General features: G+C 64.8%; 45 protein-coding genes, 1 tRNA gene and 1 pseudogene. 23 read left to right on the top strand and 24 right to left on the bottom strand.

Going from position 1 to position 43,913, the window contains the following annotated elements; genetic code table 11:
• Positions 1-639 precede the first annotated feature (639 nt).
• A tRNA-Gly gene (locus tag ACYPYD_RS01140) sits at positions 640-713 on the top strand.
• A gap of 520 nt (positions 714-1,233) precedes the next feature.
• Here ACYPYD_RS01140 and ACYPYD_RS01135 read toward each other — a convergent pair.
• The 9 genes and pseudogenes from ACYPYD_RS01135 to ACYPYD_RS01095 form a co-directional block, all read right to left on the bottom strand.
• A pseudogene (locus ACYPYD_RS01135) lies at positions 1,234-2,298 on the bottom strand (recombinase family protein); the annotation flags it as partial.
• 336 nt (positions 2,299-2,634) lie between these two features.
• The gene (locus tag ACYPYD_RS01130; RefSeq protein ID WP_459661779.1) at positions 2,635-2,895 is read right to left on the bottom strand and encodes a hypothetical protein; all 261 of its coding nucleotides are present in this window, start codon (positions 2,893-2,895) and stop codon (positions 2,635-2,637) included.
• Between the two features lies 1 nt (position 2,896).
• Positions 2,897-3,190 carry a hypothetical protein gene (locus tag ACYPYD_RS01125; protein ID WP_459661778.1) on the bottom strand — a complete coding sequence of 98 codons (294 nt, stop codon included), beginning with the start codon at positions 3,188-3,190 and terminating at the stop codon, positions 2,897-2,899.
• 2 nt (positions 3,191-3,192) lie between these two features.
• Positions 3,193-3,462, bottom strand: a complete 270-nt coding sequence (locus ACYPYD_RS01120; RefSeq protein WP_459661777.1) for a hypothetical protein — start codon at positions 3,460-3,462, stop codon at positions 3,193-3,195.
• Positions 3,459-3,983, bottom strand: coding sequence for a hypothetical protein (locus tag ACYPYD_RS01115; protein ID WP_459661776.1), 525 nt, complete (start codon positions 3,981-3,983; stop codon positions 3,459-3,461). Before ACYPYD_RS01115 ends, ACYPYD_RS01120 begins: the two co-directional genes overlap by 4 nt.
• Before the next feature lie 3 nt (positions 3,984-3,986).
• Positions 3,987-4,163: a hypothetical protein gene (locus ACYPYD_RS01110; RefSeq protein WP_459661775.1), complete on the bottom strand. Its 177-nt coding sequence runs from the start codon at positions 4,161-4,163 to the stop codon at positions 3,987-3,989.
• Between the two features lie 3 nt (positions 4,164-4,166).
• Entirely contained in the window at positions 4,167-4,406 is a 240-nt protein-coding gene (locus ACYPYD_RS01105; RefSeq protein ID WP_459661774.1) for a hypothetical protein, read from the bottom strand.
• 1 nt (position 4,407) lies between these two features.
• Complete coding sequence (locus ACYPYD_RS01100; protein WP_459661773.1) at positions 4,408-5,061, bottom strand: hypothetical protein; 654 nt, start codon at positions 5,059-5,061, stop codon at positions 4,408-4,410.
• Positions 5,062-5,255: 194 nt separating this feature from the next.
• Positions 5,256-5,876 carry a helix-turn-helix domain-containing protein gene (locus ACYPYD_RS01095; protein WP_459661772.1) on the bottom strand — a complete coding sequence of 207 codons (621 nt, stop codon included), beginning with the start codon at positions 5,874-5,876 and terminating at the stop codon, positions 5,256-5,258.
• Positions 5,877-5,978: 102 nt separating this feature from the next.
• On the opposite strand from ACYPYD_RS01095, the gene ACYPYD_RS01090 reads away from it, so the two are divergent.
• The 16 genes from ACYPYD_RS01090 (at position 5,979) to ACYPYD_RS01015 (ending at position 18,505) form a co-directional block, all read left to right on the top strand.
• A complete protein-coding gene (locus ACYPYD_RS01090) occupies positions 5,979-6,200 on the top strand; it encodes a hypothetical protein (RefSeq protein ID WP_459661771.1) in 222 nt (73 codons plus the stop codon).
• A 140-nt stretch (positions 6,201-6,340) separates the two neighbouring features.
• Positions 6,341-6,889 (top strand): hypothetical protein, encoded by a 549-nt coding sequence (locus tag ACYPYD_RS01085; protein ID WP_459661770.1) that lies wholly within the window; start codon positions 6,341-6,343, stop codon positions 6,887-6,889.
• Between the two features lie 84 nt (positions 6,890-6,973).
• A complete protein-coding gene (locus ACYPYD_RS01080) occupies positions 6,974-7,177 on the top strand; it encodes a helix-turn-helix domain-containing protein (RefSeq protein ID WP_459661769.1) in 204 nt (67 codons plus the stop codon).
• A gap of 185 nt (positions 7,178-7,362) precedes the next feature.
• Positions 7,363-7,620: a hypothetical protein gene (locus tag ACYPYD_RS01075; RefSeq protein WP_459661768.1), complete on the top strand. Its 258-nt coding sequence runs from the start codon at positions 7,363-7,365 to the stop codon at positions 7,618-7,620.
• The gene (locus ACYPYD_RS01070) at positions 7,613-7,855 is read left to right on the top strand and encodes a hypothetical protein (RefSeq protein WP_459661767.1); all 243 of its coding nucleotides are present in this window, start codon (positions 7,613-7,615) and stop codon (positions 7,853-7,855) included. Before ACYPYD_RS01075 ends, ACYPYD_RS01070 begins: the two co-directional genes overlap by 8 nt.
• Positions 7,852-9,561, top strand: a complete 1,710-nt coding sequence (locus tag ACYPYD_RS01065; RefSeq protein WP_459661766.1) for an AAA family ATPase — start codon at positions 7,852-7,854, stop codon at positions 9,559-9,561. The genes ACYPYD_RS01070 and ACYPYD_RS01065 overlap by 4 nt, the downstream gene beginning before the upstream one ends.
• Complete coding sequence (locus tag ACYPYD_RS01060) at positions 9,545-9,820, top strand: hypothetical protein (RefSeq protein ID WP_459661765.1); 276 nt, start codon at positions 9,545-9,547, stop codon at positions 9,818-9,820. Before ACYPYD_RS01065 ends, ACYPYD_RS01060 begins: the two co-directional genes overlap by 17 nt.
• Entirely contained in the window at positions 9,810-10,106 is a 297-nt protein-coding gene (locus ACYPYD_RS01055) for a hypothetical protein (protein ID WP_459661764.1), read from the top strand. The genes ACYPYD_RS01060 and ACYPYD_RS01055 overlap by 11 nt, the downstream gene beginning before the upstream one ends.
• 2 nt (positions 10,107-10,108) lie before the next feature.
• A complete protein-coding gene (locus ACYPYD_RS01050) occupies positions 10,109-13,954 on the top strand; it encodes a hypothetical protein (protein ID WP_459661763.1) in 3,846 nt (1,281 codons plus the stop codon).
• A gap of 18 nt (positions 13,955-13,972) precedes the next feature.
• The gene (locus ACYPYD_RS01045; RefSeq protein ID WP_459661762.1) at positions 13,973-14,647 is read left to right on the top strand and encodes a hypothetical protein; all 675 of its coding nucleotides are present in this window, start codon (positions 13,973-13,975) and stop codon (positions 14,645-14,647) included.
• Positions 14,644-15,429, top strand: coding sequence for a hypothetical protein (locus ACYPYD_RS01040; RefSeq protein ID WP_459661761.1), 786 nt, complete (start codon positions 14,644-14,646; stop codon positions 15,427-15,429). Before ACYPYD_RS01045 ends, ACYPYD_RS01040 begins: the two co-directional genes overlap by 4 nt.
• A gap of 149 nt (positions 15,430-15,578) precedes the next feature.
• Positions 15,579-15,821: a hypothetical protein gene (locus ACYPYD_RS01035; RefSeq protein ID WP_459661760.1), complete on the top strand. Its 243-nt coding sequence runs from the start codon at positions 15,579-15,581 to the stop codon at positions 15,819-15,821.
• Positions 15,818-16,444 carry an HD domain-containing protein gene (locus ACYPYD_RS01030; RefSeq protein ID WP_459661759.1) on the top strand — a complete coding sequence of 209 codons (627 nt, stop codon included), beginning with the start codon at positions 15,818-15,820 and terminating at the stop codon, positions 16,442-16,444. Before ACYPYD_RS01035 ends, ACYPYD_RS01030 begins: the two co-directional genes overlap by 4 nt.
• Positions 16,441-17,424, top strand: coding sequence for a DNA polymerase beta superfamily protein (locus tag ACYPYD_RS01025; protein ID WP_459661758.1), 984 nt, complete (start codon positions 16,441-16,443; stop codon positions 17,422-17,424). The genes ACYPYD_RS01030 and ACYPYD_RS01025 overlap by 4 nt, the downstream gene beginning before the upstream one ends.
• On the top strand, positions 17,421-17,684 hold the full coding sequence (locus ACYPYD_RS01020; RefSeq protein ID WP_459661757.1) for a hypothetical protein: 264 nt from the start codon (positions 17,421-17,423) through the stop codon (positions 17,682-17,684). The genes ACYPYD_RS01025 and ACYPYD_RS01020 overlap by 4 nt, the downstream gene beginning before the upstream one ends.
• A 512-nt stretch (positions 17,685-18,196) precedes the next feature.
• On the top strand, positions 18,197-18,505 hold the full coding sequence (locus ACYPYD_RS01015; protein WP_459661756.1) for a hypothetical protein: 309 nt from the start codon (positions 18,197-18,199) through the stop codon (positions 18,503-18,505).
• 162 nt (positions 18,506-18,667) lie between these two features.
• On the opposite strand, the gene ACYPYD_RS01010 is transcribed toward ACYPYD_RS01015, so the two are convergent.
• Entirely contained in the window at positions 18,668-18,985 is a 318-nt protein-coding gene (locus tag ACYPYD_RS01010) for a helix-turn-helix domain-containing protein (RefSeq protein ID WP_459661755.1), read from the bottom strand.
• Between the two features lie 626 nt (positions 18,986-19,611).
• Here ACYPYD_RS01010 and ACYPYD_RS01005 point away from each other — a divergent pair.
• Positions 19,612-20,559, top strand: a complete 948-nt coding sequence (locus tag ACYPYD_RS01005; protein WP_459661754.1) for a hypothetical protein — start codon at positions 19,612-19,614, stop codon at positions 20,557-20,559.
• A 186-nt stretch (positions 20,560-20,745) separates the two neighbouring features.
• Here the strand turns inward: ACYPYD_RS01005 and ACYPYD_RS01000 are convergent, their stop codons facing one another.
• Positions 20,746-21,111, bottom strand: coding sequence for a hypothetical protein (locus ACYPYD_RS01000; protein ID WP_459661753.1), 366 nt, complete (start codon positions 21,109-21,111; stop codon positions 20,746-20,748).
• A 55-nt stretch (positions 21,112-21,166) separates the two neighbouring features.
• Positions 21,167-21,448: a hypothetical protein gene (locus ACYPYD_RS00995; RefSeq protein WP_459661752.1), complete on the bottom strand. Its 282-nt coding sequence runs from the start codon at positions 21,446-21,448 to the stop codon at positions 21,167-21,169.
• Between the two features lie 422 nt (positions 21,449-21,870).
• Between ACYPYD_RS00995 and ACYPYD_RS00990 the strand changes: the two genes are divergently transcribed.
• Entirely contained in the window at positions 21,871-22,416 is a 546-nt protein-coding gene (locus ACYPYD_RS00990) for a hypothetical protein (protein ID WP_459661751.1), read from the top strand.
• A gap of 56 nt (positions 22,417-22,472) precedes the next feature.
• Here ACYPYD_RS00990 and ACYPYD_RS00985 read toward each other — a convergent pair whose 3' ends face one another.
• The 5 genes from ACYPYD_RS00985 to ACYPYD_RS00965 form a co-directional block, all read right to left on the bottom strand.
• A complete protein-coding gene (locus ACYPYD_RS00985; protein WP_459661750.1) occupies positions 22,473-23,288 on the bottom strand; it encodes a hypothetical protein in 816 nt (271 codons plus the stop codon).
• Positions 23,289-23,498: 210 nt separating this feature from the next.
• Positions 23,499-23,879 (bottom strand): c-type cytochrome, encoded by a 381-nt coding sequence (locus ACYPYD_RS00980; protein ID WP_459661780.1) that lies wholly within the window; start codon positions 23,877-23,879, stop codon positions 23,499-23,501.
• 2 nt (positions 23,880-23,881) lie between these two features.
• Positions 23,882-24,400: a hypothetical protein gene (locus ACYPYD_RS00975; protein ID WP_459661749.1), complete on the bottom strand. Its 519-nt coding sequence runs from the start codon at positions 24,398-24,400 to the stop codon at positions 23,882-23,884.
• A 106-nt stretch (positions 24,401-24,506) separates the two neighbouring features.
• Positions 24,507-25,916: an amino acid permease gene (locus tag ACYPYD_RS00970; RefSeq protein ID WP_459661748.1), complete on the bottom strand. Its 1,410-nt coding sequence runs from the start codon at positions 25,914-25,916 to the stop codon at positions 24,507-24,509.
• Positions 25,917-25,992: 76 nt separating this feature from the next.
• Entirely contained in the window at positions 25,993-28,023 is a 2,031-nt protein-coding gene (locus ACYPYD_RS00965; RefSeq protein ID WP_459661747.1) for an NAD(P)-binding protein, read from the bottom strand.
• Between the two features lie 643 nt (positions 28,024-28,666).
• Between ACYPYD_RS00965 and ACYPYD_RS00960 the strand changes: the two genes are divergently transcribed.
• Positions 28,667-31,270: a TonB-dependent receptor plug domain-containing protein gene (locus tag ACYPYD_RS00960; RefSeq protein WP_459661746.1), complete on the top strand. Its 2,604-nt coding sequence runs from the start codon at positions 28,667-28,669 to the stop codon at positions 31,268-31,270.
• A 132-nt stretch (positions 31,271-31,402) separates the two neighbouring features.
• Here ACYPYD_RS00960 and ACYPYD_RS00955 read toward each other — a convergent pair whose 3' ends face one another.
• Positions 31,403-31,750, bottom strand: coding sequence for a tRNA-binding protein (locus ACYPYD_RS00955; protein ID WP_459661745.1), 348 nt, complete (start codon positions 31,748-31,750; stop codon positions 31,403-31,405).
• Positions 31,751-31,922: 172 nt separating this feature from the next.
• On the opposite strand from ACYPYD_RS00955, the gene ACYPYD_RS00950 reads away from it, so the two are divergent.
• Positions 31,923-33,407 carry an NAD-dependent succinate-semialdehyde dehydrogenase gene (locus ACYPYD_RS00950; protein WP_459661744.1) on the top strand — a complete coding sequence of 495 codons (1,485 nt, stop codon included), beginning with the start codon at positions 31,923-31,925 and terminating at the stop codon, positions 33,405-33,407.
• Between the two features lie 27 nt (positions 33,408-33,434).
• Positions 33,435-34,508: a tartrate dehydrogenase gene (locus ACYPYD_RS00945; RefSeq protein WP_459661743.1), complete on the top strand. Its 1,074-nt coding sequence runs from the start codon at positions 33,435-33,437 to the stop codon at positions 34,506-34,508.
• A 210-nt stretch (positions 34,509-34,718) separates the two neighbouring features.
• Here ACYPYD_RS00945 and ACYPYD_RS00940 read toward each other — a convergent pair whose 3' ends face one another.
• The 6 genes from ACYPYD_RS00940 to ACYPYD_RS00915 form a co-directional block, all read right to left on the bottom strand.
• Complete coding sequence (locus ACYPYD_RS00940) at positions 34,719-35,210, bottom strand: Lrp/AsnC family transcriptional regulator (RefSeq protein ID WP_459661742.1); 492 nt, start codon at positions 35,208-35,210, stop codon at positions 34,719-34,721.
• Between the two features lie 151 nt (positions 35,211-35,361).
• Positions 35,362-36,087, bottom strand: a complete 726-nt coding sequence (locus ACYPYD_RS00935) for a haloacid dehalogenase type II (RefSeq protein ID WP_459661741.1) — start codon at positions 36,085-36,087, stop codon at positions 35,362-35,364.
• Positions 36,074-37,450: an aminotransferase class III-fold pyridoxal phosphate-dependent enzyme gene (locus ACYPYD_RS00930; protein WP_459661740.1), complete on the bottom strand. Its 1,377-nt coding sequence runs from the start codon at positions 37,448-37,450 to the stop codon at positions 36,074-36,076. The genes ACYPYD_RS00935 and ACYPYD_RS00930 overlap by 14 nt, the downstream gene beginning before the upstream one ends.
• Before the next feature lie 229 nt (positions 37,451-37,679).
• On the bottom strand, positions 37,680-38,534 hold the full coding sequence (locus ACYPYD_RS00925; RefSeq protein ID WP_459661739.1) for a class I SAM-dependent methyltransferase: 855 nt from the start codon (positions 38,532-38,534) through the stop codon (positions 37,680-37,682).
• A gap of 205 nt (positions 38,535-38,739) precedes the next feature.
• A complete protein-coding gene (locus tag ACYPYD_RS00920; protein WP_008829699.1) occupies positions 38,740-39,981 on the bottom strand; it encodes an FAD-dependent monooxygenase in 1,242 nt (413 codons plus the stop codon).
• Positions 39,978-41,648 carry an alkaline phosphatase family protein gene (locus tag ACYPYD_RS00915; RefSeq protein WP_008829700.1) on the bottom strand — a complete coding sequence of 557 codons (1,671 nt, stop codon included), beginning with the start codon at positions 41,646-41,648 and terminating at the stop codon, positions 39,978-39,980. The genes ACYPYD_RS00920 and ACYPYD_RS00915 overlap by 4 nt, the downstream gene beginning before the upstream one ends.
• A 98-nt stretch (positions 41,649-41,746) precedes the next feature.
• Here ACYPYD_RS00915 and ACYPYD_RS00910 point away from each other — a divergent pair, with 98 nt between their 5' ends.
• Positions 41,747-43,879, top strand: coding sequence for a protein-disulfide reductase DsbD family protein (locus tag ACYPYD_RS00910; protein WP_459661738.1), 2,133 nt, complete (start codon positions 41,747-41,749; stop codon positions 43,877-43,879).
• Positions 43,880-43,913: the final 34 nt, after the last annotated feature.

Here is a 43,913-nt window from a genome sequence, read left to right as displayed (position 1 = left end):
CGCCGGAAACCTGAGCTTTTGCAAGCTCAACCGATCCCGAAAATGTAGTGGTAACACCTGCGTCGGCGCGCGCATATCATTGAATAAAAATGCCTTTTCCGAAAGCACTGTTCAAGTTGGGTTAGAGGTAGGGACTAAAGTTCGCCTGCGTTCGCACCGATCCTCAGTCTTGTGGGGTATAAATGGGGGTATATTTCAGGACGATGCCCGATTAATAACGAAAATGGGCTACATATATGCGGTAGTTCGAGTCCCGTAAGCCCACCTTCGTAAAGGCTTCGGCAAGTGGTCGGGCAGGCCATGATGAGAAAGCTCAAGGAGCGATCATTGGCATCGGTAAGGGCGTGAAACTTGATGTTCATGCCCCCTTGGCCCGTCCGATCAGGCGCCCAACTCCCCCTTATAGCCGAAGGCCGCAAGCCGTACGGCGGGCCTTGAGATAGATCGCGTCTATCATAACCGTCTGGCACTCGGCCCTCTGGGTGAAGAGGCGGCCCTTCGACCGGTTCCGGTCAAACGTATTCGGCATCATTATGTTGACCGGACCGAGCGGCTTGTGGCAGGGGCGAAACGGTTGAACGGACTAGTTGTAAAACCGGAACCAGCCGATCAACCGAACTGACGGAATCCCGCCGGTTTGCGGGTGTAGCTCAATGGTAGAGCAGCAGCTTCCCAAGCTGAATACGAGGGTTCGATTCCCTTCACCCGCTCCACCTTCACAGTAAGTTGCGACGTGACCGGGTTTCCGCTCGCAAGCGCGATGATGGCGCTGAGTCTGCCTTCGACCTCGATATCCACGCCACGCCCCACCTTTGCAGGGTTCAGTACCACACGGTCGATGAGCTGGCGCATCGCGGGGATGGCATTGTCGCGCGAGTCGGGGTCGCTGATCGCCGCCGCCAACTCCTCAACCTGTCGGCGATAATCGTCCGCGATCGCCGGGTGCAGCGTGATCACCGGAAGGGCCTCCATCTCCGCGAGCTGCGCGGCTGCGCTGTCCCGATCCGACCTGGCCTTGACCATCGCGTCGCGGATCTCCTGAAACTCCCCAGCACCACCGGCAATGGCCGCCACCAGCCGCTCGACCTTCGCGGTCGCGGTCGCGAGCTTGCGCTCCAGCTGGGCACGCTCCTTCTTCATCTCGGCGGTTCGCCGGGTCCGCTCCTCGTGGAATTCCTTCACCCAGATCGCCACGAGGCGAGGGTCGAGCATATGGCGTTGAAGGCCATCGAGCACGCGCTCTTCATACCGCTTCGACGAAACTGTCCGGCCGTTGGTGCAGTTGCTGCCTTCTCGCCGCGAAGAGCAGCCCCAGTAGACGCCGGTCTTGATCGTCCATGGGCTTCCGCAGACGCCGCACACCCCCAGACCTGAAAGCATATGCTTGGGCCGCTTGGCCGAACGAGGCGACGAACCAGCGCGCCACCTCAAGCCCTCCTGCACCTTCTCCCAAAGCTCATCATCGAGGATTCGCAGATGCGGAACGTCTTCGATGTTCCATTGCTCTGGCGGGTTCGGCTTGATCCGGACCTTTCGGGTCACCGGTTCCAGCACCTTCGACGTCCGGTTGTGGATGATTTTCCCGACGTAAAGCTGGTTCTGAAGCATGCCATTGCCGCGCGTCTTGTCTGGCCGAATCGTCGTAGCGCGCCAACGATCGCCGCGGGGGCCGGGTATGCCCTCGGCGTTGAGGCGCTGGGCGATGCCGATCGGACTGACGCCTGCCGCGTACTCCCGGAAGATCCGGCGCACGATCTCGGCTTGCTCCTCGTCAACCTCTCGCAGGCCGCGTACCGGGCGCCCGTTCGGGTCAATCCGATTGGCGGTGCGGTAACCGTAAGCGATCCCGGCAGGAGAGCGCCCCTGTGCAACGGTGTCCCGCTGTCCGCGCTTGATGTTATGGCGCAGCTCGACGCGCTGCTGCTCATCCATCAGGCCCTTGATCGCGCCCTTGATGCGATCGACTTCCCCGTCGCCGAGCGAGTAGAGGCGGACACCCCAGTAATTGAGACGGTCGCGGATATGATGGCTGTCGCCCTGGTTGCGCGCGATGCGGCTGGTCGTGTCGATCAGGACCTGCTCGATGTCGCCATCTTCTATTCGCGATAGCATCGCGGCCAGCCCAGGTCGCTGCGCCTCGCTGGTGCCGGCGCCGCCGCTGATCGCATAGTCCATGAACACGTCAACGACCGTCCAGCCCTCTTGCTGGGCGCGGCCTCGGCATGCCTCGACCTGCTGGTCGATTGAGCGGCTGTTCTGAAGCTGGCTCGAATATCGCGCGTAGATGAGGGTCCGCATAGGTCAGGGGCAATCGATGAGAGTGGGGACGGCGACGCCAGAGTAGGCTTCCGAATCTCTCCGGCGCAGGCGTCTAATTTCCTTGGACACTGCGGCGCGCGCAAGGGCCTTCACCAGTTCAATCACTGCAGGGTCCAGATCATCGAGGCGGTCCGGCGACGCAAGCGCGGCGCTTGCCCCCACGGTGGACGTCAGGCGGCGAGGTCTTGGTGGTTGGGTTTCAACCGGTCTCATCGGCGTCTCGAGTTTGTCGGCCAGTAGCGGCGGCGCCGTTGCGGAGGGGAGAGAGCCCCGCCGCTGCTGACCTCCCGCCGTGCGGACCCGGCGGGAGTGGGGTCAGGCGTCAGGATCCCCTGCGATCTTGCGGCGCGGCCGATCAGCCAAAGCGGTGAGTTCGGCGAGCAATTCCTGGGCGAGGGAAAGGCCGCGATGCAAGTCGGCGCCAGCGACGCCGCCCGGCGTCTTCGGATCGACGTTCACTCCGCCCGCGGCTTCAAGGTCGCTCCAGAGGTTGCGCAAAAGCATGTCGAGGTAGTCGAGGATCGACGCTTCGCGATCACGAGCTTCGAACTCGGACTGCTGTGGTTTGGTCGCCATGTTAGTGACCTCCCGGATTGAGGGTGACGGGCTGTTCCCAGCTCTCGTGTTCGCCTTCCTCGTCGTCGGAACCGTAGTGCCAGTTACCGCGGAGGTAGACCCGCCCGCAGCCGTCATCGCCCGCCTCGCAGCGGTCAACGTCGGTGTCTTCGGCATCTGCGTCGCCATCGATCGCATCGAGGCTGTCGATCAGGATCTCGATCGCGTTCTCGATCTCAGTGCGGGTGTGGCGGCCGAGAAGCTGGTGGGCGATGCTCGCGTCCGCCTGCTGCGGAAAGAAGTGGATGGTCGCCATGGTCAGCGCCCCTTCCGTTCGCATTCGCTCGCCCAGGCGGCGAGGGAGACAAGGGTACGGACGCCTTCGACGGCACGGCCGATATGCTGTGTGTGGATGGTCAGATCTTCCTGATCGACCTCGGTGAGCACGTTGCCGAGCACGAGCAGAAGCGCGTGGGCCTCTTCGAGGCTGGTCCGGGCGAGGTCTTCGGCCTCACACTGGAATGGGCTGGTGCCGTTGATCTGGTAAGTGCTTAGGCGCTCGAAGTCGGCATGGGAGATGGCATTCATCGCGCGGCCTCCATGATCTTGAGGGATGTGAGGGCGGACAGGGCGAAAAGCATAGGTTCGTCGAGGTGGTCTGCCATGCCGGTGAGCGTATCGAGGTCGCCGTCGGTCAAAGCGTGTTCCAGCGCGACACCATCGACGTCGTCGGGCGGCGCGCTGGCGGCCATGTAAGTTGCGACCCATACCTTCGCCGCGATCGCCTCGGGCGTGGTCGCGACACCGCCGAGGATGATGCGCTCCTGCTCACCGACGATCCAATTGAGGTCGGCCTGCTCGTCCGTCGGGCGCAGCGTGTCATTTTCGGGAAGCGCGTTGAGCGCGCGGTAGGCCCGAGCCCGCCGTTCGAACGCCACGATGATGGCCGCGTCGTTTGCTGGCTCGCGCGACTGGAGCTGCTGGGCGAAGTAGGAGATCAGCTCATCAGCGGTCCGGGAGCCGGGATCGGCGATGAGCGGCGGCGTCGGAACGGAAGCCTGCTGGGCGGCCGGACGCGCCTTCGGGATGGGGAGATAGCATCGGACCATCGCTCAGCCCTCCGTCACGAAGATGATGCGCTTCTCTGGCCACTTGGCGCGCGCCGCTCGCAACGCGAGATGGCGTTCAGCGTGCTGCACCACGCCGACGCTGTAGCCATGACTGCGGCTACCCACCCATGCAGTCCAATAGCGGTAGACGTTGATCACATCGGGTTGACGCATCGCCATGGTTCAGCCCTCCCGTTCGCAGGTAAAGGTGAACGCTTTGCGCGGGTCGCCGTAGGGCAGCTCGGCGCGGCAATCGAACTCGGTCAGGCCGTGGTCGAGCACCGCGACGGTTCCGCGGTAATCGACGACGATCTGATACGTCGGTTCGGCTGGCCCCCATGTTGCGGGGAATGCGGCCTTCACGACGCCTGCACCGAGCAGCGCCAGCGACAGGACCGGCAGGATGAAGAAGGGGTTACGCATGTCAGGCCGCCTCCGCTTCGTCGCGGTTCCGGCGCTGCATCAGCGCTTGGAAGTCAGTGGAGAGCGCATGTAGCCGCGCGTGATCCTCGGCGGTGGCATCGAGCAGTAGATCTTGGATGACGATCTCGAACTTCGCATGGAAGGCGTCGATCGTGGGAGCTGGCGTCGCGAGCATGGTGGCGAACTTCGCCGGCGCCTGTTCGGTGTACACGCCGTCCGGTCCATCGTCGTTCCGGGCGTCGGCCGCGTTGGCAGCGGTGTACTCACCCAGGGCACGGCCCCATGCCATCTCGCGGAGATCGGCGACGGCGCGGCGCAGGGGCGGCGCAGGTTCGTGCGGGGCCTGAAGGATAGGGTAGAGGCCGTTGACGACCGAGCTTGCCAGTGCGAGTTCGCGGCTCGCAAGCGTCAGCAGTGCCAGGGCGGTTGATCCCGCATCGTGGATCATCGCTCCGCCCGGGGTCTTCACTTTCCCGGCCTGCTCGAGGACGGTGCTCTGCACCATACCCCTGACCGTTTCGAGGACCTGGTCGGCCTCGCCGATCCATGCCGTCGCGCATTCACACGCCTCTTGCGGGTCAGTGATCGCGAGCTGAAGACGCAATCCCTCGCCGTCGAGGAGGCGCACCTCTCCGAAGTTGTTCTCGTGCCTCATGAAGGCCTCCTGCATATGGAAGTGCAGGAGGATGCCGGAGGCTGGTCAGATCGAAATCAGACACGGCGCGACATCCGCCCGCATCACCGTCTTCGGCCCGGAGGCGATCAGGTGATGCGCAGATAATAGCCAGATGGCTAAATTTACGTCAAGGCGAAAAAAGGCGATTGGCTAATATCGGTTGCGAGCGGCGGTCAAAGCTTTGACATTTGCCAAACCAAACGCCCGATTACCGTGAATGGCTCTCGGCCAATCGGTACAGGAGCATCGCTCGCCGAGGTCTGAATGGGATCCGCAAATCGCGGCGGCCCATCAAGGTAGCGCTTGAAGTTGGGCAGGCCCTCGCGATCGATGATCGCGTAGATTGCTCGATCAACAAGCTCTGTGTCGCCGCCGTCTACAACCACAAACGTATCCTGACGTTCATCTAGGCTAAGAAGGCTAAAATGAACTTCGACCGCAAATGCACTGCCCGAGTGAATGGGCGTAAGTATGAATGCCTGAGGGCTATCAATCTTGGCTTTCCATTGCGCCATTTCCCCAAGATTAATCACTGGGATGTTCATGTGATTGATGGTCTCAGCCTGACCGCCGGATAGATTTTCCGGCGTCGTGGCGAGCGCTCGAGAAAGGGCGATGAGAATCTCGCCGGACGGCTTCCTCTCGCCTCGTTCGATCTTCGCAACTGTTGTGAAGTGGAGGGGACGTCCAAGGTCGTAGCTAGCTTCTTCGGCCAACTGCGTCTGCGTCCAACCCCGGCTTTGCCGCAGGCTGCGGACGCGGCCCCCGAGATTCTGTTCGGGCGAATCGGACAACTGTGACTCCTACTGAGCAGTGAGAACGGACGTCCGATGGCTAGCACGATTCTGCCTCTTTGACGTTTTGACTTTGATAGCCAATAGGCTAATAAAGTTGTCATGACTTTAACGGACTACCTCACCGAAACGAAAACTTCGCTTTCGGCTTTCGCTCGCTTGATCGGGGCAAAAAATGCCCGCACGGTTCAGCGCTATACGAAACATGGCCGCATCCCCTCTGGCGAGATGATGGCCAAGATTGCTGCCGTGACAGGCGGGAGGGTTCAACCGAACGACTTCTTTGATGTCATCGTGCTGCCGGTCGCTGCCGCCTCGGAGTAACTGCGGTGCCGCCGAGTAATCGTAATCCCGGACACCTCGCCACAGGCGCGGAACCTGCCAGCGATGCACGGGCAGATCGTGATCAAGCACAGCCCCGCGGCACGCATCACCGCCGTCCCGACTGGACCTCAACACGCGAGTTGCGCGAACGCCTGATCGCTGTTGGCGTCGCCGAGACTCAGCTGTCGAACGCCGTCGCCTGGTACTGCCGGTGGCGCGGCCTGATCGCGACCGGCTTCGGCTCAGTCTACAGCGGCAACGAGACCGGGCGCGGTATCGAGCGAGCGCATGTTCCCGACCGGGTGTGGCGCGTCTTCCAAGCCGCTGACAAGCCCGAGCTGGAGTGCTCGATCGGCTGGGACGCCGGGCAGTTCACTTGGGTCCTTGCCCCGGATGACGCGCCCCACCTCCAAGAGACGTGGTCGTCGGTTCACTTCGATCGCGTCTCGGTCGACTCGATCATCTGGGACCTCGAGCGTCAGGCCGACGTCGGCACCGCATACGGCTGGGAAGTCGAAGCCTGGATCCGCGCGGAGTGCCGCACCGAAAACAGCAAAGAGGCGTGGGCCGCGTACCGAAAAACCTTCGGAAAGCGGGCCGGAAAGAAATCCCTGTTCGAGGCTCGGTGGCGCGAGGTGAAACAGCGCGCAGGCCGCGGAAGACTGCGGAAAACGGACCATCCGCCGTAAATCCCCACAATCATTTTCGCGGGGATTTTTTCCCGGTGCATTGTTCACGCCAGTTCACAGTCGAGCACATGGAGCTCAAGCAACATGCAAAGCCCCAACCATAGCGACGCCGGTGCGCGGATCATTTCCGTCGGTATTCGGGAAGCATCGCGGATCACCGGCCTTAGCCGAGGCAGCCTCTACAAATGCGCGCGCAGAGGCGAACTTCCGCTGCGCAGGGTCGGCGCCAAAACACTGGTGCTGGTCGATGACCTTCATCAGCTCATTGCTGGCCAGGACGCCGCCTGAGATGGCCCGGCATGGAAAAGCCCCGGACACCGTTCGTACCGGCGCCGGGGCTCGCACGTCTCTTGCACGTTCTCAACGAGCTGAGGCTACCCTCACCGGCTTCCAGGCGCAAGTTATCGCAGGCCGATACGGTCTCGCCATCGAGACCGCCGCGATGATCGCGCCGCTCGCGCTGGGAGGTCTCCATGGCTGAAAGCTCCAAGCGCTTCATGTCGTTGCCGCTGTCTTTGGTGATGCGCGACTCCGTCGGCTTCACATTCCAAGTCTGGCAACCGCCGATCGATGGGTGGGAGCCGCTCAGCGAACTGCGCCGCGGAGCGTCGGCTGACGAACTGGCGGCGGCCCAGCGGGAATACATCGTCCGCCACGGCGGAACGATGGGGCTGGTGCTCGACCCTCCAGGCTGGAAGCGTCCGAATTTCGGGAGGGCTCGCCGTGGCTGAGGTCGCTCTCCCTGAAATCGCGCGAGACCGTAGCGTCAAAGGCATCATCATTGATCGGCACGAGATCGCGCACGAGCACCTGCTGAGCGTGACGATGTGGCTGGGCAATGGACGACGCCCGAAACGACGCTGGTTCACCAGTCGCGGTGTCGCGATCGCTTATGCGGCGGACCGAGCCGATGATCTCGGCTTGTTGCTGGTCGACCTTACCGAGCGGGTGGACAGCGCCGAGTGAGCAGCGCGATCGCCCATTTCCCCAAAGGTCCGCCCTCGAATGTCGAGGCGGAGGCCGCGTTGATCGGCGCGATGCTGATGGAGAACGGCATCGCCCGAATCGCTGCCGAAATCCTCACGCCTGATGACTTCTATGAACCGACCCATGGGCGGCTGTTCGCGAGGGCAAACGAACTCATCGCACAGGGCCTGAAAGTCACGCCCGTAACGCTGAACCCGCACTTTGCTCATGACGAAGGCCTTATGGCTCTGGGAGGGCAGCGCTACCTAGCGCGCCTGACCGGCGACGGGCAGGGCTTGCTCGCTCCCCGTGACCTCGCTGAACAGATCCGCGAACTCGCGATTCGACGTCGCCGCCTCGCCTGGCTCGAAGCGGAGAAGGCGCGCTGCATCGATTTGGCCGCGCCGATCATTGAGATCTCGCCGCCCTCCGGGTTGGCGGGCGGTGGGCGCGAACTGCCATGTCTCGACTTCACCGCTCTCGCCGAGATTGAGCCGGAGCCCAAGCAATTCATTATTCCGCGCATCGCGCCTGCGGGCGAGGTCACGCTGTTCACCGGCGCTGGTGCCGTCGGTAAATCCCTCATGGCCCAGCAGTTCGCGACAGCACTTGCTGCGGGTCGGCTGGCTCTGGGTCTCGACCTTATCCAAGCCCCGGCAATCTACCTCACATGCGAGGACGATGCGGAACAGCTGCATTGGCGGCAGGCCAAGATATGCAGGTCGCTGGGGGTCTCCATGGCCGATCTCGCCGGACAGTTGCACGTCACCAGCCTTCGCGGTCAGCTCGACAACTCTCTGGCGACGTTCGACGCCAGCGGCGCGATGACGCCCGCGCCGCTATACAGCCGCATCGCCGCCATGATGCGATCGACCCGGGCCCGGCTCGTCTGTCTCGACAACGTCGCCCACCTCTTTCCCGGCAACGAGAACGATAGAGGCCAGGTCACGGCCTTCGTGAACCTCCTCAACCGGCTCGCTGGCGAGACCGGCGCCGCAATCCTTCTGCTGGCCCATCCCAACAAGGCGGGTGACAGTTACAGCGGCAGCACGGCCTGGCTTAACGCGGTGCGATCGCAGGCCACGATGGAGCGACCGCAAGACGCAGAGGACGATCCCGACCTTCGCACCATCACGCTCGGCAAACCGAATTACGTCCAAGCAGGAGAGGCGCTCCGCTTCCGCTGGCGTGAATGGGCTTTCGTCCGCGACGAAGACCTTCCGCGCGACGTCAGCGCAGAACTGAATCTGGTGATTGCCGCCAACGGTGAGAACGCTGCGTTCCTGCGCTGCCTCGACGTCCGGAACGATCAGGAGCGTCCGGTCTCGGAAAGCCAGGCATCACGCACGTACGCGCCGAAGGAGTTCGCTGCGATGCCGGAGGCGAAGGGGTACAAGAAACAGCACCTTGAGGCAGCGATGGAGAGGTTGTTCCGGACTGGCGAAATCGAGGTCGGGGTGGTCTGTCGGACGGGCCGAAAGGACCGGGTCGGCATCCGCCGCAAGTGCGCTGACGGTGCGCTCTCGGGGTGCGCTGACCTCCGCGCTGACCCCGCGCCGACAGGGTGCGCCGACCCCGCGCTGACCCCGCGCCGACGCGCGCCCTCACACACCCCTAGTACTAACGTACTGTACGGGGCGGGCCCTGTGGGGTCCCCGCCCCCCGTACAAGTTGGCGAAGGAGACGACGATGAACCGTCGCGCTAACACGATCACGCCGGTTGGGTCCGTACCGGTAGGTTTCGCCATCGATGCGAACGGTCAACGCTTCGACGCTGTCAGCTCCGAGCCGTATCGCAGACTGGATGGCGAAATGGTGACGCTGACCAACTGGAGCGCCCAATGCGCGACGTGCGGCGAAGAATTCCTGCAGTCGACCGCGCCGAGCCGCTGGCCAGAGCTGCGTCGCTGTAAGGCCCACCGCAAGCCTGGTGTGCGTGTCGGAGGGCACAGCGATGAACGGTGATCGCGTTCTCCTGCTCGAGCTGCGCGAGCGCACCAGCGCCAAGGGCACCCGATACCTCAGCGGCTGGTTGGGCAAGGCGAGCGTCGTCGCCTTCCTCGACCGGGATGCCGAAGAGCCGACTTGGCAGGTGTTCGTCAGCACACCGGCACCGCGCGGCACGGATGGCTCGAACCGCTCGGCCGACCAATCGCCGTTCACGCCCCGTCGCCGGCAACAGCGCGGCGGCTCCCGCCCCATGCAACCCGGCGAACTGGACGACGGGCTCGACGACCTCGGAAGGAATTGAACATGCCTGGTAACACTCCGACCCAACTGCCCGCCTACATTCAGATGCGCTACGAGGAGAACGGCGTCTTCGAGCGCATGGCCGACGACGTCGGCAACGCGGGCGCAGCCATGAGCCGGGCCGTCGGCGGATCGCTGACAACCATACAAACCAATGCGACGAACACCGCTCGCATTACCCGGACCGAACTGAGCAAGGCGTTTCAAGGGGCTGCGCAAGAAGCGGAACAGCAGTTCAATTCAGCATACCAAGAGCTCAACAAGTACATTTCCTCTGCGCTCTCCATGCCTCGCAACGCCAGCGGTTCGCTGGACCTCGGCGTCCCCGAGTTGCACCGCGCCGCCGAAGCTCAGGAAGCGCGGGCAGTCGCGGCGCGTGAGATCGCAAACGCGACCCGTCAGGCGGCCGACGCCGAGAAAGACTATTCCCAGGCCGCCCGGCAGACAGTCGCCGCAGCCGAAGCTGTTGCGATGGAGGAGCACGCCGCCGCTGCTGCCGCCCGAGATCATGCTGCGGCGATGGATCAACTGCAGCGCGAGCTGAACCAGTCAGCCAGCGCGACCCGGCTTGTGACCGGCGCCAACGACAACGGCGTGCGATCGGCTGGCGCGCACCGAGCCGCGATGATGAACCTCGGCGCGCAGATGCAGGACACGGTGATCCAGGCGCAGATGGGCACCTCCGCGCTGACTATCTTCACGCAGCAGGGCAGTCAGGCCGCATACGCGATGGCCGGGCTCGGCGGCAGGATAGGCGCGGTTGCGACCGTCATGTCCGGTCCGCTCGGCGCCGCGTTCTTCGCCACCACGGCACTTGCCGGCCCGCTCATCATGCGGCTGTTCGAAACCGCCGATGCCGCGAAGGCCGCCGAGATCGGCTCCTCCGGCCTCTCCGATGCACAGAGCGTGCTCGGCGGAATGTTCGACCTGACCAGCGGGCGAATCCAGCACCAGAACGAGCTGCTGGTGATGAATGCCCGCCTGACCGCCATGAACCTGCGCGCGGAGGCTTCGGCGCAGCTCGCCAGCGCCGAGAAGGTGCGCGGCTTCGGCAACGGCATGCTCTCCGGCATCGGCTTCGGCGACATGGCCACCAACCTGGCGCTGGGCAACTACGCCGGGAACGGTCTCGCGGCCATGAACGCCGGTCAGGCCGCCGCGCTGCTCGACATGTCGAAGACCGGCAAGATCACACGAGAGGACGCGCTGCGCCGGTCGGAAAAGCTCAACTTCACCGGGCTGGCTGTCACGAAGCAGGAGTTCCAACAGGCGCTGATCGATGAGGTATCGGCCGAGTTCAAGGAGCGCACCGCCAAGCTGATCGACGAAAGCCTCGACAGCGGCACGCTCGCCAAGGACCTGCGCCGCGACAGCAAGCCGAAGAAGGACCACAGCGCGGAGAAGGCGGCGCGCGAGGCCGAGCAACTGCGCAAGGCAGGCGAGGCCGCTGCCGAGACGGTGGCGCGGATCAATGAGCGCTTCGACGAATCGCCCAAGCTGATCGATCAGGCCGCGCAGGCGGCGCGCGCGCTGGACGACATCATCGCGGACATGGACCGCAAGCTCGCGAAGAAGGGGCTGGCGAAGAATCTTGCCGAAGCGTTTCAGCAGGCGCGAAAGGATGCTGTCGAAGCGAAGTCGGTCGTCGAGAGCGCCCTGCTCCGGCCGCTCGAAGACATGCGCAAGGCCAGCGAGCGACGCCTTCAGGTCCAGGGCCTCATCGCCCAAGGCCACGACACCGAAGCCGCCGCGCTGCAGAACGTGTGGTCGATCGAGGACAAGCTGGGCAGCGAGGAACAGCTCCGCGCCAAGGTGCAGGCGCTCATCACCGCAGGCCGGAAAGAGGAGGCCGCAGCTTTCGAACAGCTCCTCGCCAAATACCCGCAGATGAAGCGCGAGGCGGCCGAGCTGGCGGAGCAGGAGGCGCAGCGCACGCGCGAGGCGGAGCGACAGAAGGCACTGTTCGATGCTCAGCTCAACGTGATCCAGACCGCGCGCACCGGCCTCACCGACCTCCTTTCTGGTCGCAAGACGGACCTGTTCGGCGACATCAAGCAGTCGCTCAAGGATCTCCACGGCGCTCGGCTGGCGGATCAGCTCTTCGGCGATGCATTCAAGGAAATCGAAGACCAGCTTCGCCAGCGTACCCCGCTCGGCAAGGCGACCAGCCGCCTAACCGACAGCGTCGATACGGCGGGCGCGAAGCTCGAAGACCTCGCCACAGCTGTTGAAGGCGCGGCGAAGCGCATCGCGGCGGCTGGCAGTGAGACGGGCGACCCGAGCCTGATCGACGGCAACGAGATCGCGGTCACCGGAAAGCGCGGTGGCGAGAAGACCGACGAAAAGCCTGAAGTGACGATCGCGAAGCCGTCCATCGTCGAGATGGCGATGAAGACCGCCGGGGCCATGGTCGAGCCGTTCCAGGCATCGATGAACAAGCTGTTCGGTACCGAGTTCGGGCAGATGCTCGGCGGGACGATCACGGGAGCGATCGGCGGCAGCCTCGCGGGCGGCACGGCTGGCGGCATCCTTGGCGGGCTCAAGGGCGTGGTAGACCAGACCGGTATCTTTGGCGGATCGACGGGCGGGCTCTCCGGCAGGCTCGGGATGGGGTTGGACGGCGCGGCCACCGGCAGCATGGCGGCTGGCATCATGAAGGGCTTGGGCCTCAAGACCAGCTCGACGGGCGCGCAGATCGGCGGCGCCATCGGAGGACTGACCGGCATCCCGGGCGGGGATATCATCGGCTCCATCGCGGGCGGTATCCTTGGCGGCTTGTTCAAGACCAATCGCACCGCAGGCGTCGTGCTGACCGGCAACAACGACGGCGTCGTCGGCGGCAAGGACAAGGGCAACTACGCCACCGCCACCGGCCTCGGCGGCAGCGTGCTCGAAAACCTCAATGGGATCGTGGACAAGCTCGGCGGTGAGATCGGGAACTTCATGGTGACGATCGGCACGCGCGGCGACGAATACCGCGTCAACCCGAACGGCACCTCGCTCAAGCTCAAGAACGGGGCCATCAGCTTCGGCGACGATGCCGAGGCGGCCATTGCCTATGCGGTCAAAAATGCCATCGAAGACGGCGCGCTCAAGGGGATGCGGGCCTCCACCCTCAATATCCTCAAGGCGGGCAAGGATCTCGAAGCGGCACTTACCGATGCGCTCGATTGGGAGAACGTCTTCAAGGAGCTGCGCAAGTACAAGGACCCACTCGGCGCGGCGATGGACGATCTCGACGACGAGTTCGAGCGGTACATCGAAATCGCCAAGACGGCGGGGGCCAGCGCGCAGGAGATGGCGGACCTGCAGGAGCTTTACGGCATCAAGCAGGCCGAGGCGATCGACAGCTTCAAGGACAGCGTGCTCGGCAGCCTGCAGGGGCTCATGGACGACCTGACCACCGGCGACAACGGCTTGTCACTGCGCGACCGGCGAACGGCGGCGCTCAGCACTTACGACAGCCTCGCGGCTCGGGTCAGGGCCGGGGATTCCACGGCTTACGACGATTACACCGATGCGGCCCAGACCCTGCTCGGCATCGAACGCGACCTCTACGGCTCGCAGCAGGAATACTTCGACCGCCTCAACGAGGTGATCGATCTGACGAAAACCCGCATCGATGCCGAGACCAACGTGGTCAGCATCAACGAGAACCGCGACAGCCCGTTCGACAGCACCGGGGCGGTGAAGTCGGCGATCACCAGCCAGACCGATACCCTGGCCAACAAGCTCGATGCCGCCAACCTCAACTTCGGCACGATGATCGGCCTGCTCAACCAGATCGCGTCCGGCAGCAGCGCGTCGAGCACCGCCGCCGCGCGCATCGCCTTCTCCAACAGCTTCTGACCACGAAAGGAACGATCCATGACCACGAGTTCAAGACTAGCGGCTCACCGCGAGAAGAATGGGACCGACCCGCGCACCGGGCTCCCGCTCGCCGCCGGCGCGCCGCGTCGTTTCGACAACTTCCAGGCGCGTCTCAGTGCGCCACTTCCCGGGGCGAGCAGCGCGAAGCCAGAAGCGGCCGGGCATCAGCCGAAGGTGACCACCCCGGCCCGGCCGGCGGCCCGAGCACCCAAAGCACCGGCCATGTCGCAGGCTGAGATGGCGCGGGCGCGGCGCAACGAGCGTTACAATGCCGTGATGGGCTCGATTGCCGCAAGGGGCCGCCAGCTCACCGCGAAGGCGCTGCTTGACGCGAAGGAAAACTACACCACCGCGCAGATTCTGGCGAACCTGCCGAGCATGCCGACCGATGCGGATATCCGCGTTAAGACCAAGCGCGATGCGTCGGATGCGGTCTGGGACCGGGCCCACGCACGAATGGCCGCGCGCAATTCCGCTGCCCCTGCCGCCAATGTCCAGCCCGCGCGCCAGGCTGCCAGTGACGCGGTGTGGGACCGTGCTTACGGACGCGCGGCCACCGAAGCCCCGGCACAGGCGCCGAAGACTGGGCCCGCGGTGGGACGCGCTGCTGCCGACGCGGTGTGGGACCGGGTCAACGCGAAGAGAGAAGCCAGCCGGAGGGCCTACGCATGAGCATCGATACCGCACTTTACGAAGCCAAGCGCCGGATTGCAGCGCTCGACTATGCGCCTGAAAACGAGCAGATCGCGACGACCGATCACCAGCTCGCACAGATCGAGCTGAGTTTGCAGACCGCTCGCGCGCGCCGCGAAGAAATCTTGCGGCTCATTCGTGAGTTGAGGGGGGATACGAATTACGCTGGACGGCCAACCATTGACGTAAACGACGGTATGGCCGTCGCTGACGCTCTGCTTGCTGGCGTCGCCCCCTCCGATGCCGCATCCCGGAAGCATGATCTTAGCGGGCTAGAGCACGAACGGGACGCTCTGTCGGAAGGCATGTCGGAACTCACGCGCCGCCAGACTTCACTGCAGAACGGTCGACAGGATACCCGGCGCAAAGCTGCGCGCCGCACGCTGGACGAACTCAAGCCGCTTTGCGCGGCATATACCGAAAGGGCCCGGGCAGCGGGGGAGGAAATCCTGCGATGCTTTGCCGCCTTGAGCGCCATCGGCCGTGCGACCAACAGCAATGCACCTGGCCTGAGCGTCGTCGGAGAGGCCGCCGCAGCTGTTCGTGGCCCGGGCGGTTTGGTACAGACCGGTAATACGATGGAGGTTCCTGCGGAAATCCTTGAGCTCGTTGAAGCCCTTCGCGAGAAGGGGCCCGCATACATGGGCGGAACGCCGAAGACGGTGCAACTTCACGATCCGCATGCAGTGGCCGGTCTCGTCGCAGCCATGCGGGGTACGCATGAACCGGCAGTGCAGGAGCCTCGCTTCTACAAGCCGTAACGAGATCCGGGCGGGGTAGTCATGTCCCCGCCAGGTCGGGGCCGACGCGTCAGCGCCGTCGGCAAGGGGCAGTCGGAGTCTTCAGGCCGACTGTCCCTTTTTCGTGCCTGACATGTCGGTGCAACAGCGTGGTGCGATCGGCCCGCGCCATGAGCACCGAAGCCAAGCCGCGCGTCCGCCACTACGTCACCCAAGCCCGCCTGCGCGAGTATCTGCAAACAGCCCGCGAATTCGGGATTGAGGTCGGATCGTTCGAGGTGACGCCCGACGGCACAATTCGAGTGACGGCTGTTGCAGCGATGCAGCGCACAGAGCCCGAAAAACCCAGCGCCTATGACATGTGGAAAGCGGGAAAGCTGGCGCGGCAGCAGGCGGCAGCGAGAGCGAAATGAATGCGGCTGTGGGCCGTACGCAGAGCATTTCCACCTATACCGGACGGCTCGACAGAAGCACATCGTTCAGCGACAGTGGCACCATGTCTTCTGCCTATTCCCCGCTGATCTCAAAGGCCCTGGCTTTCGCGACCGATGCCCATGGGAGCATCAATCATGTCCGCAAGTACACCGGCGAGCCGTATATCCATCACCCCATCGAGGTCATGGAGATCGTGCGCACCGTTCCGCACACCGACGAGATGCTTGCCGCTGCGCTACTGCACGACACGATCGAGGACACCCCTGTCACTCGTGAGGACATCGAGCGCGAATTCGGAGAAGAGGTGGCCGTTCTGGTCATGGAACTGACGGACCAATGCCACGAAGGTAATCGAGCGACCCGTAAAGCGGCAGAGGCGGCCCGCCTGGGTACGATTTCGCCCGGGGCACAGACCGTCAAGCTCGCTGATTTCATCAGTAATACCCGGTCCATAGTTGCTGGAGATCCTGGCTTCGCCCGGGTCTATCTGCGCGAGAAGTTGCGCGTCCTTGCTGTTATGAGGGCTGGCGATACCACCCTATATGACCAAGCCATGGCGCTCGTCGAAGACGCCAAGACGACTATCGATTTTCGACCATGAAGCCGGTGACCCAACTCGTGCGGATCGCCCACGGATCGCACCTCTACGGCACATCGACACCGGCATCGGACCGGGACTACAAGGGTGTCCACCTCCCCAGCGGCGAAGCCATCGTGCTCCAGCGTGCCGAAGACGTTCTCGATCGTGGTGTACGGTCCAAGATCGCGGGCACGGACAAGAACGCCGCTGATGCGATCGACGATCAGTCCTACAGCCTTCAGAAGTTCTTCGGGATGCTTGCCAAAGGTGACACCGTGGCGACGGAAATCCTGTTCGCCCCGACGCCCGTCGAGGCTGACCCGCTATGGAGCGACGTGCAAGGCGTCGGTCGCCAGCTTCTGAACCGACAGTGCAAGGGCTTTGTCGGATATTGCGTTCGACAAGCCGCCAAATACGGCATCAAGGGCTCGCGCATGAGCGCGGTCCGCCGGTTGTTGGACTTGTTGGAGGCCGAAACGGCCATTGGTCATGGCGCACTCAAGCTGGCGACCATGACGGAACAGTTGAGGACGTTTGCTGCCGGCGAGGAGCACGCCGAATGGGTAAACGTTCCTAGCCCCAACGGCGAAGAGCTGTGGCACATCGATTGCTGCGATCGGAAAATGCCAGTCACCGCCGCCATAGCAGAGGCGCGCAAGGTCTATGCGAAGGTATGGGAGAACTATGGCGAGCGCGCCCGTGCCGCTATGACCAACGAAGGCATCGACTGGAAAGCGATGAGCCATGCCGTGCGAGTGGCCCGGCAGGCGATCGAGCTTCTCAGGACAGGAAGCATCACATTCCCGAGGCCAGATGCCGATGAGCTATTGGAAATCAAGCGAGGCCTGAAGCCTTATGCAGATGTCAGTGTCATGCTCGAGCGTCTCGTCGCCGAGGTTCAGGAAGCCAGCTGCGCGTCTATTCTGCCCGAGACAACGGACGGGGCGCTGGCGGACTTGATGACGCGTGACCTCTACCTCTCGCAGATAGGTGCTGCATGAAGTCTGTTCTCGAACGCATCGCCCGCGCGCTGTGCAGCCTCGACGGCCTGCCCGAGAACACGCAGTTCGAAGGGCGGCCGATGTGGGAGAGCTTCCTGCCGCAGGCGCGCGCGGCACTTGGAGCGATCCGGACCCCCACCGAGGAAATGGAGCAGGTTGGGATGCAATTGCTGAGCGGAATGCGCGGGCACTTTGTGGACGAGAAGGATGTGCGAGACATTTGGACAGTGATGGTCGAGGCAGAGCTTCGCGTAAACTGACGGAATTGCTCATAATCTCCGGCTAGCAGTTCCGAGGACGAGTAAACCTTCTCCCCGCAACGTCCCGATTACTACCCATATGATTCGCCTAGCGTTGGTCCATGGTGAACCTGTCGGGCGTCAGGGGAGGCGCCTACTAGGTCGATAGCTGAAAGCCACCAGCTGCTGTCGGCGGTCAAGCGGGCGCGACGGTTGGAGGATACCGCCGCGCCCGCCCCGACGGCCACCCTTGAGCGTCGAGCTTTTAATTGCCATGTCGCTTTGATCAGAAGTCGGCTACGGAGCCGCCATCAGGAGTAGGCGTCGTCCGTGTCTTCCCCGGTACCGCGCCCGAAGCGGACGCACCTGGGGTGAAGCAGACCTCAACGGACACCAATTAGATCAGCGACCTGATCTGCAGCTCCATCGCCATAGTGCTTGGTTTCACACCTCCCGCGCGAATGCCCTCATCAACGCTGCAAACTCTTCCCCTCCCGCGCGTTACATCAATGACATAGCGAGAGGAGAGGAAGATGACGTCGACCACCGAACGTGCCCGAATGCACGACGACTTGAAGAACGTCGGCCTTCGCGCCCAGGCCACCGCCGCCGGGCTGGTCCAGCTCTGCAAGGAACTCAATGCTGCTGGCCTACTCGACCAGGCCGCCATCGATCGCGTGAAGCATGCGATAGCCGATGAGATCGCACTGACGGCGCCTCGGCCGATTCCACGCGCCAGTTTCCGCGAGGAGGTTTGCGAGCGGCTGGATGCCCTGTTCGCCGGTGACGAGAAGGTTGGGCCCGCCGAGCGCCTGTCGTTCGCCACCCAGGACGAGCGTTGATATAGCTTTGGCGTATCGTCGGGGACGCGGCCCAGCGCTAGGTTACGCGCAGTTCCGCCAGTCCCGAGCCGATGGCACCAGACGTCAGCCCACCCACTCGAACGGGCGAGGTACAGACGGCGGTGCGCTCGAAGCCAGCTTGCGTGATCCAAGCGAGGGCAGTTACGAAGTAGGCCTTTGCAAAGCGGGCCGCCGGCGTCTCGCTCGAGGTATGATGCGCTGTCGCGTTAGGGTGCCTGGCGATGCACTCTCATCCTGGGTAGCTACGGCAGTGATCGGCGCCTCGGCGTCCGCCCTGCCTTCGTAGCGCTCAACCTCCGCAACCGGGATGCGGATGAGCGTGCCGAGGCGGAAGGCCTTCACCTCTCCTTTGTCGATCAGCTTCCTGACAAGAGCCGTGCTGCATCCCCATCGGTCCGCGAGTTGGGCCACTGACAATGGTGCGGGGGTGTTCAGGTCGAATGGGAGTCGGTTGGTCATGAGGGCTCCACGGTGGCTAGGCGTAGGCGCAGCGTAGCAGGCGTTAGCTGGCTGGAAAGCTGGATCGGAGCTCTACATCTTCGGTCGAGTGCGTTCACGTTGTGGGCACGGCGATGCCCGCCAATGCTGAAGATGGCCTCGGCGGTACGGTCCGGTGTCACACTCCTGTCGCTGTGACATGGTGGGCCGCCGGGCAGGGAAGGGACATGGCTTCGGCCCAGATCGGCGTGACAGGACTAGCGGGACGATGCGGCGCACCATTCGCCCGATTTCAACGGGAATGGCATGCGTTGCCGGAACCGGGCTTCTCAGCGCGTTGGGGTGTTGTGATGCCTCCGTGGCTATCCCGTCCTTACATCGCCTCTGTGCGACCTGCGGCAGCCGAAGGGCGGGGCATGCCAGAGAATGTTTGCGGGTCCTACCTACGCCCCCTCCGCGCCGTAAGCGCTGTGTAACCGCGTTTTTCGGGTCAGGCCTCCATCCGCTAGTTCGTGACAGTTAGAAGTGTCACTCTTGGAAGCGGCGCCGCTACACAGCGCCATGCATCGTGCAATTTCCTAAAACTTGCCCTTGGCCAAAGCTCTGCCATCGAACTATTTGGTGGCGTTTGGCGGGGGAAATTCTACATGAGCAGTGATATGGCGAGGCAAGTCCGCACGACGATCCGATACGACGGCCCTGCGCTCGCAGGTCATGAAATGGACGTTCAGGATTTGGCGCCGGCGCTGCTGGCCCTGGCCGATGTCATCCAGATCGCCAATCGTAAATTCAATGGGAACGAGGCCAGTATCAAGGTGCTGGTCAACGCGGACGTGGAGCAGCGGTGCTTCATGATCGATGTCAGCCTAGTGCAGTCATTTCTCGACCAGGCGAAATCATTTCTCGGCACGGACCATGTCAAAACAGCGTATGACATAGCCCAATGGGTCGGCATTATCAGTGGCGGCACCGTGAGCCTGTTTGGCCTATTGAAGTTTCTTCGCGGCGCTAAAGAGGCCTCGACTCCGCTGTCTATTCAAGCTGACGGCGCGGGCAACGTTGTCGTCACGGGGAATGGCAACACAATCGTCGTGCGCCGTGAGGTATATCAGCTGGCCCAAGACCCCAAGACGGTCGAGAAAGCAAAAGCGGTGATGAAGCCCCTCTCGAAGGAGGGTTATGAGACGTTGGCATTCTTGAATGACGACGTGGAAGTCTTCGAAGTCGATAGCGATGAGGCTCGCGGGATCGAGGGCCTCCCGAGCCAGCCGCTCTCGGCCATTCCCACCGAGAGCTCGTCCACCATACGCGGTGATGTCAGGATCAAATCAGCGCAGTATGAGGGTGGGGCGCAGTGGGGGTTCCTATGGAATGGCCGCGCTATCAGTGCCGAGATGGCGGATGCAGCAGCCGATTGGGTTGCGGAATTTCAGGCGAATAAGGTTGCTGCGCCGCCGAACAGCATCCTTGACGTCTCAATGATTGAGACAGCCCAACTGGATGGCCAAGGCCTCGCTGTGGGCAAGCCCTCCTATCGTGTGACCGAGGTGCATAAAGTGACGCCGCCACCATCGCAGATACCTATGTTCGACTGAGGAGATCGGAAGCCTTTCGGGCTTCGAACGCCGAGGCGGTCCGCCAGAGGCAATCGAGCGCGAGGCGGTTCTGGCGATCAAGGCCGCGACCACCTCAGGCGGGAAGCAGGCAACTGACGCGGTGGTGAACTGCGCGTAGCCGTTTTGCTCTGAACTGGCCGGAACGCAGGGGAGCGGTCGGTGCTTTCAAATCTTGTCGAGAAGGAACTTCAGAAGGACGCCTACGACCAGCAGGAGGATCGCGAAGACGCCGCCGCCAAACCAAGCAGCCCCCTTAACAAAGTCCACCTTCTTCTCGAGGTCGATCACCTTGTCTCGCGTTTTCTCAAACTCCGACTTCAATTCAAGATGGCGCTCCTTGAGGTCGGCCTTAAATTCACCGGCCCGCTCCTTGGCGCTGTTGTCCAGCTTTTCGGCAAATTTCTCAAGCGCGGCTGGGAAGCCGTCGATCTTCCCTGACAAACCATCGATCTTGCTGGAAAGGTTATCCGTCCGCTCAGAGAGACGACCCGTCTGTTCGATAACCCACCGAATGTTGGTCATCTGAAACATCTCAACGGGCTCAGTAGACGGTACCGACTGAGGTTCCTGCGGAGACGCAGAGCTTTTAGACATTTCGCGACCCCTTCCCCCAGTGCGACGTCATCCAAGTCCAGATAGCTGGATCTCCCCGCCCCCAATAGGACGCGACTTCGCTGACTATCGCTGTGCCGCGCTCGCCACCCGTCACACCTATCTCGTCTGCAAGCTGTCGAGCGGCGCCGTCGTAGCTTACGAGATAAGTCGTTTCGCTGACCTTCAAGAACGGCTTTCCGTATCCTTCGACTGCACTCGCAATGGTGCCTGCCGAACCAGAGGGATTGACGATGCTGACGACGAAGATGCTCATATGCCCATACCCATGACGGTTACGTGTGAATTTTCTCTGACCGAAGCAAGAGGAATAATCTCACACCAGCAAATGCGCCGCTACGAAGTTAGTTCAAACTGCGGATCCCGGGTGGGTTGAGCGGTGCGATAAATCATGGCGAATGATCCGCTTTGTCTCCAACTCTCGATCCGCCGGATCTTAGTTCCTGCGCGCCTCAGTCAAACCGAGAAATTCAACGAGCAGCGTCACCCAAAGTAGGGTCGCCCCCACCTTGGGTAAGCGGTCGTCAATTCTGCTTATCCCGCTCCGGTCTCGGCGGCGGCGGTTTCGGGCGTTCGCCGGGATCTTGCCTTTGATTGTTTGCAACATCGCGCTGGCCGCCACTATCCTTCCTGCTCGTCGGCGGCTTGTCCGGCAGAAATCTCCTCGGAGTAGCTGGCATGTCTGGTGAAAGCATCGAATCCCCCCTGCTCAAAGCTTCGGAGCACCAGATAAAGCAAATTCTGGCGCACGCGGAAATGTTCTTAGCCGCCCAGCTTCAAACCGGCCTCGCTGCTGATCAGCGAGCTTTGGTCTTGTCGGGATTTCTCGCGACGGCCGTTGTCGCACTAGTTGGGGCAGCCGGCGCCGTCATGCTGAACGAAGCCCACTTCTTGGGGTACGTGGCGCTGCTCACTGCCGCAGGCCTCGCCGTGTCCCTGTCTCTCGCCATCAAGGCCGCTCGCCCGATCGACTTCTATTTCGCCGGTAACCGTCCGTGTGCGTGGGAGGGAGATTTACGGTCCGGGCTGAGCGAAGTCGAAAGCCTCGCCAGTCAGGCGCTGCATTACGACGAGATGATCATGCAGAATCGCGACGCGCTCGACGACAACTGCAAGATGCTTGATCGCGCCATGACTGCGGCGTTTGTTTCGATCGTTGGAGGGGGCGCCGCCTTCATCGCATACTTCCTCGTCCGCGACCTTGGGCTTCCCCGCTGCGGTTGAGCGCAAGTGAGCACGGAGAAGCTTGTTGGCTCGGCCAACCACCGTTTGCGACGCGGTTAAAGCACCTCAGCATGTGCGACTGTGAGTTCCTTGGCGAGAATCGGTCGGTTCGGGTCGGCCTCGAAATATATGTCTATCGGACGATCCATCGGCAAGTCCCAGTCGGCGTCAAGGAGATCGACATTGGTAGTGAGGTCGGACTGGTCTATGAACACGGTCGCGCCGCTCGGGAGCGCTCGGAGAACACCCCTCGCTTGATACAGCCTAGCTGAATCGCGCGACGGACGATGGATGAACTGCGGAAAGCGAAGCACTGCAGGCTCGAATTTGCGCAGGTCGTCAAGATGCACCGATGGCACACCTCCACCGATGTGACGCGGAGCATCCCGGTTCACGAGCCTTGACAAGCCGTCGAGCACCTCTGGCGTAAATCCGTTGGGTTTAAGTTCCCTCTCGCGCAGGAGCGATTTCACCGCTGGGTTATCGCGATCGATGAAAATGCTTCCTTCGGAGTTGCGAATCTCAATGTGCGTTACGCTCTGATCAATGATGATCTGCGCCGCTTTCTGAGCCGCCGGTGCTTCTGGGGTTGTGAGTTGGGTCACCAAGGCCGCCGTGAGAGCGGTTACCGTTGCGTTCAATGCTCCCTCTACCAGCTTCGGAGCCAAAATCTTCAGCCGCGCCGTGATGCTCCCTGTGCGGATTTCCGCCAGTCGGACTTCCGCTTCTGGACCAAACAGGTCCTCGCTCTTGGCCAACTTCTCGATGTCGAGTAGCAGGCCACCGAATAGGCCAGCATCGATCATATCGTTGGTTTCGAAGTGGATGACGATGTCGTTCGCCTCCACCAGCATCCCACTTGCAACGGCCATCAATACCCCCTGAAATCCCGTTTCCGGTATGAAGCATGGCCGAGCTAGCGGATCAACTCCGCTCGCATCCTTTAAGTTGGTGGATGGGAATCTGCGTAAAAGCGCGGAATTCTCGGGTCAAACCGCCGCTCGAAGCCACATACGTTTCTGGCGCGTTCCCTTCACCCGCTCCAACTTCCCTCTCTGTTCCCGGCCCTTCCCCGGTTTCCATTACCTGAGCGTCGCGAGATAGGCGACCAGCGCCTTGCGCTGTTCCGCACTGGTCATGCCCGGATACGGCATCCGGTTTCCGGGCACGATCTTGCGCGGCGCGGCGATGAAGGCGTCGAGTTGGTCGGGTGTCCAGGTCTTGCCCGACGCGGCAAGCGCCGGCGAGGGATTGGACCCGGCCACGCTGCCCGCCTTGCGCCCGACAACGCCGAACAGCGACGGGCCGAGCTTCTTCACGCCCGGCGCATTCGCATGGCAGGCGGCACAGGCAGCGAAGGCCGCCCGGCCCTTGGCCACCTGCGGCTGGTCGGCCTCGGCCGCGGTAGCGAAGAAACCCGCCGCCAGTGCCGCGAACAGCGAAAATGTGCGCACGCCCGCCACGCTCAATCCACCAGGGTCCAGCGGCGATAGACGATAGTGGTCTTGTCGTAGCTGTAAGTCAGCGTCCGCCCGTCCGCGGATAGTTGATAGGTGGCAAGGATCGTCGGCTTGCCCTGCCGCGAGACGGTCAGCGCCAGACGGCCCTGCGCGTCCGGCTTCCACGAGACGACGTTCCACGGCAGCGAGCCGCCGCTGCTGTGATACTCGATCGCGGGCGTCCCGTCGGTCTGTGCGGCCCAGTGGCCGAACGTGGTCTTGCCGTCGGCCGAGCGGGTGACGAACGAGACTAGCACCTTGCCGTCCTCGGTGAAGGCGAAGCTGCGGTAAGCGGCGGCGGGCTTGGCGCCGGGGTAGGTCGAGGCGGCGAGGTCCGCCTTCCAGTACCCGATCAGCGCGGCGGGCGCGATCTCGCGCGGGTCGTGCTGCGGCAGACCCTCGGCGGCGACGGCGACTCGCGGGAGCGCGGTGGCGGCCCCCGCTGCGAGCATCATGGCGAGGGCGTAAGCGGCTGTGCGTGTCATGGCGACCTTTCCGGGCTGCGAGGAACTCGAAAGAGATCGTGACATGGAGCCCGGCGCATGTTCTGCCGATTTCACCGGCACTTGCGGGAGCACGCACCGCCTTGGGTCAAGCTGACGGTGCGCCTTTCGGCGATCGGCGCGAGAGCGCGGCGTAGATCGCCAGCCCCGCCACGTTCCATGCGAGGAAGAACAGCCGCGTCTGCGTCGGCAGGCTCCAGAACAGATAGAGGCAGCCCAGGATCGCCAGCGGGCCGACCACCCAGGGCAGCGGCGTGGAGAACTTGCGCTCACCCTGCGGATCGCGGCGCCGCATCAGCAGCATGCAGGATGCCACCGCGATGAAGGCCGCGAGAGTGCCCGCATTGGCGAGCGCGGCGATGGCGTCGAGCGGCACCAGCCCCGCAAGCACCGCGACGAGCACCGCCGTCGCCATCGTAATGCGGACCGGCGTGCCGCTGCGCTTGCTGACTTTCGCCAGCGAGCGGGGCAGCAGGCCGTCGCGCGCCATGACGAAGAAGATGCGGCTTTGCCCGAACAGGAAGGCGAGGATCACGGTCGGCAACGCCACCACGGCCGCCGCGCCGATCACCACCGCGACACCGCCCTGCCCCAGCCGCCGCAGGATCAGAGCCAGCGGCTCGGCGCTGTTGGCGTATTCGAGGTAGGACATCGAGCCGACCGCCGCCGCCGCCACGCCGACATAGATCAGCGTGCAGATCACCATCGACCCGACGATGCCGATCGGCAGGTCGCGGCCCGGGTTCCTGGTCTCCTCGGCGGCGGTGGAGATGGCGTCGAAGCCGTAGAACGCGAAGAAGATGATCGCCGCGGCCGCCATGACCCCGCGCTGCGTGCCCTCAACGTCGTGGGCGATGAAGCCGTAGGGCATGAACGGCTCGAACCGCGCAAGGTCGAAGTGCGGCAGGGCAACGCTGACGAACAGGACCAGCGCGGCGATCTTGACCACGACGAGGACCGCGTTGAGCGTCGCGCTTTCCCTCGTGCCGAGCGCGAGCATTCCGGCGACCGCAAAGACGATGAAGACCGCGGGCAGGTTGATCACGCCCCCGGCATGCGGCCCCGCCGCGATCGCCAGCGGCAGGTCGATGCCGAAACCGGAGAGGAACCCGGCGACGTAGCCCGACCAGCCGACCGCCACCGCGCTCACCACCAGCGAATATTCGAGGATCAGACTCCAGCCGATGATCCACGCGATCAGTTCGCCGATCACGACGTAGGAATAAGTATAGGCCGAGCCCGAGGCGGGGATCGCGGTAGCGACTTCGGCGTAGCACAAGGCCGCGCAGGCGCAGACCAGACCGGCGACCGCGAAGGAGAGGATCACCGAAGGCCCGGCAAGGTTCGCGCCGACGCCGACGAGCGTATAGATGCCGGTCCCGACGATCGCGCCGACGCCCAGCGCCGTGAGATGCCACCAGCTGAGCGTCGGCACCAGCCGGTGCTCCGCCTTGAGCGCATCGAGTTCGATCGGCTTGCGCCGATTCCAGTGCCGCATGGCGCATTCCCCTGTACATGCAGGCCGGGAGGCGCCGCCGGATCGGCGCGCCTCCCGGCCCGTCGTCCCTGTTATGTCAGATGACTTCGTAGAAGCCCAACTGGCGCTGTTCCAGTTCGCGCACGGCGCGGAACGCCTCGTCGATCGCGGTCCCGGCGGTGGAGACGCCGCCCGCGTCGGCATTGGCGATCGTGATGCGCCCGAACGGCTGTCTGGCCGCGACGGTGGGCGAGACCTTCAACTCGCGGTCCTGCTCGAACAGGGTGTTGCGCCCGGTGGTGAAGCCGTGGCCCCAGCGGTTGACGGTGATCGCCAGGATGTCGCGCGCCGGGTCGAAACCGGAGCCTGACAGCGCCGCCGCCGCTTGGCTGCGCACCGCGCGCTCGAAGTGCGCGAAGGGGGTTTCCAGCAGCCCGGCCCGGGCCATGCGGAACTGGTCGTCGCCATATGTGCCCGGTTCGGGCGGGGAGCCGCCGAGCAATTCGGACAGCATCGTGCTGTTCGAGCACACGCCCGAATTGGCCCCGGTGTTGAACGCCACGACCATCGGCTCGGACGGCGAGCGCGGCGGCACCAGTTCGCCGAGATAGCGCTGCGAGGCAATACCCATGCGGCCGTAGAAAGTGCCGGGGAATGCGACGCTGCGCAGCTTGAGGGCGGCGAAGGACTCCCAGTTGCGAAACAGTACGTTGGTGGCCTGATTGACCGCGCGCACGGCCGAATGGAGCGCCGCCTTCTGCTCCTCGGGCAGTTCCGGGATGATGTAGGGCACGACGTTGTTCATGCCCGCCATAACCACGTTCTTGGCCGTCACGCGGCTGAGCTTGCCAGCGTTCATGTAGCTGATCGCGCACTCGCTGTTGTCCGGGTCGAACAGCCTGCCCTCGGCGCCGAGGTGCTTGACCGAGGTGACGATGCTGCTCAGACGGATGCGTACCGGCTGGGCCGGGCGGTCGAGCGTGGCATAATCGACGCGCTTGGTCTCGACTTCGGCGAAGGTGCCGGGCGGTAGCGCGTCGGGAATCAGCGAGCGCACCAGCAGGCGGGCGATGTCGCTGTTGCCGGCGGGAAGCGTGTAGTCGTCCTTGCGGTGGTCCTCGCCCTCGGGCGACAGCGCCGGGCGTTCCAGCCCCAGCCCCTCGAAGCCCGGCTTCATGCGGAAGAAGGCGAACCAGGCCGAGCCCATGTCGGAGCCCAGGCACCAGATACCCTCCATCAGCGGCACCACGTCCGGATGAACCCTGGCGACGTTGAGCATGTAGTCGCGGTAGCTCATCGAGCGCAGCGCGGCGACTTTCTGCTCCTTCGTCATCCCGGCCATGTAATCGACCTTGCCGCCTACGAAGTGCCTGAGGTCCTCCTTGACCTTGGCCGGGAACGGCGCGGCCGCCAGCCAGGCATCGTCGAAGCCCAGCGGCGTGCCGCCGCGCACCAGCGCGGCCTTGCCGTAGACGTCCTTGCGAAAGTAGGTCGCCTCCTGCAGCCCCATCGTGCGGTAGAGCTGGCCGTCGCTGCGGTCGCTCGGGTCGCCCTTGTCGATACCCAGCTTGCGCACGAGGTCTATCGAATCCTTCGTCCAGTGCGATGGCGCGACCATGTAGGACGAGCCACCGTTGGCGATCAGCAGCTTGCCGTTGGCGACGAATTCGTTGCGCTTGGCATGACCGCCGAAGTCGTCGTGGTTGTCGAGGATGAGGATCTTCGCCGAAGTGCCGAAGCGGTCGCGAAAGTACCACGCTGCCGATAGCCCGCTGAGGCCGCCACCCACCACGACAAGGTCGTACATCTCGCCGGTGTCCTCGCCGGCGGCGAAGCGCTCGCCGTCGCGCATGGCGTGGGCGCTCTCGAACGAGCCGGGGTGATGGCCGCGCATCCCCGTGCGCAGCGGCGGATAGTTCGCGGCCGAGATCGGCCCATCGACGTTGACGCCGCGTGCCACGCTTCCGGCCACGCCGTCTCCCGCAGCCTTGGCGAAGGCCGGACCGCCGTGCATCAGCATCGCCCCGCCCGCGGTCGCGGCGGCCACGCCCTGGATGAAGTCGCGGCGGTCGATCGGGCGGTTCATGCCCAGATCCCGGTCCTCGCCGCGAATGTCCTGATCCCTCATGTGCCTCACGCCCTTTTGCTGGTCCGGCATCGCCGGGGCTGATCCACCCGAAACGAGGGGGAGCGGGCGCGCATGGCCGGGGTCTGGTCCTGTTCCGGACGCCCGCTTTGCGGCCCATCCTTCCCGACGCCCTTGCTGCGACTGCCTTGTCCCCGCTCCCTCGGCGAAGAGGAGGCTAACAGCGGGAAAATCGCCGTGCGTACCGAATTTTGCCATTGCGGTAGAACATTCTGCCGAAATTGCCCGCGGACGGTGAAATGGGCCGCGCCTTGCCCGCGCCCTTACCCATGCCTCGCGTGAGCGCTCATACGCGGGCGGGATTCACTTGGTTGCAAGATGCTCATAAACAGCGCTTTTCCGGGCCTATTTCGCCAGAAATGCGGAAATCTCCTCTTTGTCGTCCCCGAAATGCCGCAACTGCGCCGCGCCGCAACATCGCCATAGAAATGCCATTCTAAATGGCAGGAAATGCCGACCCCCTGCAAGAAAACGGCAACACTTGAGGGCGCCCCCATCGGACGATCGTTGCTGTCGGTGGCACCTGCAAACGACGACGAAAAAACAACGAAGAACGACACGAAGAGTCGGTGGGGCCGACCCGGGACGGAGGGGATTTTTCCGCGTTCAAGGGGGATTACACAGGATGAGGAAGTTCACAAAGCTCTCGGCGGGACTGACCGCCGGTTCCGTGCTTGCGTTGATCACCGCAGTTCCGGCCGTCGCGCAGGAAGCACCAGCCGCATCCGATGCCACGGCGGCACCGGATGCCGAGGCCATCGTCGTCAGCGGACTGCGCGGTCGTCCGCGCACCGTCACCGATTCCGCCGTGCCGGTCGATGTCTTCGGCGAGGACACGATCAAGCGCAGCGCGCAGACCGACACCGTCGAGATCCTTCAAGCGATGATCCCGTCCTATTCGGTCACGCGCTCGGCCAATACCACTTCCGACACGTTCGTGCGCGCCCCGCGTCTGCGCGGCCTGCCCGCCCATGCCACGCTGCTGCTGGTCGATGGCCACCGCCGCCACAAGTCCGGCAGCGTACAGGTCAGCGGCTATGCCTCGCATTCGGCGGACTCGGCCGTCATTCCAGCGATCGCGCTCAAGTCCATCGAAGTCCTGCGCGACGGTGCCGCCGCCCAGTACGGCTCCGACGCGATCGCCGGCGTCATCAACTACCAGCTCAAGGACGCCGACCACGGTGGCTCGCTGTCGGTGCAGGGCGGGCAGTACTACGAAGGCGACGGCAAGAGCATCCAGATCGCCGGCAACATCGGCATGAAGCTGACCGACCGGGGCTTCATCAACCTGTCGGCGCAGCTCAACCACGACGACCCGACGGTGCGCGCCCGCACTTTCACCTCGTCGGCGTGGGATCCCTTCGTCGCCTACGACACCGACCCGGCCTTCGCCGCCGCCGTCGATGCGGCCGGGCTGGACTTGTCGAAGCCGCTCGAAAAGCGCGGCAAGCCGATGGAGAAGGCGGCGCGCTTCTTCGTCAATTCGGGCTACGAGCTTTCCGACAATTCCTCGCTCTATGCCTTCGGCAACTTCTCCAAGTCCAAGGGCACTGCCGTCGCCACTTACCGCGTGCCGGGCGCGAAGCAGGCGGTGCTGGACAATCCGATCCGCCTGTCCGACGGTTCGATCTACCGCTTCAAGGACGATTACCCGCTGGGCATGGCGCCGACGTTTTCCGGCGTCGTCACCGACTGGAGCGCCGCGGGCGGCTGGAAGAGCAACTACGACATGGGCGGCGGCCAGTCGCTGACGGCCGACCTCAGCGCCCGCTACGGCCGTGACAAGATCGCCTATTCGATCGATGGCACCGTCAACCCGTCGATGGGGCCGACATCGCCGACCAGCTTCGATGCCAGCAGCTACATCTCGGACGAACTCTCGTTCAACGCCGACTTCGTCTATACCCTGCCGACCGGCTTCACCCATGGCCCGCTGGTGTTCAATTTCGGCGCCGAGTACCGGCGGGAGGGCTTCGAGATCGCCCCCGGCCAGGAGGAATCCTATCTCGCGGGCACCTGGGCGACTTCCGACCCGTTCAACTTCTGCACCAACGAGGCCAGCCTTGCTGCGCGTACGCTGACCGCCAATGCGCCGACGAACCAGGGCATCAACTGCACCAGCGCCAGCGACCCGGTGTATAACGTGCTCCAGCCCGGCTCGAACGGCATCACCGGCATCTCGCCCGCCGCTTCCGGACGCTGGACGACGAACAACAAGTCGCTTTACGGCGAAGTCACCAGTGACATCACCGACCGCTGGTTCCTCGACCTCGCCACCCGCTTCGAGAACTACCGGATGTTCGGCAGCAAGCTCGTGTGGAAGGCGGCGACGCGCTACAACCTGACTGACTGGCTTGGCCTTCGCGGGTCGATCGGCACCGGCTTCCGCGCCCCCACAGCCGGGCAGATCAACATGACGCAGACCTCGATCCAGACCGTCGGCGGCGTCCAGCTCAACGTCGGCCTCTACCCGACCTCGAACGCGGTGGCGCAGTATCTGGGCGCCAATCCCCTGAAGCCCGAGCGCTCGAAGAACTACTCCGTGGGCTTCACGCTGACCCCGGCGCCGAACTTCACGCTGACGGTCGATGCCTATCGCATCAAGCTCTACGACCAGCTCTACACCAGCTCGCAGATCGTGGTGACGAGCGCGATCAAGCAGGCGATGGTCGATGCCGGGATCGTCGGCGCGGATTCGATCGACCGCATCCAGTTCTACCAGAACGCCATCGATTCCACGACCGAGGGCCTCGACGTGGTGGCCTCCTACCGCGCCGACTGGCTGGACATCGGCTCCACCAACCTGACGGCGGCCTTCAACACCAATTCCTACAAGGTGGACAAGGTTCTGGTTTCGACCGTCAGCTTCGATTCCACGACGCTCTACAACTTCGAGCACAACGATCCGAAGTGGCGGGCCAATGCCACGATCAACCAGCAGATCGGCTCCGTCTCCGTCATGCTGCGCGCCAACTTCTTCGGACCGTGGTCGCGCCAGACGACGGCGGCGAGCCATGCGATCCAGAAGTACGGCACCGAGACCCTGTTCGACGCCGAAGTCTCGATGCCGCTGATGGAGCGCCTGACCCTGACGCTGGGCGCGCGCGACATCTTCGACAACTATCCGGACGTCAACCGCATCGACGACACCAACGGCCGCACTTACGTCGATGGCGTCGTGCCCTGGCAGGGCGGCTACTACTACGCCCGGCTCAACTTCGAGTTCTGACGGCGGGATACCGCCTCAGCGGAAACCCTCCCACTCGGCCCGGAACCCCCAGCGTTCCGGGCCATTTTTTTTGCAGTCCGAGATCGTTTGGAAATTCGCTGGAGGGTAACTTCGCGGCACCGGCCCACACCCTCAGAACAGCGCCGCGCCGTTTTCGACCACCGAACGCGGCGTGACGACGATCACGTCCCGCCCCTCTCCCGGCGCGCCGAGGATCAGCACTTCGGAGCGGAAGCCCGCGATATTTCGCGCCGCGAAGTTGACGACGCAGCAGACTTGCGTGCCCAGCAGATCCTGCGGCGCATAATTCGTGACTTGCGCGCTCGACCAGCGCACCCCCAGCGGGCCGAGATCGACCGCCACCTTGTACGAGGGATTCCGGGCACGCGGGAAATCCTGCACTTCCACCACCGTACCGACGCGAATGTCCAGCGCGGCGAAGTTCTCGAAATCGGCGGTATTCTTGGCCTCGGCCGTCATGCAAATCTCCGTGTCTGTTGGCCCTTGAAGCATAGCCGGATGCGGGAAGACGATCTGCCGATCCTGCCCCGCAATTCAGTGGCTTCTACCGCGCATGTCGCCCGTTCGGCCCTGTCTTCGTCCACGAGCCGGGCCTATTTTTCGTGCCGACGCCGCCAATCCGGGAGCCCCGATGACCACCCAGACCCTTGACCGCGCCGGGCCGACTCTGCGCGATCCCTCGCTGTTTCTCGAGCGCGCCTTCGTAGCCGGGCGCTGGATCGCCGCCGATGACGGCGCGACCATTCCCGTGACCGACCCGGCCACCGGCGCGACCATCGGCACCGTCCCCGCCTGCGCCGTCGCCGAAACCCGCCGCGCCATCGCCGCCGCCGAACTCGCCCAGCGCGCATGGCGCCGCCTGCCTGCCGCCAAGCGCTGCGCGGTGATCGAGGAATGGCACCGGCTGATCCTGGCGAACCAGGACGACCTCGCCCGCATCATGACCGCCGAGCAGGGCAAGCCGCTGGCCGAGGCGGCCGGCGAAATCGCCTATGCCGCGACGTTCGTAAAATGGTACGCGGCCGAGGGCCTGCGCATCCACGGGCAGGAGATCGCATCGCCCTTCGCCGACCGCCGCATCCTCATCCGCAAGGAGCCGGTCGGTGTCTGCGCCGCGATCACGCCGTGGAATTTCCCCGCCGCGATGATCACCCGCAAGGCCGCCCCGGCGCTGGCTGCAGGTTGCGCGATGGTGGTGAAGCCCTCCGAACTGACGCCCTTCACCGCCCTCGCACTCGCTGCGCTGGGCGAGCGGGCAGGGATGCCCGAGGGGCTGCTCAGCGTCGTCACCGGCCTGCCCGCCGCGATCGGGCCGGAACTGACCGGCAACCCGGCGGTGCGGATGCTGACCTTCACCGGCTCCACCCGCGTCGGCGCCATGCTGATCGGGCAGTGCGCGGGCACGGTGAAGAAGCTGGGCATGGAACTGGGCGGCAACGCGCCGTTCCTCGTCTTCGACGATGCCGACGTCGAGCGCGCGGTCGAGGGCGCGATGGCCAGCAAGTTTCGCAATGCGGGCCAGACCTGCGTGTGCGCCAACCGCTTCCTCGTCCAGTCCGGCATCCACGACGCCTTCGTCGAACGGTTCGGCGCGGCGGTGCAGGCGCTGAAGGTCGGCGCGGGGACTGACGAGGGCGTTACCATCGGCCCGCTGATCAACGAAGCCGCACACCGCAAAGTGGCCGATCACGTCGCCGATGCCCTCGCCAACGGGGCGCGTATCGCTGCGGAAGCCGATGCGCCCGAGGGCTTCGCCGCCCCGGTCGTGCTCACCGGCGTCACCCCGGCGATGCGCCTGTGCGACGAGGAGACCTTCGGCCCGGTCGCCCCGGTCATCCGCTTCGAGACCGAGGAGGAGGCCATCGCCCTCGCCAATGCCACGCCTTACGGGCTCGCCTCCTACTTCTACACGCAGGACATGGACCGCGCCTGGCGGGTGAGCGAGGCGCTGGAATTCGGCCTTGTCGGCCTCAACACCGGCGCGATGGCTATGGAATGCGCCCCGTTCGGCGGCATGAAGCAATCGGGACTCGGCCGCGAAGGCGGCGCCGAGGGGCTGGAAGAATTTCTCGAGACCAAGGCCTTCCACTGGGCCGGCCTGAAGACGCATCCCTGAACATGAACGCCTGAGAGGAGCCTGAGCATGACCCCGCGCAACTATCGCATCGCCGTGATCCCCGGCGACGGCATCGGCAAGGAAGTGGTGCCCGAAGGCATCCGCGCGCTCGAAGCCGCAGCCAAGGCCTTCGGCTTCACCATTGAGCAAGAGTGGCACGACTTCGCCTGCTGCGACTACTACGCGCAGCACGGGCAGATGATGCCGGACGACTGGAAAGAGCGGATCGGCGATGTTGATGCGATCTACTTCGGCGCGGTGGGCTGGCCCGACACGGTGCCCGACCACGTCTCGCTCTGGGGCTCGCTGATCCAGTTTCGGCGCGAGTACGACCAGTTCGTCAACTTGCGCCCGGTGCGGCTGATGCCCGGCGTCCCCTGCCCGCTGGCAGGCCGCAAGCCGGGCGACATCGACATGATGATCGTGCGCGAGAACACCGAGGGCGAATACAGTGCGATCGGCGGCATCTCCTTCCCCGGCACGCCGCGCGAGGTGGTCATGCAGGAGACGGTGATGACGCGCTTCGGCACCGACCGCATCCTGAAATATGCCTTCGACCTCGCGCAGCAGCGCCCGGCCAGGCACCTGACCTCCGCCACCAAGTCCAACGGCATCGCCATCACCATGCCCTGGTGGGACGGCCGGGTGGAAGAGATGGCGAAGTCCTATCCCGGGATCCGCACCGACAAGTACCACATCGACATTCTGGCCGCGCAGTTCGTGATGAACCCTGACCGCTTCGACGTCGTGGTCGCCTCCAACCTCTTCGGCGACATCCTGTCCGACCTTGGCCCGGCCTGCACCGGCACGATCGGCATCGCGCCCTGCGGCAACATCAACCCCGACCGCTCGGTCCCCTCGCTGTTCGAGCCGGTCCACGGCTCGGCGCCGGACATCGCGGGCAAGGGCGTGGCGAACCCGGTCGGGCAGGTCTGGTGCGGCGCGATGATGCTGGAGCACCTCGGCGAGACCGAAGCGGCGGCCGCCGTCGTGAGCGCTATCGAAGGCGTTCTGGCGGACGAGGCCACGCGCACACGCGACCTCGGCGGGAAGGCCGATACCGTGTTGTGCGGGACGGAAATCGCGGCAAGGATCGGGTGAACGGAAGCGCCTTTGGCCCTTCCGTTCATCTCAACGATCTTCGTCATCCCCGCTAAGGCGGGGACCCAACTGATGTCCGTGCCACGGCACCGTCAGGAGATCGGTTCCCGCCTTCGCGGGAATGACCGGGAGAACGGGATGGGATGGAATGGATTTGCTCGCCTACCCGAAACGTCGCTGCGCTCGCTATGACGGGAGCAGCAGTGGCCCTCAGCGCGGCGAGAGGTGCAGTTTGACCGAAGGCTGGCCGCGCGCGACGGCGGACTTGATGACGATGTACGAAAAGTACTTCGAGACGCCGATGTTGCTCTCGAGGATTTCCTCCATCATCTCCTGGTATTCGGCGATGCCGCGCACCACGAACTTCAGCAGGTAGTCGAAGCCGCCGCTGACGAGGTGGCATTCGACCAGTTCGTCGTATTGCGCGATGCGGTGCTCGAACTTCTGGAAGTCGGCGCGGCGGTGGTCGCCCAGCGTCACCGAGGTGAACACGATCTGGCTGTCGCCGATCTTGGCGAGGTTGAGGATCGCGCTGTAGCCCGAGATGTAGCCCGCCGATTCCAGCCGCTTCACCCGGGTCAGGCAGGGACTGGCGGACAGGCCCACCCTGTCCGCCAGTTCCGCATTGGTGATCCGCCCGCTTCGTTGCAGTTCGGCCAGGATGTTGATGTCTATCCGGTCGAGCTTGGGAGCGTTGATCATGGTGCGGACCCTGTCATGGTGTGTTTTGTGTCTGATCCGGCTGTAGCCGGATTTCCGGCACCGGCCCACTCCCACGCCCGGCCGCCCGACAAGGGTACACTAGCGGGTGGCCGGGTGGGGAGTGAGCCGGTGCCGATCAAACGACAGCCGATCAATCGCCGCGCAATTCTTCCTGATGCGCCTTGACCAGATCGGCCATCGTGTTGAAGCGGAAATCGTACTTGGGCAACTCCTCCGGCGTCATCGTCGCGCCGAAGCCTTCCTGCGCGTGGCGCCGGTAGATCCAGCACCCGGCAAGACCATGGCGGTTCGCGGGCAGGTGATCGTGGAACAGGCTCTCGGCGGTGTGCAGCACGTCGCCGGGTTCCAGGCCGAGATCGGCCAGATGCGCCTTCATATAGTCGAAGTTCGCGTCCGCCGGCTTGTAGGCGCCAATGTCCTCCGCCGAATAGATCGCGTCGAATTCCACCTGCAGCTTCTCGTTGCTGTAGTGGAAGGTCTTGTTGTCGACATTCGAGAGGATGATCAGCTTGTAGTACTTCTTGAGGTACTGCAGCGCGCCGGGGGAATCCACGAAGGCCGGCCAGTTGCGCACCGAGCGGCCGTACTCCTCGCACTCGGCCCAGGACACGGGCACACCCCACTGCTCGGCCAGGCGCTTATACACGATCGGCAGGATATCGCGGTACAGTTTGCCCGGGGTCTGGGCCTGCTGCTCGGATTCGTGGCGGGCGTGGGCCTGCAGAATCTGATCCCGGGTCAGTTCGGGCGAAACTTGCGAGGTGAGGCCGCTGAGCGCCTCGATCATCCCCGATTCCCAGTCGATGAGGGTGCCGTAGCAGTCGAACGAAAGCGCCTTGAAATCACCCAACCGCATTGCGGATCTCCTTGATGTCGAGCAGGTCGTCGAGGCTCTTGCGGAACCGTTCCAGCAGGAGGTCGACTTCATCGGTGGTTATGCAGAGCGGCGGCGCGAAACCGACGATCCCATCGCCGAAAGCGCGGAAGATCAGCCCGTTGCGATAGCCGATTGCCGCAAGCTGCCTCGGCACGTCAAGCGCCGCTGCGGGTCGGGTCTTCGCCGCCTTGTCGGTCACCAGTTCGACCCCTGCGAGCAGGCCCTGTGCGCGCACGTCGCCCACCAGCGGATGGTCGAGCAGGCCCTGCAGCCCCCGGGCGAAGTGCGCGCCCGAAGCCTGGCCGTTGGCCATCAGCCCGCCTTCCTCGTAGAGCCGCAGCACTTCGAGACCGATCGCGGCGCTGACCGGATGGCCCGAATAGGTCTGGCCGTGACCGATTGCGACGCCCGCCGGGGTGGCATCGCGCATGGCGCGGTAGATGCGGTCCGACATGAACAGCGCGCCCATCGGGGCGTACCCTGCGGTCAGGCCCTTGGCGACGGTCATGAAGTCGGGCGTCAGGCCTTCGTGCTCGCAGGCGAACAGCGGGCCGGTGCGCCCGAAGCCGGTGATCACCTCGTCCACCACGAACAGGATGCCGAGGTCGCGGCAGGCCTGCTGCATGGCGGTGAGCCAGCCACGCGGCGGCACGATGACACCGCCTGACCCGACGACCGGCTCGGCGAAGAAGGCCGCGACGTTGGCCGCGCCGAGTTGCTCCACCTTGGCGGTCAGTTCGGCCACCGAGGCGGCGATCAGCGCGGCATCGTCCGCCGCATCGCTGCGATAGGCGTAAGGGCAGGAGATGTGGTGCTGCTGCGGCGTCGGCACGTCGAACCCGGCATGGAACGCGGGCAGCGCGGTCAGCCCGGCGCCGGTCGAGCTGGAGCCGTGATAGCCCCGCTCCAGCGCGATCATGTGCTTCTTGCCCGGCTGGCCGGTGACGTTGAAGTAATAGCGGATGAAGCGCACCACGCCGTCCACCGCGTCCGATCCGCCCAGCGTGAAGTAGACGTGGCTGAGATCGCCCGGCGCCCGCGCGCCCAGCTTGGCAGCCAGTTCGATCGCCGGTTCCGACGCATAGCTGAAATAGCCGGTGGCATAAGGCAGCCGCGCCATCTGCTCGGCGGCAGCGGCGACGATGCTGTCCTGGCCGTAGCCCACGTTGACGCACCACAGGCCCGAAAAGCCATCGAGGAGCACGTTGTCCTCGATATCGGTCAGGTAGCACCCCTTGCCGGATCGCAGGATGGTGGCGCCACGTTCCTCGTGGTCGCTCCAGGATGCCACCGGGTGAATCCAGTGGTCCCGATCCTGCCCCAGCAGCGATTGCATGTTCATTGCGTTCTCCTGCTTTGACCCCTTGTGTTGTAGGTGCAGGCGTTCGCGATAATGGCCGATTGCGCAGGGGACGACCGCGACTTATCCCGTTTTGCGATCGCGGCGCGGTGGATTCTGCTTTGCGGGTCCGCGCGGCGCAAATGCGTGGTTCGACGCGGGATTCCCGGCTTGCCCAGCGCGCGAACCGGCGCCGGCCCGGACCGCCACGGCAGTATCCACTTCCCGCAGGCTAGCCCGGATTGCGCGCGGTGACGATCCATGCCGCGCCGTCGATCATGACCGAGCGCTCGCCGGGGCGCGCGGCGAAGGCGGCGTGGACGGCGGATGCGCAGCGGGCGCGCACGGTTTCGTCCTGATCGGCCAGCGCGCGCGAAAGCGGGCCGACCTCGAAGGCCATCTGCACCGCATCGTCGATCGCAGCCTCGCGAGAGGGACCTTCGCCGAAGGGGATTTCGGCGTCGAAGGGGGCTATCGCAATGCCGGTGAAGCCTGCCTCGACCAGCAGACGCTCCACCCTTGCCGCATCGCCGAAGGAGAACGGACCGGGCGCTTCCGGGTCGGGCGCGGGCGGCGGCGGCAGAATGTCCCGGATGGCGCCCATCGGCAGCCGCACCCAGTCGTTCTCGGCCGCGCCGCGCCAACACACGAAAGCCAGCCTTCCGCCGGTTTTCAAGGCCGCTCGCATATGCGTGAAGGCGGCGGCGGGATCGGCGAAGAACATCACTCCGAAGCGCGAAAACAGCAGGTCGTAGGCCTGCACGGCAAGCTCCGCCGTGGCCGCGTCGTCCAGCGCGAAGTCCACCGCGCCTTCACCCAGTTCACGCGCGCGCTCGATCAGTTGCGGCGATATGTCGAGGCCCAGCACCTGGCCCTCGGGCCCAACGCGGTCGGCCAGCACGAAGCTGGACGCCCCCGCTCCGCACCCGATGTCGAGCACATGCTCGCCAGCCCGAGGATCGGCTGCCGCGATTGCCGCCTCCCCGAAAACCTCGAGCATCGCATCGAGGCGGCGCTGGTTGCTTGCCCAGCGATCACCGCTGCTGCCGCTCCAGTCGCTGACCTGATAGACCGCCGGTTTCGTCATGATCACTCCCAGTTGCGAATGATTATCAACTAGACCGAATAGACTAAGAGAACAAGTCACCGCACCCGCCGCCCGCGCGCGAAAGCAGAAGTGCGAGCGCAAATGAGCTGCGCCACACCTTGGTCATTCCCGCGAAGGCGGGAATGACGGAAAGGGGTTCAAGGGGATGATGAAGGGAGCGGCAGCACGTGGCGCATCGCCGCGCTTACGCCTGCAGCAGCTCCGGCAGCTTGCCCGACATGCCCCGCGCCTCGTCCATGAAGAAGCGCTTGAGCAGCGGCGTGCGCTGCACCGCGCCCATTCCGAGGCGGCGCACGGCGCTGGCCGTGCGGCCGGGAATGCCGAACAGGCGGGTCAGCCCGTCGGTCGCGGCCATGACCATCAGGCTGTCGAGGCTGCGCCACTTCTCATAGCGCGCCAGCATCTGCGCGTCGCCGGGTTCGAGGCCGAGGCGCATGCCGTCTGTCAGCACTTCCACCAGCGCGCCGACATCGCGCAGGCCCAGGTTCAGGCCCTGCCCGGCGATCGGGTGCATGCCGTGAGCAGCATCGCCGATCACCGCGAGGCGCTCCTCGACCACGCGCCCGGCGTGGTGGAAGCGCAAGGGATAGCTCATGCGCGGGGCCGACAGCTCGATCTTGCCGAACACGCCGTGCATGCGCTCGAACACTTCGTTCACGAACATCGCATCCGGCATGGCGCTGACGCCCGCCGCATCCTTTTCCGCGACGGTCCAGACCAGCGCGCTGCGGTGGCGGCCCTGTGCATCGTCGAGCAGCGGCAGCAGCGCGAACGGCCCGGCCGGGTAGAAGATTTCCCAGGCGGTGCCGTCATGCGGCTTTTCGTGGAACAGCCCGGTGACGAAGGCGCGGTGGTGGTATTCCCACTTCGCCAGCGCGAAACCAGCCTCGTCGCGCGTCGGCGACTGGCGCCCTTCCGCCGCGATCAGCAGCGAGCCCCGGATAACCTGGCCGTCAGAGAGTTCCACCTCGACGCCGTGAGCGCCGCGATCCTTGCGCACGGCTTCGGTGCGCACGTGCCAGGCGATGTTCGGTTCCTGCCGCGCCGCATCGAACAGCGCGATGCGCAAGTCGCGGTTGGCGAACATGCGGCCCAAAGTGCCTTCCTCGGCCTTGGGCGTGAAGTCGATGCGGCCGGGCTTCATGCCATCGGTCACCGCGATCGAGGCGATCGGGCAACCCAGCTTCTCCAGCGCCGGCGCGAGGCCGATGTTGGTGAACAGGTTCCAGCTCGCGGTCGAGATCGCCGAGGCGCGGCCGTCCGCGCCCTCGGCCACCAGATCGGCCGGATCGGCGCGGTCGACCACGTGGGCGGTGATGCCCGCCCGGGCGGCGGCAAGCGCCAGCGTCATGCCGACGAGACCGCCGCCCAGGATGATAAGATCGCGCCTTTCGGGCGCCGTGCCAGTCGTATTCGAGTCGCTCATCGCGAGCAGCTATCGGCCTCCCCGGCGTAGATGTCGAGGCACCTTCCATCCCATGTACCCGCCGGTTCGCTCAGGCCCACCAGCGCGGCGAGGGTCGGGGCGATGTCCACCGTCTCGACCGGCTGCGCCTGCTCCATGGAGGGCATCCCCCCCCGCCAGAACAGCATCGGCACGCGGCGGTCGTAGTCCCACGGGCTGCCGTGGGTGGCGGTGTAGCCGGGGACGGGCTTGGTGCCCGGCACGACGGCGCGCTTCGTCATCATCAGCACTTCGCCCGAGCGGCCGGGGTAGAACGAGGCGGCGACGCGCTCGATCTCGGTCCAGTCCTGCGGGTGACCGGCGGGCACCTTGACCTTCTTCAGTTCCTCGGCGGTATAGACGCCCGAGATCTGCGGGTTGGCCTTCAGCTGCGACACCAGTTCGGCGATGACCTTCTGCCGCTGCTTTGCGGTGAGCCCGGCGTTCAGCCAGATGTCGCCCGAAGCGCCCGCACCGTAGAGCAGCGGGCCTTCCTTCACGGTGATCCCGGTCGCCTTGCCTACCGAGGCGGAGAGCGCGTCATCGGTCAGCGAGGGGTCGAGGCGGCTGGCCTCGGGCACGCCCTGCAGCTTCATGCGCTCGGGCGCGTCGGCGCCGCCATGGTCAGCGCTGAGCACGACCGCATAGTCGATCCCGCGCGCATCCAGCGCCCCCAGCAGCTTGCCGATGGTCTGGTCCAGAACGTTCATCTGGATGCACATCTCGACGCCCTCGTTGCCGTAGGCGTGGCCGACCTTGTCGGTGGCCGAATAGCTGACCGAGAGCACGTCGGGCACATCGTCCTTGCCCAGCGGCATCTCGTCGAGCAGGCGGATGGCCATGTCGGTGGTCATCTCGTCAGTGCGCGGGCTGTTGAAGAAGCCCTTGAAATCGCCGGCCTTCAGCGGGAAGCGATACGTGCCGATGGTGAAGCCGCCCATCTGGATCGCATGGTCGACGCCGCCGCACCAGCCCGGCACCGGCAGTTCGGGCGCGCCCGCATTGACCGCGGCGGCGATCGCCTGGTTTTCCGCGACAACGGCGGGGGAGACCTTGCGATCCTCGTAGGTGACGAAGCCCTTGCCCTTGATCCAGTAGGCGGCATCGGTGGTGTGGCCGCCCATCATCACCACCGCGCGGTCCTTGAACGAGACGGCGGCGTTGAGGGACCTGGGGTTCTTCGCCTTGAGCAGATCGCCCAGCGTCGGCACCATCAGGTGGTCCGGCTTGATGACCGAATCTTCCGAGCTGCTCTTCGGGTCGGTCTCGTCCTCGGAACAATAGACCTTCTTGTCGGCGCGGGCGATGCCCGGAACGTACCAGTCGTTGGCGACGATGCCGGTGCGGTTGGGGTGCACACCGGTCAGCAACGTTGAGTGGCCGGGGCAGGTCTCGGTCGCGGCATGCGATTGGAAGCCCGAGGGGAACACCGCGCCCTGCAGCAGGCGGTTAAGGCCCTGCGAATAGCGCTCGCGATACTGCTGGAACAAGTCGGCCGAGAACTGGTCGACCGAGATCGCGACAATCAGCCTGGGCGGGGTCTGCGGAGCGGCCTGTGCCGCCGGGGCCGGAGCGGCCTCCTGCGCGAAGACGGGAGCGGAAGCGCCGAGCGCAAGAGCGACAACGAGCGAGGAGAGCGGGAGGCGCATCGGGGGAGGTTCCTTGAAATGTCCGAGCGTTGGATGCAGATGCAGCGATGACGCGATCGTCGATCAGGCGCAAGACTCGCCTAACCTCACGGAGCACCATGCAAAAGCGCCGCTACCGACTGCCTGTGACAGTTCTGTGTCACCTCATGGTGCTGCTGGGTGCCTTTATGGTCCTGTTGGGTGCCGTTTCGGTGCCCGCCCGCGCGGCGCCCCCCCATGCCCCTACGCATATCGCGGCGGAGCTGCTCGCCGGGCCGGTGAAAGACGGGAAAGCCACCCTCGCCATCCGCATGACGCCCGAGGCGGGGTGGCACGGATACTGGCTCAATCCGGGCGATGCAGGCCTAGGGATGCAGCTGTCGTGGGACGTGCCCGAGGGCGTGAAGACGGGGCAGCCGCGCTATCCGGTGCCGCAGACGCTGGTGGTTCAGGGCCTGATGAACCACGTCTACGAAAGCGAGTACGCGGTGCTGGTCCCAGTCACGGTTCCTGCCGGAAAAGGGCGGATTCCCGTGCACGTGAAGGCCCAGTGGCTGGCCTGCACCGAACAGATCTGCGTCCCCGAACGCGCCGAACTCGCGGCCGAGATCGCGCCCGGTGCGCCGCATGATCCGCGCTTCGACACGTGGACCCAGCGCCTGCCCGCGCCGCTCGATGCGCCGGCCGCTTTTGCGGTGAATGACAAGACGTTGCGCCTTGCCATCCCGCTCCCGGCGTCGGTGCCGCTGGAGGCCCCGCACCTCTTCGTCGGCCAGGACAAACTGATCGACTATGCTGCTCCGCAAGCCTTCGCACGCAAGGGCGACATGCTGCTGGTAACGATCCCCCGCGCCCGCTTCGCCCCGCAGAATGCCGCAGGAATCGACGCCGTTCTGCGCCTCGACGCCGCAGGCAACGGCATCGCCCTCACCGCCAGACCCGGCCCGGTGCCGAGCGGCGGCACCATGCTGGCGGGAAGCGAAGCGCCCAAGCTCCCCGCCCTGCCCTGGCTGCTGCTGGCGGCTCTGGCGGGCGGACTGCTGCTCAACGTGATGCCTTGCGTCTTCCCGATCCTTTCGCTCAAAGCCCTCAGCCTCGCCCGCGCGGGTGAGAGCGAAGCCCATGCGCGGATCGAGGGACTGGCTTATGCGGCGGGCGTGATCCTCGCCTGCCTCGGCCTCGGCGCGGCGCTGCTGGCGCTGCGGGCTGGCGGCGAGCAGGTCGGCTGGGCGTTCCAACTGCAGGAGCCGGTCGTCGTCGTCGCGCTCTTCGCGCTGGCGGTCGCCATCACCGCCAACCTGCTGGGTCTGTTCGAATTTTCCGTCCCGGGCTTCGCCTCGGCAGGCTCTCCGCAGGGAGCCTTCGCGACCGGCCTGCTCGCCGCATTCGTCGCGACGCCTTGCACCGGCCCGTTCATGGCGAGCGCGATGGGCGCGGCGCTGCTGTTGCCGGTCGTGCCCGCGATGACGCTGTTCGCAGCGCTCGGCCTCGGCATCGCATTGCCGTTCCTCGCCGTCGCCTTCGTGCCCGCCCTGCGCGCGCGCCTGCCCCGGCCGGGGAAGTGGATGGTGACGTTCCGGCGGGTCATGGCAGTGCCGATGGGTCTGACCGCGCTCGCGCTGGCGTGGCTGATCTGGCGCCTCGGCGGCTCGGCCTCGCTCGCCTACGTCGCCGCGCTGGCCGCGCTGGTGCTCGCCCTGCTCGGCCTCGTTGGACGCGCGCAACGCTCTGGGAAACGCGCGCTCATGCCCGCTTTCGCGACGCTGGCAGTGCTGGCGGTCGGCGTGCTGACGATGCCCGAACCGCGGCCGCAGGCGCAGGAGGATGCCTCGGTCATCAAGGCCAGACCCTTCTCGCCCGAAGCACTGGCAGAGGCACGCGCCAGCGGCAAACCGGTCTTCGTATGGATGACCGCTGACTGGTGCCTCACCTGCAAGGTCAACGAAGCCGCCGCGATCGAGCGCGAGGACACCCGCGTCGCCTTCGAAAAGGCCGGAGTCGTGGTGCTGCGCGGCGACTGGACCCGGCGCGATCCCGCGATCACCCGCTACCTCACCGAACAGGGCGCGGCGGGGGTTCCCCTATACGTCTGGTACGGCCGCGACGGCCGGGCCGAAACGCTGCCTCAGGTGCTCACGCCCGCACTGCTGGAGGAAAAGGCAAGATCACGTCGTCCCGGACTTGATCCGGGACCGCTGGCCGTGACCAGCCCACATAGCTTCAGGGCGCCCGGCACAGCAGCGCCCACCTAAAGACAGCCACCGGTCCCGGATCAAGCCCGGGACG

Source organism: Novosphingobium sp. 11B (assembly GCF_054589055.1).
Note: the sequence above shows the minus strand (reverse complement) of the source record. Positions and strands in the feature narration are given on the sequence as shown.

Bases quoted from the DNA above. Each gene is read 5' to 3' on its own strand.
- ACYPYD_RS01040 (WP_459661761.1), top strand. From the start codon at position 14,644: ATGAGCATCGATACCGCACTTTACGAAGCCAAGCGCCGGATTGCAGCG.
- ACYPYD_RS00930 (WP_459661740.1), bottom strand. From the start codon at position 37,450: ATGAACATGCAATCGCTGCTGGGGCAGGATCGGGACCACTGGATTCAC.
- ACYPYD_RS00990 (WP_459661751.1), top strand. From the start codon at position 21,871: ATGTCTGGTGAAAGCATCGAATCCCCCCTGCTCAAAGCTTCGGAGCAC.
- ACYPYD_RS01120 (WP_459661777.1), bottom strand. From the start codon at position 3,462: ATGAATGCCATCTCCCATGCCGACTTCGAGCGCCTAAGCACTTACCAG.
- ACYPYD_RS01000 (WP_459661753.1), bottom strand. From the start codon at position 21,111: ATGTTTCAGATGACCAACATTCGGTGGGTTATCGAACAGACGGGTCGT.
- ACYPYD_RS01090 (WP_459661771.1), top strand. From the start codon at position 5,979: ATGACTTTAACGGACTACCTCACCGAAACGAAAACTTCGCTTTCGGCT.
- ACYPYD_RS01105 (WP_459661774.1), bottom strand. From the start codon at position 4,406: ATGCGTAACCCCTTCTTCATCCTGCCGGTCCTGTCGCTGGCGCTGCTC.
- ACYPYD_RS01030 (WP_459661759.1), top strand. From the start codon at position 15,818: ATGAATGCGGCTGTGGGCCGTACGCAGAGCATTTCCACCTATACCGGA.
- ACYPYD_RS00910 (WP_459661738.1), top strand. From the start codon at position 41,747: ATGCAAAAGCGCCGCTACCGACTGCCTGTGACAGTTCTGTGTCACCTC.
- ACYPYD_RS01015 (WP_459661756.1), top strand. From the start codon at position 18,197: ATGACGTCGACCACCGAACGTGCCCGAATGCACGACGACTTGAAGAAC.
- ACYPYD_RS00960 (WP_459661746.1), top strand. From the start codon at position 28,667: ATGAGGAAGTTCACAAAGCTCTCGGCGGGACTGACCGCCGGTTCCGTG.
- ACYPYD_RS00945 (WP_459661743.1), top strand. From the start codon at position 33,435: ATGACCCCGCGCAACTATCGCATCGCCGTGATCCCCGGCGACGGCATC.
- ACYPYD_RS01115 (WP_459661776.1), bottom strand. From the start codon at position 3,983: ATGGTCCGATGCTATCTCCCCATCCCGAAGGCGCGTCCGGCCGCCCAG.
- ACYPYD_RS01020 (WP_459661757.1), top strand. From the start codon at position 17,421: ATGAAGTCTGTTCTCGAACGCATCGCCCGCGCGCTGTGCAGCCTCGAC.
- ACYPYD_RS00975 (WP_459661749.1), bottom strand. From the start codon at position 24,400: ATGACACGCACAGCCGCTTACGCCCTCGCCATGATGCTCGCAGCGGGG.
- ACYPYD_RS00920 (WP_008829699.1), bottom strand. From the start codon at position 39,981: ATGAGCGACTCGAATACGACTGGCACGGCGCCCGAAAGGCGCGATCTT.
- ACYPYD_RS00915 (WP_008829700.1), bottom strand. From the start codon at position 41,648: ATGCGCCTCCCGCTCTCCTCGCTCGTTGTCGCTCTTGCGCTCGGCGCT.
- ACYPYD_RS01060 (WP_459661765.1), top strand. From the start codon at position 9,545: ATGAACCGTCGCGCTAACACGATCACGCCGGTTGGGTCCGTACCGGTA.
- ACYPYD_RS01055 (WP_459661764.1), top strand. From the start codon at position 9,810: ATGAACGGTGATCGCGTTCTCCTGCTCGAGCTGCGCGAGCGCACCAGC.
- ACYPYD_RS00985 (WP_459661750.1), bottom strand. From the start codon at position 23,288: ATGGCCGTTGCAAGTGGGATGCTGGTGGAGGCGAACGACATCGTCATC.
- ACYPYD_RS01075 (WP_459661768.1), top strand. From the start codon at position 7,363: ATGGCTGAAAGCTCCAAGCGCTTCATGTCGTTGCCGCTGTCTTTGGTG.
- ACYPYD_RS01080 (WP_459661769.1), top strand. From the start codon at position 6,974: ATGCAAAGCCCCAACCATAGCGACGCCGGTGCGCGGATCATTTCCGTC.
- ACYPYD_RS01010 (WP_459661755.1), bottom strand. From the start codon at position 18,985: ATGACCAACCGACTCCCATTCGACCTGAACACCCCCGCACCATTGTCA.
- ACYPYD_RS01050 (WP_459661763.1), top strand. From the start codon at position 10,109: ATGCCTGGTAACACTCCGACCCAACTGCCCGCCTACATTCAGATGCGC.
- ACYPYD_RS01100 (WP_459661773.1), bottom strand. From the start codon at position 5,061: ATGAGGCACGAGAACAACTTCGGAGAGGTGCGCCTCCTCGACGGCGAG.
- ACYPYD_RS01110 (WP_459661775.1), bottom strand. From the start codon at position 4,163: ATGGCGATGCGTCAACCCGATGTGATCAACGTCTACCGCTATTGGACT.
- ACYPYD_RS01125 (WP_459661778.1), bottom strand. From the start codon at position 3,190: ATGGCGACCATCCACTTCTTTCCGCAGCAGGCGGACGCGAGCATCGCC.
- ACYPYD_RS01045 (WP_459661762.1), top strand. From the start codon at position 13,973: ATGACCACGAGTTCAAGACTAGCGGCTCACCGCGAGAAGAATGGGACC.
- ACYPYD_RS00955 (WP_459661745.1), bottom strand. From the start codon at position 31,750: ATGACGGCCGAGGCCAAGAATACCGCCGATTTCGAGAACTTCGCCGCG.
- ACYPYD_RS00970 (WP_459661748.1), bottom strand. From the start codon at position 25,916: ATGCGGCACTGGAATCGGCGCAAGCCGATCGAACTCGATGCGCTCAAG.
- ACYPYD_RS01005 (WP_459661754.1), top strand. From the start codon at position 19,612: ATGAGCAGTGATATGGCGAGGCAAGTCCGCACGACGATCCGATACGAC.
- ACYPYD_RS00940 (WP_459661742.1), bottom strand. From the start codon at position 35,210: ATGATCAACGCTCCCAAGCTCGACCGGATAGACATCAACATCCTGGCC.
- ACYPYD_RS00965 (WP_459661747.1), bottom strand. From the start codon at position 28,023: ATGAGGGATCAGGACATTCGCGGCGAGGACCGGGATCTGGGCATGAAC.
- ACYPYD_RS00995 (WP_459661752.1), bottom strand. From the start codon at position 21,448: ATGAGCATCTTCGTCGTCAGCATCGTCAATCCCTCTGGTTCGGCAGGC.
- ACYPYD_RS01130 (WP_459661779.1), bottom strand. From the start codon at position 2,895: ATGGCGACCAAACCACAGCAGTCCGAGTTCGAAGCTCGTGATCGCGAA.
- ACYPYD_RS00950 (WP_459661744.1), top strand. From the start codon at position 31,923: ATGACCACCCAGACCCTTGACCGCGCCGGGCCGACTCTGCGCGATCCC.
- ACYPYD_RS00925 (WP_459661739.1), bottom strand. From the start codon at position 38,534: ATGACGAAACCGGCGGTCTATCAGGTCAGCGACTGGAGCGGCAGCAGC.
- ACYPYD_RS00935 (WP_459661741.1), bottom strand. From the start codon at position 36,087: ATGCGGTTGGGTGATTTCAAGGCGCTTTCGTTCGACTGCTACGGCACC.
- ACYPYD_RS01025 (WP_459661758.1), top strand. From the start codon at position 16,441: ATGAAGCCGGTGACCCAACTCGTGCGGATCGCCCACGGATCGCACCTC.
- ACYPYD_RS01035 (WP_459661760.1), top strand. From the start codon at position 15,579: ATGAGCACCGAAGCCAAGCCGCGCGTCCGCCACTACGTCACCCAAGCC.